This window comes from Nonomuraea sp. B19D2, from assembly GCF_040137845.1.
Taxonomy (GTDB): domain Bacteria; phylum Actinomycetota; class Actinomycetes; order Streptosporangiales; family Streptosporangiaceae; genus Nonomuraea.
In genome coordinates, this window is the sequence record NZ_JBEFAK010000001.1 from 504,322 (window position 1) to 561,091 (window position 56,770).

Here is a 56,770-nt window from a genome sequence, read left to right on the forward strand (position 1 = left end):
CAATGGCGCCAGAATTGTGGATCAAGCCAACGAGGCGAGTACTGCGAAGGAAGCCTGATCATGGGTCCGTATGACTTTGGCACAACCTTGTATACCACGGGAATTGCCCAGACCTGGGCTGCGGCGGGCGTCGCGCCCGGGTGGTGGGGGAGGTCGTTCACGGCTCTCGCCGCGCTGATGGGTGTGCCGTTCTCGAGTCCGAGCGACATCCACAACACTGGACAGGTTCATGTTCAGCTGGGAGAAGATGCCAAGAAGGCCGCAACTCAGGCTCGTGTCATCCCCAAAGAGGTCGACAAAGGCGACTGGCAGGAGATGGGAAGGCCCGAGGCAGACAAGGCGACCGGGGGCTTCGCCGACGAACTTGCGAAGGCCGGTATATTGCAGGAAGGGGTGGGCAATTCCCTGCAAAAGCTTGCCCAGCTCTTTTTCATGGCCGCTATTCTTGTTGCCGTGCTTGGTCCGGTGCTTCTCGGTCTCGCGTTCATTTTGCGCTGGAGGGCCATCGTCCAGGCGGCTGCCATGGCGAATCCCTTGGCAGCAGGCGTTGCAGGCCCCCTTGCCGCGGCGCAGACCGCCGTGGCCGACGGGGCGCTCAAAACAGCGCGCAATCTGCTGGCCGCCGTCATCAAGAAAAATGGGAAGGCCATTGCCTTTGTGGCCATGCTGCTGGTGACCCTTGGCCCGATGCTGGATCAGTGGTCCGGGTTCGGCGGGCCGTTCGGTGATGGACTGAAGGACGCGGGAACACCGGATACCAAACAAGAGACGCCCGAGTTCAAGCAGATCGTGCTGCCTGGCCTGGAGAAGGTCGACGATGGGACGCAGGGCTTCGGGCAGGACTCGGGGACCCAGAAGAGCCCTGGAGATTCGCCGAGCTCGGGAGCGGGAAACAGCAGTTCCGAGGAAGCGTAGAGTTCGGGTGTTACGGCGCGTTCGGAAACCGCGCAGGCTTGACATGCTGCACTTGCCCACCACAGTCACAATGCCAGAGGCGGCCATTGGCCGCCTCTGGCATTGTGACGCGTTGAATCTTTCGGTTCAGAGGTCGAGGCGGCGGCGGATCCTGTCGAGCTCGCCCATCACGTCGTCGAAGGTGCGGTTGTAGGCCGCCTCGGCGCTCTTGATCTGCTGCATGGCGGCGTCAGGATCGTTGATGAGCTTCATCGGGTTGTCCTCCTCGCCGAACACCTCTGCCATGGCCTCGTTGGCCTGGCGCTGCAGGTCCTCGGCCGCGTCGGCGACGACCTGCTTGATGATGTCCGACAACTCGCCCGAGCTGAGCCGCATCGCCTTGGGGTGGATGGTGAGTTCGCGGATGCCCTCGCTGGCATAGTCGACCTTGACGAACTCCCTCTCGTCGGCCGCCGTGCCGACCATGTCCGCCATGACCTTCTGGAGCTCTTCCATCTTGGCGAACTGCTGGTCGGCGCCTGCGAGGAGTTTCTCGATGTCGATGTTGGCGAAGTCACCGAACTCCGAGGTCACAGTAGCGCTCCTGTTCGTGAGGATAGGGGCCGCCAGCCGTACGGTCGTGGGGACTTCTGTGACAATCTAGTGCTTCTGCGTCACTTGCGCCAATCTGCCCCCACTGAGCAAGAGAATCGGCGCTGACTCTTCGCGAGCCTCGCGTAGCTCTCGCCGAGCGCCTCCATGAAGTCGTTCTGGATGCCTTCGAGGCGGCCGACGATTTCGGCGGGATCTGCGGAGCACTGACTCCGAGCAACTCGGCCGGCTTCCGCTGGAGGTCGTTCAACCCAAGGCCGTGACCCTGTCGGGCACATCCAGCGCCTGCTGTGGCGGTCCGCTTCGGCATGGGCACGGTCTCGGTGCACCACAGCACCTCTGCGCACCAACGAGCACGCCGACGCACGGTCGCGACGCGAGCCTTCGAGGCTAGTCGTCTGACTGGGCCCGCCGGCGGATGGCTTCCAGGTTGGCCAGGCGCTCGTGCATGTCCCGCGAGAAGGAGTCCTGGAAGTCCTGGAACTGGTTCTGGATCTCCTCCATGGAAATCCCCATCGACAGGGATTGAGGGATGAGGGCCGTGGCCTTGCGCTGCTGGTCGTCCTGGGCGGCGCGCACGGCCTCCACGATCTCCTCGGTCAGCTCGTCGAGCTCCATGCGGGAAGCCCGCACGCCGAGCTTCAGGTCGTCGAGCCGCCCGTTGGCGTCCACCCGAGCTTTGACCGTGCCCCTGCGGCTCTCTCCCTCACCTGTGATCGCGCCGAGCTCGTCGATCGCATCCGTCAGCTTCCGGATCGAGCGCTCTGCCTCCAACATGACGCGGTCGAGATCGTCGGGGCCGAAGTCCTTGAAGTCCATTGCAGCACGCCACCGCTCGCGGGTTAATGAACGGGGTGCGAGGGATGACCAGAAACTGAAGTGATCATGAAGTACGCACTGTTCCGGCTCGGCTGGGTCCAAACTCTGTGAGAATCCAACTCTGTGGCGACCTATCGTGAAATCCATGTCGTATCACAGTGCATAGCGAACACCCGTGACCTGGTTGAAAGGGAGCTGAAGAATGAACTGGTCCGGCGCATTCTGAACATGGTCCCTGACACCAACATCGGCGGGCGCGGCTTCGGCAAGATAGGTAACAAGATCTGTGCCGACGATTACCATCGCGTGCAGAGTGAGGCCTCTGGGCACCTGGGCCAGGCGATGGATGCATTGGACGGCTGGATCCAGGGCCTGACCTACTGCCAGCGCAACTGGGTAGCCGCTGAGGACGCCAACATGGTCCGCTATCGCGGATGAGCGACCGGTATCTGCGGGCAGTCAACTACAAACCGCTGCCCTCCCCGGGGGCGACGCCGATCAACTTCGGCGGCGGCACCGGGCACATGGGCGCAGTCCCCATGGGAAGTCACGGCCCCAAGGTGATGGGTCTACTGCGCAACCTGGGCAGGCTCTCCCTGTGGCTGGTCGCGCTCAGTCTGATCGCGGATGTCACGGGCGCAGACGAAGGGGAGATAGCGCGGGCCGGCGTCATGTGGACCAGCATGGGTCAAAGGCTTGACGACGGTGCGAAGTTTCACTTGGGTAACCTCCGCACTGTCAGCGAGGACTGGAAGGCGGCGGACAAACGTGAGTGCCTGCGCGTAGCGGGGATCTTCAGCCAGGAGACCGCCGTGCTACGCGGAGACCTGGTGAACTTGGGCAACGTGCTCGACGAGATCGCCGCCGCGTTTCGCGCCTACTGGGTAACTCAATGGACTGCGGCCGTGGCAACGCTCGCGAGCTTCCTCCGGATCGCCGCCTTGAAACTGCTCCCGGCGCCGCAAGTATCAATCGCGGCCATGCTCTTGGAGCGAACTTTGGGCCTCGCTGCGACCAGTGCCTCTGTCGCTCTTGCCGGGTCGCTGATCTATCTACTCGCCACAGGCCGCGACGTCATGGCAGCCCTCCTCAAGAAGGCCCTTCAGTTCGGCTACATCTTTCCGACTGGAGACGCGGAGATCGACTTCTCCCAGGCGACCCTGGATGTCAAGCACTTCCCGACCTTCAAGGAACCGCCCGCGCCGGGAAAGCTGCCCGCTGGTTCGGAGGGTTTCGACTTCGTTGCGCCGGATGTGCAAACGACGACGCTATAGGGACATCCGGGATAAGGAGCTCGCGGGCGACGTAGCGTTCGAGGCATCGGATGATCTCTTTCTTGGAAGGCGCGGGTGCGGGGGTCCCAGCGCAGGCGGCACAACACCACCCGGTAGAGGGCGGCGTTGGCCTGTCGTCTTGACCGGGGGCACGTCCAGTGAGTGCACATAAGCGCCTTCCAGTCAGGGCCGACAGATCCCGTTCAGGACCCAAGGTCAGTCAGTCGTTGGGCCGAACCCTGACGGGAGGCGCTGATCTACATCATCACTGTCAGTCGTGCTGACCTGAAGAGGACACCTGGTGTCATTTGGCCCAGTCCAGGGTGAGCAGGCTGTCCTGCTCAAAGCCTGGTCAGCCGGCCAGGCCGCGTACCCAGGTGTAGACATCCAGCATGCCAAGGGCCAGAGGGAACAGCGCAATCGTGATCAGGGTTTCGAAGATGTCGCCCGCCCGGCCCCAGAACGGGGAGAACTTGGCGTCGGGGGCGCGTAGCGCCAGGCCAATCGAGATCGCGGCGACCCACAGCAGCGCGATCTTGACGCTGACAGTGGCGACCGGACCCTGGCCGAGAGCCAGGGAGACCGCGAACGCCGCGACACCGCCGAGCCCCGCGATGATCAGCCAGAGCCGCTGAGCAACCCCTCGGAAGACCCTGGCCCGCAAGATCAGGGCGATGGAGAGCGTGACCGACATCGCTGCCGCCATCCAAGTGCCCGCAGAGATCAGGTACGCCTGGCAGACGAGCCCCATCAGGGCGAGACCGGCGACCATGCCGGAGGCATAGTCCAGCGCGTGCTTGGTGCGGTCCTTGACGGCATCCCCGTCGACGCCGATGTTGTCGTTGCGCAGTTCCTCTGCGGTGGTCGGCATAGTGGGCATGGGGAGGCGGCCGAGCCGGAACGCCAGCGTGGGCACCAGCGGGCTGAGAGCGAGCATGAGAGAGGTCGTCATCGCCACCACGCCGGCGGGCGGCAGGGGGAAGAACATCATGACCGCGGCCGACGCCGCACCGCCGACCGAGGCGATAGCCGTACCGAGGAAACCCGGGACGCCGTCTGCGATGGCCACCCCACCGATGGTGGCCACCAGCGTGGTGACTGCGAAGGCGGCGAGCAGGTGGGGCGCACCTAGGTCGAGAAGGCCGACGGGACCGGCCGGCGTCAGCAGCCCGGCGATGAAGCCGTACGGGAGCGCGGCGTATCCGATCAGCGCACCGGCCCGCGCGTCGCCCGCCGCGCGGGACAAGATTGCGCCGCCGCCCACCAGCAGGAGCGCGAACACCCCGGCGACCACTGCGTAGATTGTCCACGGTGGGTCGGCGAGCACCAGCGCGAGCGCCCCCACCACGAGCAGCGCGGCAGCAGCGCCGAGGCCCATCATCCGGGTGTGCTTGGGCTTCCAGGTGCCGTCGTTCTCCTCGACCCCGAGCGCGATGACATCGGCGACGTCGTCGTAGGTCGCGGGGGGCATCGCGAACTGGCGAGGGCGCAGATAAAGGATCTCGCCGTCCAGCACGCCGAGCGCGCCGAGACTCTCGCCTATGTCGAGCGGCGGCTGGCCGAGCCGCTGCAGTATCCAGCCGGGTGCCGAGGCGTGGTCGCCGGCCTCTTCACCGACGGCACGTAGGACGCCGGGCAGGACATGGGGGAGCGGCACGTCCGCTGGCAGGGCGAGGTCGACGCGCTTGCGTGGTGCCACGATCGTGACCCGGCACAGTGGCGGCAGCGCCTGGCCACCGTGCGGCGAAGCTTGCGCGACTGGCCCCGGTTGCGGCCCACCCCAAGCCGGGGGCGGGGTTCGCTGCCCTGGAGCGAGTGACGTCACAGTCGCCCTCCCTGGTGGTTCGTGTCAGGGTTAACCGTATCGCTGGTGAGCTGCCACCGCCGATGTGGACAAGACCCCTTCTAGTATGGGCCTATCAAGTATCAATGGGGTCAATGTGCGCTATGAGGCTGGAGGGCACAATACGTGAGCATCGTCGTCGTACGGCGCCCAGAACGACGGCCTCCGCCGAAGCCGCCACGCGGAGAGATCTTGCTGGAGTCGCCGCCCGAGATCCCCGAGGTCCAGCCGCAGGGTGCGATGCAGGCGCTCATGTGGCTGCCCATGGTGGCCGGTGGTGCCGCGATGGCGCTCATGTTCACCTCGTACGGCAACACCAACCCGCTGATGTACGTGTCGAGCGGGTTGTTCGCGGTCTCCATGCTCGGCATGTCGATCGGCCAGTTCGGCCGCCAGGGGAGCGAGCGCAAGTTCCAGCTGAATGGTGCCAGACGCGACTACTTCCGCTACCTCGCCCAGGTTCGTAAGCGCGTCCGTCGTGCGGCCAGACAGCAGCGCGAGGCGCTCGAGTGGGGCGGGCCGTCACCGGACACGCTGTGGTGGATCGCCATGGGACCGCGGCTTTGGGAACGCAGATCAAGGGACGACGACTTCGCCACCGTACGGCTCGGCACCGGCGTGCAGAAGCTGGCGGTGCAGCTCATTCCTCCGGACTCCAAACCCGTCGAGGAGCTCGACGCGCTCTCGGCGGGCGCGTTGCGGCGGTTCATCCGCGCCCACGCCACGGTCTCCGAGCTGCCCGTCTCCGTCGCGCTCGGCTCCTTTGCGCGCATCCGCCTGCGCGGCGACGCCGTGGCCATGCGTGAGCTGGTTCGCGCGATGGTCGCGCAGATCGCGGTGTTCCACTCACCGGACGACATGCGGATCATGGTTTGTGCGAGCAAGGAGTGGATGCCGCACTGGGAGTGGCTCAAGTGGCTTCCGCACGCGTTCCATCCAGAGGAAACCGACGCGGCCGGCCCGGTCAGGCTGATGGCTGAGAACCTCGCCGAGCTTGACCGGCTGGTGGGTGGTGAGCTGAAGGAACGGGCCAGGTTCAAACCGGGCGCGGCCGCCGACGCGTTGCCGTACCACCTGCTGATCGTCGACGGTGGTCACGTGTCCATCGACTCCCAGCTCGGCACCGACGCCATCCAGGGTGTCACAGTGATCGACCTGTCCGACTCCAGCGGGCCGGTGGAGGAACGCGCGACACTCAGGCTCGACATTCAGCCTGACGCCTTCTACATGATCAAACTGGATCACGCCCAGAAGGAGTCGGTGACCAGGCTCGGCGCGCCGGACAAGCTGGACTTCGCTCGGGCTGAGGGGCTGGCCAGGCAGCTCGCCCCGCTGCGTGCGTCGGCCGCGACCGGCGGCGACGTGCAGGACGCGCTGTCGATAAACACCACGCTGACCGAGCTGCTCGGCGTTGGAAACCCGAACAGGTTGGTTCCGGCCGTAACGTGGAAGCCGCGTGCCGGACGCAACCGCTTGCGCGTGCCGATCGGACTGGGCAGCGACGGTCGGATGGTCGAACTGGACATCAAGGAGTCCGCGCAGGGCGGTATGGGACCGCACGGTCTCGTCATCGGTGCTACCGGCTCAGGAAAGTCCGAGCTGCTGCGCACGCTGGTACTCGGCCTTGCGATCACCCACTCGTCGGAGATCCTGAACTTCGTCCTGGTCGACTTCAAAGGTGGTGCGACCTTCCTCGGCCTGGAGGGTCTCTCGCACGTCTCCGCGGTCATCACGAACCTGGAGGACGAGCTGCCGCTGGTTGACCGTATGCACGACGCGCTGCACGGCGAGATGGTCAGGCGGCAGGAACTGCTGCGCGCAGCGGGCAACTACGCCTCGTTGCGCGACTACGAGAAGGCCCGCGAGCAGGGTGCCGACCTGAAACCGATGCCCACGCTCTTCGTGGTGCTTGACGAGTTCAGCGAGTTGCTCACCGCCAAGCCCGAGTTCATCGAGTTGTTCGTCATGATCGGCCGACTTGGCCGTTCGCTGGGCGTGCACCTGTTGCTCGCCTCTCAGCGGCTGGAGGAGGGCAGGCTGCGCGGCCTGGACACCCACTTGTCCTACCGCATCGGCCTGCGTACGTTCTCCGCGATGGAGAGCCGGGTCGTGCTCGGCGTGGCCGACGCTTACGAGCTGCCGTCGGCGCCGGGCAACGGGTACCTCAAGTTCGACACCACCGGTATGACCCGGTTCAAGGCCGCCTACGTCTCCGGTGCCTACCAGGCAGACCCGCAGCACGTAATGTCCGACGATGACGATCGGCCGGTTCGCCAGGTGGTGGAGTACGGCCCAGCCTTCGCTCCGGTCCCTGTGATCGAGGAGCCGAAGAAGGAAATCGCTGCGGGGGATGCGCCCAACTCCGAGAACAGCACGCAGAAGAGCCTGCTCGACATCGTGGTCGGCCGGCTGCAAGGTCATGGACCGCCTGCGCACCCGATCTGGCTGCCGCCGCTCGACGATCCGCCCACACTCAACCAGCTCCTGCCACAGCTGTCCGTCACGTCGGGCTTCGGCCTGACCACCACGGGCTGGGCCGGGCGTGGCCGACTGCACGCCCTGATCGGCATCATTGACCGCCCCTTCGAACAACGACGCGACCCATATTGGCTGGACCTGTCCGGCGCCGCGGGACACGTCGGTCTGGCTGGTGGCACCCAGAGTGGTAAGAGCACGGTCCTTCGTACGCTGATCAGCAGCATGGCGCTCACGCACACCCCGCGAGAGGTGCAGTTCTACTGCCTCGACTTCGGTGGAGGCGCGCTCGCTGCGCTGGAAGGGTTGCCCCACGTCGGCAGCGTCGCCAGCCGCCTGAACGGCGAACGGGTGCGCAGGACTGTCGCCGAGGTCAGCACGCTGATGACCCAGCGCGAGCGCATGTTCGCGGAGCAGGGCATCGACGGCATCGGCACCTACCGCAGAATGATGGCCGCCGGCGAGATCACTGGTGACGGCTTCGGTGACGTGTTCCTCGTGGTGGATGGCTGGCTGACCCTGCGCCAGGATTACGAGGCGCTGGAGCCGGTGATCACCGATCTGGCCGCGCGTGGCCTCGGTTACGGCATCCATGTCGTGGGGGCGAGCAACAAGTGGTCGGAGTTCAGGCCGGCTATCCGCGACCTCTTCGGCACCAGGGTCGAGCTCAAGCTCGGCGACGCCTACGAGTCCGAGGTCAACAGGAAGAAGTCGCTCGCCGTGCCAGAAGGGGTACCCGGGCGTGGCCTGACCAAGGACGGGTTCCACTTCCTGTCCGCGCTGCCGAGGATCGACGGGATCTCTGAGACCGACGACCTGGCCGCAGGCATCCGCGCGATGGTGGGCGCAGTCAAGGACGCCTGGCAGCATGCTCCGGCGCCACGGGTACGGCTGCTGCCTGCGGTGCTGCCCGCGGCGGAACTGCCTGGGCCGGAGCGTACCGGCAAACTCGTGCCCATCGGCATCGACGAGGCCACCCTTTCGCCCATGTTGCTCGATTTCGAGGCCGACCCGCACTTCTTCGTGGCGGGTGACACGGAAAGCGGCAAGTCGAACCTGCTGCGGCTCATCGCGGAAGGCATCGTGGCGCGCAACACGCCCCGCGAGGCGATGATGATCGTGATCGACTACCGCCGGTCGCTTCTGGACTCGGCGGTCACCGAACACCGGATCGGGTATGCGGCCTCGGCGGCGGCGGCCACCGAGCTCATCAACGACGCGCGCAGCGCGTTGCTCAAGCGCCTGCCGCCCGCCGACGTGACGCCCGACCAGCTCCGTGAGCGGAGCTGGTGGAAGGGCTCCGACCTGTACATCGTCGTGGACGACTACGATCTGGTGGCCACATCGAGCAACCCGCTGACGGGCCTGGTCGAACTGTTGCCCCAGGCCCGCGACATTGGCCTGCACCTGATCCTCGCCCGCCAGATGGGCGGCATCGGCCGTGCGATGTTCGATCAGGCGATCACCAGGCTGAAGGACATGGCCAGCCCGGCGCTGCTCATGTCGGGTAACAAGGACGAGGGCTATGTCTTCGGCAACGTGCGTCCCCAGCCCCTGCCGCAGGGGCGAGGCATCTTCGTCGACCGCAGGTCCGGCCAGCGCCTGATGCAGTCGGCATACCTGGGTGATCAGGGCGGCCAGGGTACCGGCGGATAGGCTGCCGGCCATGTCTGACCACGCCGCCGCTCCACCCTTGCCCTACGGAGCGAGCGGGTCGGCCGTGCTGGACTCGGTGCTCTGGCCCGGCGCTGTCGCTGTTGCCCGAAAGCAGTAGCATCGGTCCCCTCCGATGATGTTGGGGGAAAGATGGTCGGGCGGGTGCTGCTGGCGGGCGTGGTGGCGCTGTTCGCGGTGCCGCTGGTCCCGGCCACGGCGCTGGCGGAACCGGTGAAGTGCAACCCGGAGCGCGGGGTCTACACGGTCAGCGAGCCGTGGGCACAGCTCAGACTCGACTACAAGAGCGTGTGGCCGATCACCCGGGGCGAGCGTGTGACGGTCGCCGTGATCGACAGCGGCATCGACCCGACGCATCCGCAGCTCAGGCCGTATCGCTTCTACGACAAGACCAATACGGGTACGCGCGACTGCGTGGGGCACGGCACCGCGGTGGCTGGAATCATCGCGGCACGGCCTGACGCGCGAGTGCCCTTCGCCGGGGTGGCACCCGGGGTGCGGCTCGTGGTGTTCAAGCAGACGAACGAGCCGACCGGTGACCCCAATGTCTTGGCCGAATGCATCGTCCAGGCCGCCGACCTGGGCGTTGACGTGATCAACATCTCCATGCAGACGGGCAACCACCCTTACCTGAAGAACGCGATCGACTACGCGCTCGCCAAGGACGTGGTCGTCGTGGCCGCCGCCGGCAACATCGATCCCAGCAAAGAGCGCAACGCCCAGCCGATCTACCCGGGGTCGTACCCGGGAGTCCTCGCCGTGGGCGCCGCAGGCCCGGACGGCAAGCGCGCCGACACCTCCAACAACGCCACCCCCGTCGGCGTGCTGGCGCCCGGCACCGACATCACCAGCACCTGGACAGGCAAGGCGTACGTCAACGGCCAGCAAGGTACGAGCTTCGCCGCGCCGTACGTCGCCGGTGTGGCCGCGCTGATCCGCGCCCGCTATCCCAAGCTGTCGCAGGAGCAGGTGCGGTGGCGAATCGAGACCACGGCGGACGGGCGGTCCGGCAAGGGCACCGGGGCGGGAATGGTCAATCCCAAGCTCGCGGTGAATGCGATCCTGCCTGCGGAGAACGCGCCCGTGGTCGCCCAGCCCGAGCTGCCGCTGGACGCCAATGCGATCAGCAGGGTGCCGCAACCCGACAAGAAGGCGATCTCGGTTTCCTCTGCGGTCGCCGTGGCCGCTCTCGCCGGTGCCGGACTTGTCGCGGTCGGCGGGGTGGTCATGCCGCTCGGTCGTAAACGTGGCTGGAGGGCAGGCCGGAATTCCTGAGGCTGATGTGAAAGTTATGGTTGAATACGACTGTTGCCTGACTTGTGGTAGCTAGTAGAGCCCTGCCCCGGAAGGAAGACCATGGGGGAGACGGCCCCCTTGCGGCCTGACGACCCGAAGAGGGTTGGAGAATTTGAGATTGCGGGGTTGGTCGGCGAAGGCTTACGCGGCCCTGTCTATCTAGGCAAGCGTGGCGATGAACGAGTCGTCATCAAGCTGCTCCCCGCCGTCCAGCAGAAGAACGACGCCGTGCTCGACCGGCTCACCGCCGGCGAACGCGTGGCGAGTTCATACGCCGCTCGCACCATCGGCGCCGGCTGGCTCGACAAGCGTCCCTACCTTGTGCGCGAGTATGTGGAAGGGCCAACCCTCCACGAAGTCGTCGAAGCGGACGGCCCGCTCACCGGTGACGCCATTGAACGGGTCGCGGTCGGTACGCTCACGGCCCTGACGGTCGTACGGCTCGCTGGGATCGTGCACCGCGCCATCACCCCGCACAACATCGTTCTCAAGCCCGATGGTCCGCGCCTTCTAGACCTAGGCGTGGGCGAACCTATCGAGCGCACCCCTTACCAGGCCCCAGAGCTGATCCGCGGCGAACCGTCAGGTCCGTCGACCGACATCTTCTCCTGGGCGGCCGCTATGGTCTTCGCGGCCACGGGCAAAGCTCCGTTCGCCGACGGCGACGCCGTCCTGACAGAAAAGCCCGACCTCGGCGACATCCGCCAGCCGCTCCGCCGCGTGGTGGTGTCCTGCCTGGCCAAGGACGTCACAAAGCGCCCCACGGCGCACAGCGCGATGCTCATGCTCCTCGGCGACAAGTCCGCTGACACTCTGGTCGCCAGCGCCCCCGCCGTCTCGACTCCGGGTGCGGCGGGTTTAGCGGCGGCTACGGGTGTCACTGGCGGCGCTGGATCAGTGGCCCCCGGCATGGCGGCCGGTCCCGGTGTCCCCGGTGGTCTGGGCGTTCAGGGCTTCCCCGGGGAGCCGGTGCTTTCCGGACCGCCCGTGCCTCCGGGCGGAATGGCGGGGCCGGGGTTGGCACCCCCGGCGGGGCCGATGTCAGGTGGACCTGCCGGGGGGCCGGTCTACGGCGGACCTTTCGGCGCGCCCGGTGGTCCGGGTACGCCCGGTGGTCCGGGTACGCCCGGTGGTCCGGGCACGCCCGGCGGCCCGGGTGCCCACGGTGTGCCCGCCGGCCAGGTGGGGTCGTGGAGTGGCCCGGCGCTCGAAGGCGTGACGATGCCGTTGCCGTTGCCCACGGAGGCAGGCGAACCGCCACAGACAGCGCAGATGTGGCAGGCACCCGCGCTGCCGGACCAGCCGGCCGGCCAGGAAGCTCTGGGTGCACAGCCATCGCACGGCGGTGGCGGCGCGCCACCAGGAACCACGCTGCTCCAGTCGAAGGGGAGTTCGCAGCCGCGCAAGAACTTCCCCGTGCTTCTGGTGGCCGCGGTAGGTGCGATAGTGCTTTGCGCGGCCGGGCTCTGGGGCGCGGGAGCGTACGTCAACAGCCAGGGTTTCCAAGCGGCGGCGGCAGCGGACGAGTTGGGCAAGAAAGGCGCCGCGGACGCCCCCTCGTCGGCCCCGGCGGTCGGCCAGCCGGTACCCGTACCGTCGCCCACCGGGGACGTGCCCTCCCAGCGTCAGCCCGAGCCGCAGGTGACCGCGCCATGGGCGACCACGGCCGCGCCCGATGACTCGCCGCTCCCAATGAACCTGCCCAACGAGTGGCAGACGATGGTGCCGACGAATCCCGCATTGACCGGGCGTCCCACGCCGCCTCCAGTCCAGACTCCGCCGGTCCAGAGCCCGCCGGTCCAGAGTCCGCCGGTGGTGACGACGCGGCCAACGCAGCCGCCGTCCACCGAGCCCTCACCCGTCCCGCAGCCGACCAGGACGGTCACTGTGACGTCGAGCCCGTCGCGTACGGAGGAACAGCCCACGCCCACGCAGACGCAGGACCAGCGGGACGAGCAGCCGAGTGCGGAGCCGAGTCCGAGACCGACGACGCCCAAGCCCACTCCGACCCAGGAGCAGAAGAACCCTTACTCGCCGACCCAGGTCTGCGGCGCGGGATTCTCCGTACAGCGGTCGAGCGCGTTCGCCGGTGGTGTCACCTACCAACTCTGGAGCAACACCACGCAGCAGAACTGCGTGGTGACCATGAAGACGAAGGACGTGGGCACGAGTACGCCGGTCAGCGCAACGCTCTACGTCCAGGGCGGTAGCCCGGACGGCACGAGCGACAGTGGTAACTACGAGTACTATGCGGGTCCGGTCAAGCTGAAGGCGGCGGGCAAGTGCGTGAAGTACTCGGGTTCCACCTCGCACGGCAGCACCAGTGTGAGCTGGGCGAACTGCGGGTGACGAGCCCATAGCCGCATCTGGTCCGGGTGGTTAACCACGTGGTCCATCAGGGCCAATGGCCACCAGAGCAGGATCATCCGCATCCAGTGCCGCGTGCAGCTCCTGCCGCCGCCGGTCGGGGTCGACTTCGTAGCCGTGCTTGTGCCAGCCGGCTGCGGCGACGAAGAGCCGGTGCAGGGTCTCACGTGCCGAACGTGGCGGCCCATACGCAGCGCGCGGGTCATGATCCTCAAGCCCTCCGGCGTGCCGAAGAAATCGACGCCGGCCACCAGCCGGGCGAGACCCTTCAGCGGTCCTGGAAGATCGGCCTCCGACAGGCCCATGGGTTCGTCGAAGCGGCCGAGGGCTCGATGGCCGGGGCAGAAGTGCAGGGTCGGTGGCGTGGATGACCGCCATTATAGATACGCGCAGCTGGGCGTTTCGTTCACGTTTGTGTTGATAGAGCTGTACGGCGTGGCTTGTGAGCCCGTACAGTGGGATGTGATGTGATTTCTGGGGCCAGTGGGGTCGCGACAGGGGAGGTTGCCGTGGCGAACTCTGGCGGCGGCGCGTCAGACCAGGCCAACGCCAACGGCGCGAACATGGCAAGTTCGAACACCAGTATGAACGGGGCTTACCTGCCCGGTGTCGAGAACGCCTACGCGGCCAACCAAGCCGGACTGGCCAACATCCCAGGAATGACTCCGTTCGGGCCCGGCGAGGGCTACAAGCACGACGAGTCGTACTTCAGCGAGCTGATGGGCCTGTTCAATGCCCCAATGGACCTCGCCACGGATGTCGAGAAGACGACCAGGGGCATCAACATCGGGTATCCGGGGTTCGGCCCGGCCTTCCATCTGGAGCTGGGGTCGATCTCCGATCATGTGCTCGCCCAGGCGGCCGATGCGTGGAAGGCCCTCAGCGGCACGATCGACTCGATGAAGAAGGCGCTGAAGGACGGCGACACGTACTACACGACTGCCGAGCAGGCCAACGGCGACAATGGGGGCAACAAGGACGGCAACGGGGGCGGCAACGGGGACGGTAAAGGGATCAACTTCGATGGCGGAGGCGTCCCGGACTTCGGTTCCGGCGTGAACAGCGCGAACTTCGACCCGTCGAAGTACGGTGCCAACGGCATGAACGGCCTGGGCAACACGGGCATCAACCCTGGCAACGGGGTCGGGGATATCGGCAACGGCATCAACCCGAACAGCAATCTCGACGGGCTCACCCCGAACACCTCGGATATGCCGACGCCGGGCGTGAACACGCCGGATATGCCGACGCCGGGCATGAACACGCCAGATATACCGACGCCGGACGTGAACACGCCGGGCATGAACACGCCAGATATACCGACGCCGGACGTGAACACGCCGGGCATCAACACGCCGGGCATGAACACCGACATGCCGAAGGTCGATCCGAACGTGGCCCGCCTGGCGAACGCCAACCCCGCGGACTTCTCGACGCCGAACATCAGCCCCACCGGCCCAGCTCGGTCGACCCTGATCCCGACCGGGATCGAACCCTCCGTCGGGACGGGTACTGGGGTGAACGGGGGGCCGGCCGGCAACGCGGCCTCGGCCCTGCGCGGTCCGAATGGCATGTCGGGGATGGGGATGGGCGGCATGCCGATGGGGATGATGCCGCCGATCGGCGGCCAGCAAGGACAGGATCGCAACAAACAGGGTGGCCCGCAGCTGGTCGGCGAGGAGAGCGACTACGGACTTGATGATGTTCCGTCCCTCGATGGGGGAACAGTCACGCATGAAACTTAGTGTAAGGATTTGGTGCGGCTGTGTATGAATCTGGAGCGCGAATCAGTCATGGCACGGTGTTGTCCTCTACTGCTGCCGTGGCGATGATGGAGCCAATCCAGAAAAACATGGCTCGCTATATTCCGTTGATACTGCTCACCTTTATGGCGCAAACCGGTGACATCCACAAGGTGAAGTCCCAGTTGCAGAGCGCCGCCACCGGCGGGGAGAACTATAATCTCGACAACCTGACCCGATCTCTCGACGACATTCTGCGGAAGATTGAGGATGGGACTTGGGGTGGCAAGGCCGCCGATTACTTCAAGGAGGAGTACGCCAAGATCCGTGAGGGGATCGACAAGCTGCAGGTCAGCAGCACGGAGGCGGGAAACCTGTACGGCTCCACGGCAACGCTCTTTCTCTCGGCTATTCTCCTTGGCGTGGGTGCGCCGGCGATTCTGTGGGGGCTCTCGGCTGCCGGCAGGATGGCCCTCACGCCCCCCACCAAGGCTGCCGTCAGCGCAGCGGCGACCGCCATTCTGACTCGGCTGCAAAACGTGCTGAAGGGCGTCACGAGGAGGAAGCTCTTTTTTGTCGCCGGCGCGCTGCTGGTTATGTTCATGATTCATAAGTCGTTCCATTCGCTCGCCAAGAACTTCGCCGACAAGCAATACGCCCAAGCGGCGGACGAGTTCCCGAAGATCGCGTTCAATAACGATGCGGGCGGCTTCGGTGAGGACCAGGAAGCGCAGACCAATAAGGCCATGCAGGATATGCAGGACGTGCAGAAGCCGGGCCTCGGTAGCATCTTGGGCCTGGCCTGACTGGCAGAGTTCCGGATATGGGGACGCACATGAGTTCAGATTCGAGGATTTGGACAACGCTGCGTACGCCGTCGAGCGGGCGGCACGGCGGGTGCAGGACGCCAGGGCGGAGCTGGACGTGATCGTCGGCGAAGGGGAAAGCGCCGAAGGGAACGTGCGAATCACCACCGACGCGTCCGGACGCGTGCTGAGCATCCATCCGGCGGATCGAAGAGGATTTCGAACAGGCCGCTGATCAGGTGTCGAGCTTGGGAATCCTCAACTGCTGCCCGGAGACGAGCGCGTTGGGATCGTCGCCGATGATGTCGAGGTCGGCGTTGTAGGTAACCCGCCACTTGTTGCCATCGCCGTACACCCGTCTGGCGATGTCCCGACAGGGTCGCGGAATGCCGGACTGCGATCTGCTCGGGAACCGATGGCGGTGGCGGGAGAGTCGGCGCGCCGGGCGGACGCCACAGAGCCGAACGACCCGAGGGCCGGCGTGAGCCTGGGACTGCTGCTGCCGGGGAGAACCCTGCGCAATGCCGCTCCCGCCACGGTGTTGTAGACGCCGCCGACCGAGAGGAAGATCGCGCCTTCTGCTGTCGGTTAACTGACTGATCACTGTTGGGGACTGGGTGACGTGAGTGGTCCCGGCGCGGTGACCTGCACGGGGTTTCTTGCCGCTGCCGGATCCAGGTCGGGCCCCGGCGGCACCAGATGGATGAGGTGGCTGGGCAGCGGGGAGGCATCCTGTGCGGCGTAGCCCAGCTTGCCCAGCACGTCGGCGGTCGGTAGGCCGAATCTGATCCCCTGGTCGGTGATCAGGTAATAGTTCGTGATCGAGCCGAGCTGTCCCTCGCCAGGAAGCAAGCCGACCAGCGCGGCGCCACCCGGCGGCAGCAGCACCTGGCTGACGTTCTCCTGGGTGTTGCCGGAGGTCCTGGGCGCGGGCAGGGGCAGACTGTTGCCCACGGTGATCGTGGCTCGCGTCGAGCCCTTGTCGGCGTTGGCGTAGACCGCGCACAGCGGCGCCGAGGCGGCAGGCGAGATCATTCGTGGCATCGTCGTGGGCAGGCCGCCCACGCGCAGCTCGGTCTTGGACACGGGCGTGGCGTTGGCGGTGGCCGCGTCGATCTGGAACGGTGTCACCGGAGCCCTGCCATACGCCGTCTTGCTGGCCGGGTCCTGGCGTAGCATCTCGGCCTGGGTGTGCAGGATCGGGGCGAGGCCATCGGCGAGCAGGACGTACCAGCGCGCCTCCGCGCCCGCTACGGCCGGCACAGTGTAGATCCATCCGATCCGGCCCCTGCGGCCGCCCGGCGCGGTCGTCACCTTGCCGCGGTCCGGGATCGAAGGCGTGGTGAACGGCGGACCGGTGGGGATGGCGTTCAGCCAGGACGCGGGCATCTGGCGCGGCCGGCCGCCATTGCTCACCACTCTGACCAGCGGCTGCGGAACCTCGAACTTCTGGTTGTTCCACACCACATAGGTCTGCTGCCCGGTGCCGACCACCATCGCCGTGCTCCCCGAGAGCGGTGTGCCGCCGACGTTCTGCCCGCCCACAAGGGAGACGTACGGCCTACCGCTGCCGTCGGCCGCCACACATACCGACCAGGGGCCGCGGATCAGCCGCTTTTTGTCGGGCAGCGAAGAGGGGGCGCCGGGGATGCCGACCATCCTGCCCCTGCTGAACTTCGCCAACGACGCTGCGGTGACGTTACGGGATTTGACTTCGGCCGAGCCGTCGAGCAGCAGTCTCCCCGAGACGTAGTTGGCCACCGGGAGCAGCTTGCCCTCCTGCTCGCTGTACACATAGGCGGCGCCGGTCTCCTCCTCTACCAGCAGTTGGCCGGGCTCGGTGAGCTTGGTCGCGTTTCCCGGCTTGATCAGCCCCCAGATCCCGAATCCGGCGGCCACGACGACGGCCAGCACGAGCCCGATCAGCATGGCGGTGTTGAGCCGCCGCATGGGTGACTCGGGCACGTCCGGCTCGGCCTGCAGCAGCGCCATTCCCATGCGCTGCTGCATAAGCTTGTGGGCCTGGTAGAGGTCCTTCCCGGTCTGCATCTCACCTCTCCCGTATCGTCAGGATCAGCATAGAGCGCATGCCTCTATGGCATCAGCAGTCCCCAGTACAGCGCCCACGGCAGGAACACCGCGGCGCCCGCGAGGAGAACCCCGAGCCGTGCCCTCTCGCCGCCCTCGGTCACCCGCCGCAGTCCTGCCGCCGTCATGCCCGCGGCCACGAGCGTCACGACCGAGATCACCTGCAACGCCACCCAGACCAGCGGCCTGCCCGCCACCAGAGGGCCCGGCGCGGCCAGCTTGCCCCCGGTCATGATCACGTAGAACAGGTAGCAGAACCCGCCGGCCACCGCCACGAGACCGCCCGCGCTGACCAGCCGTGCCACCTTCAGCGGCGGCGCGCCGCGGCGCCGCCGCACCCGGCGCGCCAGGGCCACCACGGGATACCCGCCGAACGCGACGAGGACCAACACCAGCGCCCCGAGCTGCACGACCGCCGACTCCCACCACGCGGTGGGCGGCACCGGCACGGAGTCGTGCGCCTGAACCGGCGCCGGACCCGACACCCGCGCCACGGGTGCCCGACCCGAGGTCGCCTCTCCCACCCAGCCGCCGACGAGCTCCGCGTAGCCGGGGGCGAGCTCGGGCAACCGCGTGACCCCGCCGTCGGGCGTCCGGTGCGCGGCGTGGTCGGCGTCGGCGAAGAACCGGAACGTGTACCGCCGGTTCCCGCCTTCTTCGAGAGCCTTCGCGAAGATGGGCGGCGTCTCCCGGGGAGGCGTCAGCAGATCGTGCACGCCCCAGATCCCCAGCACAGGCTGTCGTACGCTCGCGATGACCGGCTCCGGATCGTAGTGGGGCTCGGGAAACATCCCCCCATCCGCGATCACCCGGTACAGCCTGGGCTCGGCCTGGTCGACGAGCGCCCCTTCCACTCCCGCCTTCCGCAGCCCGGCCGCCACCGCCCAGGCCTGCTGCCGCAGCGGATGCAGCGCGTTGGCGCCCACGAGGATCACGAAGGAGATGTCCGCGGACCGCGACGCCGCGATCGGCGCCACCCACCCGCCCTCGCTGAGCCCCCAGATGCCGACCTTCGCCGGATCGACCCCGGGCTGCTTCCGCAGCGTCCCCACGGCTCCCAGCGCGTCGTCGGCCAGCTGCGAGTAGGACCTCTTGAACAGGGAGTACCCCTCGGAGCGCTTGTCGTAGACCAGCACCGACATCCCTTGCCGGGCGAACGCCACGGCTTCGACCAGTAGCTTCTCCCGCTTCGTCCCAGTTCCTGCCCCGTGCACCAGCACGACCCCGGCCCGCCCGCTCCGGGCCCCTGCCGGACTGATCACACTTCCGTGCAGCACCAGCCCGCCGCTTCCCCGGAAACTCACCTCGCTCGCCACCAGATCGTCGGGCACGTCAAGCGACGTCTGCGCACCGGGGCCGGCGACGGCCTGGGCGGCGGCGGGAGCGAGCGCTAAGAGGAGGGCGGCGAGGACCGCAACAATCATTCGCATATCGCCGAACATACTCTGCAGAGAGTTCTCGGCAAAGGAAAGTCTGCAGATATCGTTCTGGAGTACTACCCTCCTCCTCATGAAGGACGAGGACCCGACGCCGGACGCTGACGAGCCGTTCATCCTCAATGACCCGGGCAGGCTGAAGGCCCTGGCCCATCCCATGCGCCGCCGCATGCTGACCCACCTGAACATCCACGGCCCCGCCACCTCGACCACCCTCGGCGAGCTGCTCGGCGCCAAGACCGGCACGACCAGCTACCACCTCCGGCAACTGGAGAAGTACGGCTTCATCGAGGAGATCCCCGAGCGCTCGTCAGGCCGCGAACGCTGGTGGCGCCGCGCCAAGTTCCCCAGGGACCTGCGCGCCCCGACCCCCGACCAGGTGGCCCCGGAGGACCGCGCGGTCCTGGCCGAGTTCCACCGGATCGGCTTCGAGGAGGACCGCGCCCTCATGGAACGCTTCCCCGCCGCCTACCGCGCCGACCCGGACTGGGCCAAGGGCTCCAGAGGGCTGGCCCGCGTGACGAAGGAGGAGCTGAGCCGGTTCCACGACGAGTACGTCGCCCTGCTGCTCAAGTACAGCCGCACAGCGGAAGAGGCCCCGCCGGACGCCCGCCCCGTGTACGTGCGCTTCTTCACCCTCCCCGCCGACGAGCCCTGAGGAGTGGCCGCACGTCAGCCGTCGCCGGGAAGAGCCGCCTGGATGGGAGTGATGTTGCCCGTCCTCACCAGGAAGCCGCGCCCAGGCGGACCTCCCACTGTCCCGCGCGGGAGGCGGATCGAGAAGATGTCGCCGTCGGCCTGACTCTGGACCGCCAGCAGCACCCCGGTACGGGACTTACGCGTCTCGGCCACGAACCCGCGATACGCGACGGCCAGATCCCCAGTCGCCCCGGCGATCAGCAGCCCGTGATCGCCGTCCCTGCCCGACCGGAGCACCTCCTCCAACGCCATCCCCAGCGGGGCGTCCGCATTGACCAGCTCGGCATCGTCCACCAGCACGACGTAGTGCCGCAGGTCCGCGACCAGCTCGGCCAGGTTCGTGGCGTTGCCGTCCAGCACGGCCAGCGCCCCGTCCAGCTCCCGCAACGGGCTACGCCGGGGCGTGACGGCGATGACGGGCGTGCCCTGGGCGATCAGCGAGTGAGCGGCCGTCAGCAGGACCGAGGAGCGGCCGGAGCGGGACGGACCGGCGATCACCGCCCCGGGCCCGTGGGCCAGCAGATCGAGCCCGAGCGGCGCGAGAGCGTCGCCTCCGGCACCGACCAGCGCCCACAAGGGGGACGGGGGCGTGAACGTCGTGTCCAGGGCGATCGCCTGGGATGCCGTGATCCGCAGCGGAAGCGCGTCCACCCGCAACGGCGGCTCCCCTTCCCAATGCCATTCACCGCTGGCGGCGGTGCGGGACAGGGACTGGAGGGCCGCCACCTGTGCCGGGCCTGAAGGATCGGGGGAGAGCAGGGCGATGTGGTGCTCGACGATGCCGTGCTCGCCCATCGACAGGGCCCGGCCGGGCGGCATCGACGAGGGCAGACCCTTCAGGGGAAAGCCCGCCAAGCCGAAGTCGGCGGGGTCCGAGAGGCGGAGCAGCAGGCGGTCGTCGAAGACCGTCGACACCTGGCCGAGCAGGCCGGAACGGTCGCTGGTGACCACGGCCCTCAGCCCCACCGCCGGGCCTTCGCGCAGGAGCTGGAGCAGCGCCTCGATCAGCCGGCCGTAGTCGTAGCCCTCGAAGGCGGCGACGAAGCCCTCCCAGCGGTCCAGCATGAACACCAGCCAGGGCAGGCGGTGTCCGGCTTGGCGGTATTCGGCCAGGGACGCGTGCCCGGCCTCGGCCAGGAGTTGCTGGCGGCGGCCCACCTCGGCACGGAGGCGGGCGAGCAGGCGCTCCACCCGGTCGAGCTGGTCACGGGTCACGACGGCGCCGCAGTGCGGCATCGCCATCAGGGGCAGGAGCGCGCCCGAGCCGCAGTCGACCGCATGGACGTGTACGTCCCCCGGCGACGCGTGGGCCGCGATGGAGCCCGCGATCGTACGCAGCGCCGTCGATCTGCCGGAGCGGGCGGCGCCCGCGATGAGCAGGTGGCCGCCGTGGGCGAGGTCGAGCGCCAGAGGGTGCCGGTCCTGCGCCCACGGACGGTCTGTCAGGCCGAACGGCAACGGCGCCACCTCGACGAACTCCCCCGAATGTGGAGAGTGTTCCGGGAGGTCCAGGACGAACTGGGTGGGGAGGGGGTCCAGCCAGGGGCTGGGTTGTACGGGGACGGCGGCCAGGCGGGTGGCTTCGATGAGGGCGTCGGCGACCAGGGTGAGGTCTGTCGCCGTCGAGTCCTCTTCCGGCTCGGGGGGCCGGGGCAGGGGCTTGCCCAGGGAGCGCCAGGTCACCTCGAGCACCCGGACATCGGCACTCGGCGCCGCGAACGGGCCGCTCGAATGGGCCGGTGACGCGGGGCTGCGGCCGCCGACCCGGGCCGTCTGCACGGCGGTGGCCGCCCCCACTCCGGAACGCACGTAGCAGCGGCCGGGTGTCGACTTGGCGATGTGGGCGGCGTCGGGCAGGTCGATGACGTCGGCCGACTCGGCGGGTTCGGTCACGCGCAGCGCGATGCGCAACGACGTGTTGGCCTGGATGTCGGCCGTGACCACGCCGGCGGGCCGCTGGGTGGCGAGGATGAGGTGGATGCCCAGCGAGCGGCCCCGGCGGGCGATGTCGACGAGGCCCGTGACGAAGTCGGGCAGCTCGGCCACGAGTGCGGCGAACTCGTCGATGATCAACACCAGGCGCGGCATCGCCGGACCCGTGTAGTCGTCGATGTCCTTGGCCCCGGCCGCCAGCAGCAGGCGCTCTCTCCGGCGGATCTCGGCGGCCAGCGAGTCGAGGGCACGCTGTGTCAGATGGCTGTCGAGGTCGCTGACCATGCCGACCGTGTGCGGCAGGCGTACACATTCCTTGAAGGCGGCGCCGCCCTTGTAGTCGATCAGCACGAACGTGAGCTGGTCCGGCCGGTTGGCCACCGCCAGCGCGCAGATCAGCGTCTGCAGCAGCTCCGACTTGCCCGCGCCCGTGGTGCCCGCGATCAGTCCGTGGGGGCCGTCGAGCTTGAGGTCCACCGAGAACGGGCCGTCCGGGCCGACCCCGATCAGCGCCTGCGTGCAGCCGTGGTCGCGCCACTGGGCGGCCAGCTCCCGGCCGGTCGGGTTGGACAGGCCCATCAGGTCGAGCAGGCGGACGGCGTCCGGGAGGTTGCCCGACGCGTCGTCCCTGCTCACGTCGTGGATCGGGGACAGGGCCCGGGCGAGGCGGTCGCACCAGGTGGGTGAGACGAGGTCGCCCAGGATGGGGCCGATGACGTCGAGGCCGCCGCCGCGCAGGCGGACGAGACCGTCGCTGCCGCACGCGGCCACGGTCTGGCACTCCTCGGGCAGCAGGCGCTGGTCGTCGTCGATGGCGAGCGTGAACACCCCGGAACGCGGCCCCTGGCGCAGCACCTGGGGCATGTTCGGCAGGCCGCGCAGGACCTGGGCGCCGTCGAGGATCACCAGGACGTCGTACGGGCGCACGTCGTAGGAGGAGAACGTGGGCTTCTCCGGGCCGCCCAGGTCGTCCCAGCCGGTGGGGATCTTGCCCAGCTCGGGGATCGAGGTGTTCTGGCGTTCGTCGATGAGGGCGGCGAGCTCGGAGACGCGGCGGGCGGCCGACTCGGGATCGGTGCCGGCCAGCACCACGCACTCTTCGCCGGCGCGCGGCGTACAGTGCGGCAGCCAGCGCATCCAGCCCCAGCGGCGCTCGCCGTCGGCGTGCGCGGACACGACCACGATGGCCAGGTCGCGCGGGCTGTGCAGGGTCGCCGCCTGGGCGATCAGCCAGCTCGCGAGGCTGGTCGCCGCCGTACGCGGGCCCGTGACGCCCGCCACGCCCAGCCGGCGCATCGGCAGCGCCACGGGCACCGAGTGGCACATCGGCGGGTCGATGGGCCCGCCCTGCTCCTCCGACAGCTCCAGGTCGGCGGGCAGGTCGGCGAGCCCCACTCTGAGCCTGAGCGCGTCGGAGTCGTGGATCCTGCGCTCCCACAGCCGCCTGCGCGGCCCCGTGGCCGTGAGCAGAACCTGCGCGGGGTCAGGCGCGTCCGACCTGCGCGCCGCCTCGTCCGCCGCTCTCGCCTGCTCGACGGCCTCGTCGTACGCCTGGAGCTGCGCGTTGTACTCCTTGATCGCCTTCTTGTGCTGCTTCTTGCCGTGGCGGCGGTCGCTCCACCATTGGCCGATCATGATGACCGGGGTCATGAGGGCGACGAGCAGGTAGTACCACTGCTTCAGGGCGATCGCCAGCGTCAGGCCGAGCACGGCGGGCAGGAAGGCGGCGAGCAGCTGGAGGCGCAGGCCCTCGTTCCTGGACGGCTCCTTCGGCTTGACGAACTTGCGCTCCGGCTCGGGACGCCGGAGCCTGGGTGGGCGGTTGTAGGAGACGCCGCCCTCGCTCCTGGGCGCCAGGTGCGCGTCCCTGGGCTCGATCGACGTCAGCACGAACACCGACGAACCGCAAATCAGCACGGCCTGATCGGGCCATTCCGTGCGCTCGGTGAGCGGCCGGCCGTCGAGCTCGGGTACCTCGCCGTAGTCGGCGGCCAGCTCGGCCGCCTCCCGCTCCGCGACCCTGGCGGTGAGCTCGGCGACCTCCTCGGCCCATCTGCCCTTGAGCTTGAGCTTCGGCGCCTCATCCGGCAGGCGCCACGCGCGCTCGACGGTGATCGCCTCCGGCGTCACGCGTACGGTCACCGCCTCCGGGGCGAGCGCCGGGTCGGCGGTGGACATGGCGCACATCGGGTCGGAGCCGATGACGTGTACGCCCAGGCCCAGCCGGTGTACGGCCCCGGCCGCCGGACCGCCCACCACGCGCACCTCGGCCACCCCGCCCGGCTCCTCGATGACGGTGGCGCGGGCCAGCCGCGGATCGAGGGTGACCTTGTCGCCGTCGCGCAGCACGGCGACGGCGGGGGCGCGGGGGTCGAGCGGGCGGCCGTCACGCCACACCACCGGCGCCGCCCCGGGGGTGTTCGCCGGCACGCCCGCCCGGGGACCCGCCGGTACGGCCCGGTGTTTCGCCGGTACGCCGGCCCGCTCCGCCCTGCGGGGGCGCGGCACCCGGGCGCCCGGGTCACCGGCGGCCGACATCCCATAGGGTGCTCGCGCCCCGGGCAGGCGTACGACCTGCGCCAGCGGCCCGTGATCGCTGAGCGCCTCGCTCACCGCCGCCACGGTGGCGCCGTCGTCACCGTCGATCACGACGTCACGGTCCCCCTGCTCGCCGAGCACGGTGAGCATGATCCGCATGGTGTCGTCTCCTCGCTCGGACCTCGGGCGCCCAAAGTTAGCGCCAGAAACGGGATCAGGCCCGCCGGTTGACGGCAATGGCATGGCTGGGCGTCAAACGATGTGAATATTGTGACAATCGTTGTTGACGGGACGGCTAGCCGGAAATATTGCCATCCGTCAACTCGATAGAAACAACAGGCATCGATTATTTCGTGTCGGCGCCGGTCACCTGCGAAACAAGCATGGGTCCTCGCATTCCGCCCACGAGCGCACGCCCGGCCCCACATAATGGCGGGGAATTCCACGATTCAATTGGGAGCCCCTCACCCATGAGGACCAGTGAAAAGCCTGCCGTCAACGCGGCGGCGGGGTTGTCCGGCCCGGCCTCGCGCAAGCTCCCCGTGCCCCCTCGAGAACGCAAGCCGGCCCTGGCCGCCCTCGCCGTTCTCCTCATACTCGGCGGCGCGCTGGCCACGACCCTGCTCGTGCTGCGCAGCGGCGACCGGGTCTCCGCCATCCGCGTCACCCAGCAGATCGGCGCAGGCCAGAAGTTCACCGAGCAGGCGCTCGAAGAGGTCAAGATCGCGGCGGACAGCGGCGTCGACTACGTGAGCTGGTCGCAGCGCGGCCTGGTGACCAACAGCTTCGCGGCCGTCACCATCCTTCCCGGCACCCTGCTGACGAACAAGATGGGCGTCAGGGCGAGCACCGAGCTGAGCCAGGGAAAGGCGACCGTCGGATTGTCGCTCAAGCCGGGGCAAATGCCCGCGGGAGTGGAACCGGGCGACCGCGTCCAGGTGGTATTCGTGCCGAGCCGGTCAAGCCAGGGGCAAACACGCGTACTCGCGGAAAGCGCGCTCGTCTTCTCGGTCGGCGACAAGTCCAGAACGGGAAACTCCGGCCAGATCACTGTGGTGGTGGATGCGTCGGCATCGCCGGAATTGGTGGCGTTCGCCTCCAGCGGGGAGATCGCGGTCGCCGAGCTACCGGGGGCACGCTGACGTGGCGCTGATCGTACTGGCCGCCGACAAAGGCGCGCCGGGTGTGACGACTGCGGCGACGGCCCTGGCGGCGGTGTGGCCGCGCCCCGTGCTGCTGGCCGAATGCGACCCGGCGGGCGGCGATCTCGCCTACCGGCTCCCGGCCGTGGACGGCGGCGTGCTCAACCCGGCGAAGGGACTGCTCACGCTCGGCGCCACGGCGCGGCGCGGGCTCGAGCCCGCCCAGATCCACCAGCACACCCAGAAGATCGTCGGAGGGCTCGACGTGCTGATCGGGCTGACACACGGCGAGCAGGCCGCCGGGCTCACCTGGATGTGGGGGCCTCTGGGCAGGTCGCTCGCCGCCATCCCGAACGCCGACGTGATCGCCGACTGCGGCCGCCTCGGCGCGCACCCGCAGCTCGGCGACCTGATCGCCGAGGCCGAGCAGGTTGTGCTGCTCACCAGGGCCACCCTCGACCACGTCGCCCACCTGCGCGAACGCCTCCAGGTCACCAAGGCGCACGGCGTCGCCGTGATCGCCGACCCGCGTAACTACCGCGCCTCCATCGACGACGTGCGCAGGATCGTCGGCCCGGCCGTCCAGCACGTGTACGGCCTCGCGCACGACCCCAAGGGCGCCGAGCTGCTGCGCGGCCAGTGGGGCGGCCGCCTCGACCGTTCCCTGCTCATCCGTACGGCAAGAGACCTCGCGGCGAGGCTGGTGAGCCATCGATGATCGACCACTCGCTCGTCAAGCGCTTCCGCCAGGAGGTCGGCGACCGCCTGGCCCACCAGCGCAGGCTCGACCAGGCCAACGGCCTGCCCCCGATGACGGGGGAGGACGAGCGCCAGTTCGCCAGGGCGCTGATCTCCCAGGTGCTCGAGGAGCACGCCCGCAACGAGATCGGCCTCGGCCGCACGCCGCCCACGGTCGAGGAGGAAGAGGCGCTCGCCGCCGGCATCCACGCCGCGCTGTTCGGCGTGGGGAGGCTGCAGCCGCTGCTCGACGACCCCGAGGTCGAGAACATCGACATCAACGGCTGCGACAAGGTGTTCGTCAGCTACGCCGACGGCCAGGAGGTCATGCAGGACCCGGTCGCCGACTCCGACGACGAGCTGATCGAGCTCATCCAGATCCTGGCGGCGTACTCGGGCCTGTCGAGCAGGCCGTTCGACACCGCCAACCCGCAGCTCGACCTGCGCCTCCCCGACGGTTCCAGGCTGAGCGCCGTCATGGACGTCACCGTCAGGCCGGCGGTCTCGATCCGCCGCGCCCGCCTCGGCAAGGTCTTCCTGTCCGACTTGGCAGGCAACGGCACGATAAGTCGGGACATAGCGAGGTTTCTGACGGCCGCCGTCGCCGCCCGCAAGAACATCATGATCGCCGGATCCACCAACGCCGGCAAGACCACCCTGCTCAGAGCCCTGGCCAACGAGATCCCGCCCAGCGAGCGCCTCATCACCGTCGAACGCGCCCTGGAGCTGGGCCTCGACCAGTTCCCCGAGCTCCACCCCAACGTGGTCGCCTTCGAGCAGCGCCTGCCCAACTCCGAGGGCCAGGGCGAGATCTCCATGGCCGAGCTGGTCAGACGCTCCCTCCGCATGAATCCCAGCCGCGTCATCGTCGGCGAGGTCCTCGGCGACGAGATCGTCACCATGCTCAACGCGATGACCCAGGGCAACGACGGCTCCCTGTCGACCATCCACGCCAACTCCAGCATGGAGGTCTTCAACCGCATCTCCACCTACGCCCTGCAGGCCAGCGAGCGCCTGCCCATCGACGCCACCCACATGCTCATCGCGGGCGCCATCGACTTCGTCGTCTTCATCGAGAAGCGCAACGGCTACAACGTCGGCGGCACCCTGCGCCGCTACGTCTCCAGCATCCGCGAGGTCAACGGCGTCGACGGCCGCGTCCTGTCGAGCGAGGTGTTCGTGCCGGGCCCCGACGGCACCGCCGTCCCGCACGCCCCGGTCTCCTGCCTGGAAGAGCTCGCCGCCCACGGCTACCTGCCAGGGGGGTGGTGAGCCATGGTGCTCGACCCGTTGGCGATGCTGGCCGGAGCGCTCGGCGGCGGCGGCCTGTTCCTGTTCTTCATGTCCCTGTACGGCATGCGCCCCCGCCCGTCCCAGCCCAAGCGCCACCTGATCAAGATGCTGACCACGCGCACCGCGGTGGCGGCCGTGGCCGCGGGACTGGTCCTGATCATCACCGGCTGGCCGGTCATGGCGGCGGGCACGGTGCTGCTCGTGTTCGCCTGGCGCGGCCTGTCGGGCGGGGCCGCCGAGGAACGCGCCGCCATGCGCCGGCTCGAAGGGCTGGCCGCCTGGACCGAGTCCCTGCGTGACACGATCGCCGGCGCGGCCGGGCTCGAACAGGCCATCCCGTCGTCCATCAGGGCCGCCGCCCCCATGCTCAGGCCCCACCTGCGGGCCATGATCGACCGGCTGCACACCAGGATGGCGCTGCCCGAGGCCCTGGCGTTGTTCGCGGACGAGCTCGACGACCCCTCGGCCGACCTCGTGGTGGCCGCGCTCATACTCAACTCCCGGCTGCGCGGCCCCGGCCTGCGCGACGTGCTGGGCGCGCTGGCCGTCTCGGCCCGCGAGGAGCTCGACATGCGTCGCCGCGTCGAAGCCGAGCGCCGCGCGACCAGGCGCAGCGTCCAGATCGTGGTGATCACCGCGCTGGTCTTCGCCGGGCTCCTCATCCTGTTCAACCCCTCGTACGTGGCCGAGTACGAGGGCGTGCTCGGCCAGGCCGTCCTGGTGGTCGTCGCCGGGCTGTTCGGGGCCGGGTTCGCCTGGATGAGGCGGCTGGCCAGGTTCGACAAGCCGACGCGGCTGCTCATGGGAGGAGGCGGCGGCAATGGTTGAGGGCGCGCTGGGCGGAGCCGTACTCGGGCTCGGCCTGTTCGTACTGCTGAGGGCGCTCTTCCCGGCCCGTCCCGGGCTGGTGGCGCGGCTGCTGGCGCTCGACGCCGTGCGCGAGGACGCGGGCGGCCCCCGCATCCAGCTCGTGCTGCCCGACGAGGAGGTCAGCGCGTTTCGCCGCGGTCTGGGGGAGCGGCTGGCCCAGCTGTACGGGGCCCGCGGCTGGGAGGTCAAGTCGACCAAGGCGGACCTGGCGCTGCTCGGCCGCTCGTTCGAGGCGTTCCTGGCGAGCAAGGTGCTGCTGGCGGCCAGTGGCCTGCTGGCCTTCCCGCTGCTGCTCGGCTGGCTGGTGCTCATGGAGTGGGGCACCTCGCTCGCCATCCCGTTCTGGGCCGCCGTGCTCGTCGCGATCCTGTTCTTCTTCCTGCCCGACCTTCAGGTACGCAAGGACGCGGCGGCCAGGCGGCGGGACTTCCGCCACGTGGTCGGGGCGTTCCTCGACCTCGTCTCCATGAACCTGGCCGGCGGCCGCGGCGTCCCCGAGGCCCTCATGATGGCCGTCTCGGTCAGCGGCGAGCAGCCCAACTGGGCGATGGGCCGCATCCGCGACGCGCTGAGCGGCGCCAGGATCGTCGGCATCACCCCATGGCAGGCGCTCGGCCAGCTCGGCGAGGAGATCAACGTCGACGAGCTGCGCGACCTGTCCGCCGCGCTGGGCCTGGTGGCCGATGACGGCGCCAAAGTACGCGCGTCGCTGACGGCCAGGGCGGCCACGCTGCGCCGCCGCGAGCTGGCGGAGATCGAGGGCAAGGCCGGCGAGCGGTCACAGTCGATGCTCGTCGCTCAGCTCCTGCTCTGCGCCGGTTTCGTGATTTTCCTCAGTTTTCCCGCCGCTATGAAGATGTTGGGGTCCTGATGAACCATCCCTGGATCGTGTATCTCACCGCGTACCTGAGCGTGCGCATCCACCGTGCCCGCACTGCCCCCACCCGCGGCGCCTCCGCCGTCGAGTGGGTGATCATCACCGCCATCATCGCCGGTGTCGCGCTTGGCCTGGCCACGTTGATCAAGACGCTGGTGGAGCAGAAGCAGAGCGAGATCCAAGGCAGTTTCGGCGGTGGCGGTGACACCGGTGGCACCCCGTAAGAAAGGTGAGCGGGGTGCGACGGTGATCGAGCTGGCCTTCCTCATGCCGGTCGTGCTGGCGGTCGCGCTGCTCATCGTGCAGGTCGCGCTCTGGTTCCACGCCCGCCAGGTCGCGGAGGCGGCCGCCCAGGAGGGCGCGCGCGTGGCCAGGGCGGCGCCGTTCGACTCCGGTGACTGGCCGGGCCAGGCCACCGCGAAGGCCACCGACATCATCCGCGCCGTCGGCCCGAAGCTGCTCCAGGGCGCCACGGCCACGACGTCCGAGAAGGAGCCCGACGAGCGCTTCGTCACCGTGACCGGCAGCGCCGTACAGGTCATCCCGCTCCTGCCCGAGCTGACGTTCACGATCACCGCCACCGCGGGCGGGCCCGTCGAGTGCTTCCGCCCCGACAACGGCGGCGAGGACTGCTCATGAGCGGCGGAGAGCGCGGCTCCATGGCCGTGGAGACCGTGATGCTGGCCCCGGTCTTCCTGCTGTTCCTCATGTTCCTGGCCGGAGCCGGGGTGCTGGTGGAGACGCAGGGCCGGGTCAACGGGGCGGCCAGGGACGCGGCCCGCGCCGCGTCGGTGCAGCGCTCGTTCGACGACGCCGAGGCCGCCGCCGAGGCCATCGCCGGCAGTACGCTGACCGGCCCCTGCGGGTCCCCGTCCGTCTCGCTGGACGGCTCCACATGGGAGCAGGGCGGCCAGGTCCAGGCCGAGCTGAGCTGCGAGCTGGACCTCGGCTTCCTGGGGTTCGGCGCCAAGCGGATGACCGGCACGGCGGTGGTGCCGATCGAGCAGTTCAGGAGGGTCGATGAGTGAGCGGGGGTCGATGTCGGTCTTCACCGTGCTCTTCTCCGTCGCCGTGTTCCTGCTGGCCGGGCTGCTCGTGGACGGCGGCTCGGCGATCAACGCCCGGTTGCGCGCCGCCGACGTGGCCGAGCAGGCCGCGCGGGCCGGCGCCGATCAGCTCGACGTCGACCACCTCCGGAGCACCGGGCAGACCCGGCTGCTCGGGGAGGACCAAGTGTGCGCCAGGGCCGACGAGATCGTCACGGCGCAGGGCGGCGACGACGTGTCCCGCGGCCAGTGCACCGTCGGCCAGGCGCAGGTGACGGTCACCGTGTCGGTGCGGGGGGAGGCGTTCTTCCTGAGCGCGATCGGGTTCCCGGACTTCGAGATGACCGGCCGGGCGGTCGCCGCGCCTGAAGCGAGATAGACCGAATCGCACCACTCGATGGATCGGCGAACGTACGAGGCACGACGCTGGACGGCGGAAGGGAGAGACGATGGCGACGCGAGAGCCCGCGCGTCCACACGGACGTCACACGCCCGTGCGCGTCAAGGCCAGGCGCAGCGCAGGTGACGTGCTCGCCGGGATCGCGTCGCTGATCGTGCTGGTCGCGCTCGTGGGCGGCGTGCCGTACGCGCTGCTCACGTTCGTGGGCCCGCCGATCGCGCCCGAGCTGCTCGACCTCGACCTGCTCACCAGCCGGGTCGGCCCGAGCACGATCGTGGCAGTGCTGATCCTGCTGGTGTGGCTGGCCTGGTTCCAGCTGTTCGTGTGCGTGCTGGTCGAGGTTTACGCCGGGGTCCGCAGGGTCGGCATGCCCGCCCGCGTGCCGCTCTCGGGCGGGACGCAGGCGCTGGCCAACAAGCTCGTCGGCGCCGTGCTGCTGCTGTTCACGGCGGGGGCGATGGTCGCGCCGCTGGTCAAGCTGGCGCCGACCCCGGCCGCCCCGCCCGTGACGGCGGTCGCGTACTCGGCGCCGATCGTCGAGAAGACGCTCGAGACGCACAAGACCAAGAAGGTGTACGTGGTGCAGCCCCCGCACGGCCGGCACCACGAGAGCCTGTGGGAGATCGCCGAGAAGTGCCTGGGAGACGGCCGCCGGTATCCCGAGATCTACCGGCTCAATCAGGCGAAGGAGCAGCCGGACGGCAGCCGCCTGCGCATGGCCGACCTGATCAGGCCCGGCTGGGTGCTCGACATGCCGGACGACGCGAGGAACGTCCACATCGTCCCCGCCGGTCAGCCCCGCGAGGAGACACTGCGCGAGCATCCCGGCAGAGCACAGGTGGACCGGCACGTCGAGCGCGGCGCGCGGTCCGACCACGTCGAGAAGGAGGCCGAGAAGAAGGCCGAGGCCAAGCACCGCCAGCCGGAGCAGCGGGCCGAACAGCAGCAGCGGGCCGAACAGCAGCAGCCGACCGTCATCCAGGAGAGCCAGGCCGACCTCACCGACTATCTCGCCTCGGCCTCGCTGGCCGCCGCCGGCCTGCTGCTGGTGCTGGCCAGGCGGCGGCGCGAGCAGCTGTGGCGCAGGGTGTTCGGCCGCAGGATCGTACGCCCGCGCGACGACGCCGCCCAGGCCGAGGTCGCGCTCAGGCTGGGCGGCGACGCGCCGGGCGCCCGCATACTCGACATCGGCCTGCGGCTGCTCGGCGCCGAGCTGGCCGCGCAGAACCGCACCCCGCCCACCGTGTACGGGGCGCACCTGTCGGCACGCACGCTCGACCTGTGGATCCATCCCCCGGACGAGAACGCCCCCGCGCCGTGGACGGCCCAGGACGGCGGCCAGGTCTGGCGGCTGCCCGCCCACGAAGGCCGTCTCTTGGAGGACCAGCCAGGAGGGGCGCCGTACCCGGGGCTGGTCTCCATCGGCACGGACGCCAGCGGGCGCGTGCTGATTGACCTGGAGGCCGCGCAGGGCCTGATCAACGTGCGCGGCCCGCAGACCACGGCCGCGCTGGCCGCGCTCGCCGTCGAGCTGGCCACGAACCGCTGGTCCGACCGCATGCGCATCACTCTCGTCGGCTTCGGCGAGGAGCTGACCGCCATCGCGCCCGACCGGATCAGGGCCGTCGGCAGCCTGGCGGAGGTGCTGCCCGAGCTGGAGGCGAGCGCGGCACCGCGCAGGGAGGTGCTGACCGGGCGCATCACCGGCAGCCCGCGCGACGCCCACTACCTGCTCTCCGCGGTGGCGCCCTCGCACGAGGAGGCCAGGCGCCTCGCGCTGCTGGCCCGCAGGGACACCGCCGGGTACGTCCTGGCGGGCGACGTGCCGCACGCCACCTGGACGCTGGAGATCGGCGACGACGGCCGGGCCAGGATCGCCGAGCTCGGCTTCGACGTGCAGGCCCAGCTCCTGCCGCGCCGCCACTACCAGGCCCTGGTCGACCTCTTCCGCACGGCCGACCGGCTCGACGGCGAGCCCGTCCCCGAGGCCGAGCCGCTGGAAGGGCTGCACCCGCCCGTCGTCGAGATCAGGATCCTCGGCCCCATCGAGGTCACCGGCCTGCGGCCGCTGGAGGAAGGCCGGCTGGCGCTGGCCACCGAGCTGCTGGTCTATCTGGCCACCCACCCCGGCGGCGTGCATCCCTCGGTGCTCGGCGGTGTGCTGTGGCCGCGCGGCGTGCAGGCCATGGTCAGGGACGCCACGATCGCCAGGGTCGCCGAATGGCTGGGGCCCGAGCACCTGCTCGCCGACGAGGCCGGCCGGCTCAGGCTGGGGCCCGAGGTGCGTACGGACTGGGTGCTGTTCCGCGAGCTCGTACGCCGCTCGCACGGCGACCCGACGGCCAGGGCCGTCCTGCTGGAGAAGGCACTCGGCCTGGTCAGGGGCCCGCTGCTGACCGGCCGCCAGCCGGGGAGGTACGCCTGGCTGGCGGCCGAGGACCTGGAGTACGACGTGGCCGCCGAGGTGGCCGACGCGGCACACCAGCTCTGCGAGCTCAGGCTCGCACACGGCCAGCCGGACGCCGCGGTGGCGGCCGTACGCGCGGCGCTGCTGCTGGCGGCCGACGACGAGGGCCTCTGGCGCGACCTGCTGCGAGCCACGCACGCGACCGAGGACACCGTGCGGCTGCGGGCCGTCGTCGAGGGGCTGACCCGCAGGGCCGCCTCCCACCCGTACGGCGGCGGGATGGCCCCGGAGACCGAGGCCTTGATCGAGGAACTGCTGCCCACGTGGCGCATCCATGTGGTGAGGGAGTCATCGGCATGAGACGAGTCCTGGTGCTCTTGGTGATCGTCCTGGCGGGCTGCGGGCAGGCCGAACGCCCGTACGCGCCCCAGGGGTCTGCTTCCAGCGCACCCCCGAAGAGCGAGACCAGGCCCGAACCCACCGCGTCCGGGCCGGAAACGGTCACGATCGGCGGCAGGCTCCGGGTGGACATCGACTGGCCCGCCGACCGTGACCCCCTCCTCAAGGTCATCACCGATTACTACCTGGCCTCCAGGAAGGCACTCGTCTCCGGAAGCGATCGATACCTACAGGATGTGGATTTCGAACTCACGGCGGCCCGCGACACGTACGACTGGGTGCACAGATACACCGAACAGGAGAAGACGATGAAAGGCGCTGCCCGGCTCTACAACCTGCGCGTCGCCGCGGTCGTCGGCGGCAAAGGCGCGCAGATCAACGCCTGTGTTGACGAGTCGAAGGCGCGCCTGGTCTCCACACGCACCGGCAAGGCGGTCGTGCCCCAGCCCGACTGGGTGCGCACGCCGTACCTCCAGGCTGCGCTCGCCCACCGCGGCGACGATGGCGTGTGGCGGATCAGGGGACTCCGCTACGACATGAAGGGATGCACCGGATGAACCGCCTCGTCCCGCTGGCCGTCGCGGCCCTGACGATGCTGGCAGGCTCCTTGGATGATCAGCCGAATGGCAGGGCCTTCAAGGACGGCACCACGGTCGGCGTCGACCTGTTCAACTCCAAGATCGTCATCTCGGGTGACGGCGCCAGAGGCGGCAAGGGCGACGGCTACGTGCTCAAACGCCCATGCTGGTACGAGCCGGGCCAGAACGCGAGCGAGATGCTCAAGACGCAGCAGGGGCTGCGGGACTACTTTTTCAAGTTCACCAAGAATCCCACCGAGGAGAAGTTCAAGCAGTTCCTCAAGCAGTTCGAGGACCAGGTCGGCAAGGAAGGGCGCTGGTGGGGGCCGGCGTACAACGCCTCCGACCCGAAGGGCCAGGCCTGCTTCTCCAGTCTCGATCCGTTCGTCTTCGTGCCGCCAGGCACCACGCCGCCGGCCGGCATCACCATCCAGGAGCTGGCCGAGATCGCCAGGGCCGCGCTGACCGTGCCCGAGCCGACGGTCAAGCTGAGTCCCGACGCCAAGAGCTACGTCAACCTCCCCACCTGGGTGTGGCTGGAGGGCATCGGGGAGCCGCGCCGGTCGGTGACTGCGACGATCCCCGGCGTCATGAGCGCGACGGTGGTGGCCACTCTCCAGGACATCAAGATCGACCCGGGCACGACCAAGGACCGGGCCGAGGTGCGTGAGGACGGTTGCGGGACGTCCGGGAAGCAGTACACCAAGGGCGGCACGTTCTCGTGCGGCGTGCGTTACCTGCGTTCGTCGATCGACCAGCCGCGCGAGAAGTACACGCTCACCGTCACCACCGTCTGGCCGGTCCAGGTCACCGACAACGTGGTGCCGTTCCAGTTCGCCCCTGTGGAGGTCGGCGCCACCCGGGACGTGCCGGTCGGCGAGATCCAGAGCAACGTCAAGCCCTGATCACCGCGACCAGCGGGGCCAGCTCGGGCAGCTCGGCCGCCTCGTCCAGCACTTCCTTCAGCACGGCGTCATGTGTGGGACGTGCCCGGCCGAGCAGCTCGAACCCGGCCTGCGTGACCTCCGAGTAGATCCCGCGCCTGTCGTCCTCGCACAGATAGCGCCTGAGCAGGCCGCGGTTCTCCAGCCTGGTGACCAGCCGCGTCGTGGCGCTCTGGCTGAGGACGACGGCTCTGGAGAGCTGCTGCATGCGCATGTGCCAGCCGTCCTGCCTGGCCAGCGCGTCCAGCACGGTGTATTCGCTCACACTGAGCTCGTGCTCCTTCTGGAGTGATTTCTCCAGCTTGTCGTCGATTTTCGCGTGCAGCGCCGCGAGGGTGCGCCAGCCCTGGGCGCGCGCCTCGACGGCGTCATCGGCTAGGGGCATGTGACAGCCTCCTCGACATCCTTGTATGGTCAGTTAGTCGGCGCGTGCAAATAATGTCCACGCTTACTAACGTCGTCTGAGGAGTAGTCTATGCCTCTCGCCCTGTTCGCCCTCGCGATCAGCGCCTTCGGCATCGGGACCACGGAGTTCATCATCAACGGGCTGCTGCCCGAGGTCGCGGCCGACTTCGGCGTGACGATCCCGGCCGCCGGGCTGCTCGTGTCCGGGTACGCCCTGGGCGTGGCGGTCGGTGGGCCGCCGCTGACCATGCTCGGCGGGCGATTGTCGCGCAAGACCATGCTGCTGTCGCTGATGGTGCTGTTCATCGTGGGGAACCTGCTGTCGGCTCTGGCGCCCTCGTACGCGGTGCTGATGGCCGGGCGCTTCCTGTCGGCCTTCGCGCACGGCGCGTACTTCGGGGTCGGCTCGGTGGTGGCCGCCGACCTGGTGGCGCCGCAGAAGCGGGCCAGCGCCATCGCCTTGATGTTCACCGGCCTCACGCTCGCGAACGTCCTGGGTGTGCCCCTGGGGACCTGGATCGGTCAGGCGTTCGGCTGGCGGGCCACGTTCTGGGTCGTGGTGGTCATCGGCGTGGCCGGGCTGGCCGGCGTCCTGGCGCTCGTCCCTCGCCAGCCGCGCCCGTCCGGCGGCGTCCTGCGCGAGCTGTCGACGTTCCGCAAGCCCGGCGTCTGGCTGGCCCTGGCGATGACCGTCTTCGGCTTCGCCCCGGTCTTCGCCGTCATCACGTTCATCGCGCCCATCATGACCGGCGTGGGCGGTTTCTCACCCGGAGCCGTGCCCGTGGTCATGGCCCTGTTCGGGGTCGGCCTGGTGGTGGGCAACCTGATCGGCGGCAAGCTGGCCGACCGCGCGGTCATGCCCAGCATCTACGGCTCGGTCGCCCTGCTCACCCTCCTGGCCGTGGCGGTCGCCCTGGTGTCGGGCAGCCAGGTGGCGTTCGTCATCACCATCACGCTGTTCGGCGTGGCCGCCTTCGCCACGGTCCCGCCCCTGCAGACCCGCGTCCTGGACACCGCCGCCGGCGCGCCCACGCTTGCTTCGGCGGCCAACATCGGCGCCTTCAACCTGGGCAACGCCATCGGCTCCTTCGCGGCGGGCCTCACCATCGACGCCGGCCTCGGCTACACGGCCCCCGCCTGGTCGGCCGCCCTGCTGGGCCTGGTAGGGCTGGCGGTGGCGGGAGCGGCGGGCATCCAGGCCCGCCGCCTGGTTCCCGCCACCTAGAGTGCGCCCGATTCGTGGGCGATCAGCCACTCCTTGACCGGTACGCCGTAGTAGTACCCGCCATATCCCCCACCGCTGGGCAAGACCCGATGGCACGGCACAAAGGGCGCGATCAGGTTCTGCGCGCAGGCCGAGCCGGCGGCCCGAGCCGCAGTCCGGGGAAGACCGGCCCGTTCTGCCAGTTCCGCGTAGGAGACGGTGGTTCCGGCCTTGACCTCGCGCAGTGTCTGGTGGAGGCGCTTGCGGGTGGGCGTGCCGGGCTGGGAGACTGGGATGGCGTCCAGGGCGTCCAGGTCACCGGCCAGGTAGGCCCGGAGCGCCGAGGCCGCGGCCCCGAGGTCGTCGACGACCTCCAGGCCCTCCGCCTGCAGGGCGGGCGTGAGGCGTGCGAACATCTCCGTGGGGTCGGCGGTGAAGCCGGCCGCCACCAGCACCCCCTCGCGGGACAGCAGGGACAGCGGCCCCACGGGGGTCGGGACGAGCTGGGCAGCGATCATGATGCGCTCCAAAGGTGCAGGGCGGCGTAGGCCCGCCAGGGCCGCCACCGCTCGATGTGGTCGTCGGGAATGCCCAAGCAGGCCATGCGCTTCTTGAGCACGAGGTCGCCTGTGGGCCACGCGTCGGGGTCGCGGAGTGCCCGCAGGGCGATATAGCTGGCCGTCCACGGGCCGATGCCGGGGACTTCGAGCAGGGCCGCCACCGCCTCGGCGGGGTCCTGGCCGCCGTCCAGGTCGATGTGGCCGTCCGCCAGGTGGGCGGCCAGGTGCTTGAGGGTGGCGATCCTGCGGTTCGTCAGGCCCAGGCCCGTGAGGTCGGTGTCCAGCAGCTCGGCGGGGGTGGGGAAGAGCGGCCCGGGGGCGCGGGCGACGATGCGGCCGAGGAGGGTACGGGCGCCGGCCACCGAGATCTGCTGGCCCACGACCGCGCGTACGGCCAGCTCGAAGCCGTCGAACGCCCCCGGCACCCGCAATCCGGGACGGGCCGCGACCAGGGGCCCGATCGAGGTCTCGCCGAGGATCTCCGCGATGGCGCCGGGGTCGGCGTCGAGGTCGAGGAGGCGGCGGCAGCGGGCCACGATGCGGGCGAGCTGCCGCGTGTCGTCCACCGCCACGTCCAGGGCTATGTGGTCGCGCCGGGGTGTGAGCGTGATCGTCCCTCCCGGCACCGCTCGCGCATACGACGTACGCGTCGCCTCCTCCAGCCCGGGAATGGCGCGAGCGGCGAGAAACGCGAAGACCCCGTCCATGTCGTACGGCTCCCGCCGGTGCAGCCGGAGCCGGAGCGTCGCGTCGGACACCCGGGGCCCCGCCGTGGCCCGCAGCTCGCTGGGCGTGAAGCCGTACGTCTCCCGCATCGTCGCGTTGAACTGCCGCACGCTCCCGAACCCTGACGCGAACGCCACCTCCGTGACCGGCAGCCCCGTCTCCGTCAGCAGCTGCTTGGCCAGCAGCAGCCGCTTGGTCCGCGCGACCGCCAGCGGTCCGACGCCCAGCTCGGCCACGAACAGCCGGTGCAGGTGCCGCTCCGTGATGTGCAGCCGCTTGGCCAGCCCCGCGACGCCGTCGTCGTCGGCCGCGCCGTCGTCGATCAGTCGCAGCGCCCGGCCGACGAGGTCGCCGCGCACATCCCAGCCGGGATCACCGGGCGAGAGCTCGGGACGGCAGCGCTTGCACGGCCGGAACCCGGCTGCCTCGGCCGACGCCGCGTGCCGGTAGAAGCGCACGTTGCGGGACGATGGCGTACGGGCCGGGCAAATCGGACGGCAGTAGATGCGCGTGGTCGTCACCGCCGTGTAGAAGCGCCCGTCGAACCGGGCATCCCTGGCCGAGACGGCCCGGTAGCAGGAGTCGAAGTCGAGCTCTAGTGGTGACATGCCTCCGACAGTATTCGCTCCCCGCGCGCCCTGACTGGCGGAAATCGGACGTCAACATCAAATGGCAGGTCAGCAGGTCGGACACCGTGACTGGCGGGAATCGGACGTCACTGCTCAGGGGTGGCGGCGGAGCGGGGAGAACAGGAACGGGATCCAGCTCAAGGCCATGATCAGTGCGCCGAGCCACAGTGCGGAGCGTATGCCCCAGACCTCGCCGAGCGCCGCCGCGAGCAGCCCGCCCAGGCCGAGCGCGCCCATCAGGAGCAGCCGCATCGTGGCCGTCATCCGGCCCAGCAGGTCGTCGGGCGTGACACGCTGCCGCAGGCTGACGAGCAGCACGTTGTTGACGCCGGTACGGAAGGCCAGCACGAACCACGCCGCGGCCGCGGCCCACAACCACGGCCCCCGGTCCAGGAACGGGATGACGAGCGAGGCGGGCGCGGTGGCGAGGCTGACGAGCCAGGCGGCCCTGCCGCTGCCGAAGCGCCGGCCGATCAGGTGGGCGGCCGACGATCCCGCCAGCGCGCCGAGCCCGCCGACCGCGAGATAGGCGCCGAGCACCCACTCCGGGTAGCCGAGCCGCTCGACGATGAGGACAGGGAGGAGCACGGAGCAGAGCGGGAACGCCAGGTTGGCCATCGTCCCCTGAACGAGGGCGGAGACGAGGATCTGGTTCCCGAAGAGGAATCGCACCCCCGCACCGATCTGCCGCCCCAGCGGCTCCCGCTCTCGGAACGGCAGCTGGTCCGTGGCCGGTCGCTCGTTCACCGTTCGCAGCCAGGCGGCCGACCACAGGTAGCTCAGCGCGTCCGCCAGGACCGCCACCGGCGCCCCCGCCACCTGCACCAGCACCCCGGCCCCGCTGCGCCCCGCGATGTCCATCGCCGCCCCCGTCCCCACGAGCAGCGAGTTCGCCGACGTCAACCGCTCGCGCCCCACCAGCCCGGGAACCAGGCTCAGCGACGCCACGTCGAACAGCAGCGACCCGGCCCCGACCAGCACCGCCACCGCGTACAGCTGGCCCATGGACAGCCACCCGCCCCACCATGCCACCGGCACCGACAGCAGCGCCCCTGCCCGCAACAGGTCCGTGCCGATCATCACGGGCCGCCGCCTGACCCGGTCCACCCACGCCCCGGCAGGCAGTCCCAGCAGCAGCACCGTGAGCGTGCCGAGGGCCGACAGCAGTCCCACCTCGCCGGGCCCCGCGCCCAGTGCGGTGACGGCGAGCAGGGGCAGCGCGACGTAGCTGATCTGGCTCCCGAGTTGGCTGACCGCCGCAGCGACGAAGAGGTTACGGAAGCCGCGAAGTTGTAGGAGCGGCTCTTCCACCAAGGTTGCTGACATAGCCGCCACGATGCTGAAATGTCGGCTGAGAGCGCCAGAGATTAAGTGAGAAGCGAATCCAATGACCCTGGATCTGACGTTCACGGCCCGTGACCTGGCCAACATCCGCTTTGCGATCTCCCCGCTCGGCGAGGTCGTGGCCAGCGTGCGCGTGGTGAAGGACCCGCCCGCGCACCCGCTGTTGCGCCCTTGGGCGGACCGGGTACGCCGCCGCCTCCAGGACGTCGACTGGCGCCTCCTGTCCGACCTGGTCCCGGTCCCCACGATCTCGATTGCCGGCTTCACCTGCACCCCGCCGTCGACATCCATGCCGGACCTCGCGCTCGAACTCGCCACGATGCGGGGCGCGGCCGCTCGGGTCCGCGCAGACCTGGACGTGATCCCCGGACCACGCACGAAACGCGTCCAAGAGCTCTATGACGACCCGGAGAAGGGGCTGGAACGCCTGGCGGCGGAGGTCGAGAACTACTGGCTGGCCGCGATGTCGCCGTACTGGCCGAAGATCAGGTCCCTGCTGGAGGGGGAGATCCTCCACCGCGCCAGGCTGCTCGCCGAGGGCGGCGCCCAGCGGATGCTGGCGGACCTCGATGACGCCGTCGCCTGGCAGGAGGGGACGCTGCGCCTTCGGCATCGATACGCGTCGGGCGCCCGTTCGCTCCGCGGGCTCGGCCTGCTGCTGGTGCCGTGCGTGTTCGCCTCGCCCAGGGTCTTTTCGGTGACGGCGCCTCCGTACCAGCCCACGGTCCGCTACCCGCCGCGCGGCATCGCCACCCTCTGGGAGCGCCGCGACCTGGACCCGCCCGAGGACCTGGCCGCCGTGCTCGGCAGGACGCGTGCCCGCCTGCTGGCCGAGCTCGATCAGCCCGCCTCCACGCGCGACCTGGCCAGGCGCACCGGCCTGTCCGAGCCGGGCGTGAACCAGCACCTGACGGCGCTACGCAGGGCCGGACTGTGCTCGGCCCACCGTACGGGGCGATACGTCTTGTATGCCCGTACGGCGACAGCCGAGGCGCTCCTCGAGAGCCCCTACTTGGACGAGACGCCCACCCCCAGGTCGAACTCCCGGTAGACCCTCGCCCAGAAGCCGTCACGCAGCCACACCCGAGCCTCCGGGTACGGTCGCAGCGAGTGGCCGAGCTCCTTCTCCGCCTCGATCAGCAGCTCGGTGTCGATCACGGTCGGCAGGATCGGCCCGGGCAGCAGGTCGCGGATGTTGTCGCGGCCACGCGTGAGAATCCACTTCTGTGCCACGTGCTCGCCCACGTCCTCCACGCGCGGGCGGCTCGGCCCGAGCTTGGCCACCTGGCCGGGCTTGGCGACGTGCGGCTTGACGGGCGCGCGCCCGGCGAAGACCTGCGCGGGCGAGGGAGCGGCGGCGGGTGGGGTGACCGGGACGGGCTGGGGAGCACGGCTGAAAAAGGGCCTCAGGAAATCAGCGGAGATCACTTCTACGGTGTCGGACTCCCACACCAGGCGCTCTGCCTGGTTGGTGCCGTAAGGCGGCTCGACGCCCCACAGGTGGATGCGCACGCCGTACGCCTGCGCCGCCTCGACCGCCGGAACCATGTCCTCATCGCCCGCCAACAGGATCGTGTCGGTGACCGCATGATGTCGCGCCAGTGCCTCCAGATCGCTCCTGATCTGCGCGTCCACGCCTTTCTGCTGGCCACGGGCGTTCAGGTTGCCAAGGCGCACCTTGACCCAGGGCAGCTGGGCGATGACACGCTGGTCGACGGTGGGCACGCGGTCACGGGCTGCGTCATACCAATAGATCCGCAGAAGTTCGCCGGAAATACGTTCCTCTGCATGTTTCTGTAGACTCTGGATGAGCTCATCGGCGGCCACCCGATATTCCTTGCGCTCCTTCGCACCGAGCAGCACTTCACCAGCCGCCGCGTACAGATAACCGACATCCACCAGGACGGCGTACTTGGCTGCCACAGGATGCGGCATGAGGTCTGGGATGGCCATGTCGTCCTCCAGGCCGCGGTGTTAGTTGATCGGCCGACTATATACGCCTACTTTCTCTAGATAGTCCCAACTCCCGGGGAGCTTGACACCCGATTCCCAGGATCTATCTAGGGTAGTGCGCTCATCCGCCAAGCCGACTTCCCTGGAACGACAGGCTTACGCATCCCTCTGGCAGGGTTTCGCCATGTTTGGCGTCGCGGTTCTGGAGACTTCTCCGGTTCGGTCCGAGAGCTCTGCCGCGCCGCGAGTACGGCCACCAACGCCGCGATCTCCTCGGGCGTGGCGTCGCCCCGGACAATTCGCAGATCTGCCGTCATAGCGGGATGTTCCCATGCTTCTTCGGCGGGAGCGTCGCCCGCTTGTTCCTCAGCGCCCGCAGCGCCCTGACGACCTGGGCCCGGGTTTCGGACGGCCGTATCACCGCGTCCACGTAACCGCGCTCCGCCGCGATATAGGGGTTCGCAAGGGTGTCCTCGTACTCGGTGACGAGCCGCGCGCGCTCGGCCTCGGGGTCCTCGGAGGCGGCCAGCTCGCGCCGGTAGAGGATGTTGACCGCGCCTTGTGCTCCCATGACCGCGATCTGGGCGGTCGGCCAGGCCAGGTTGATGTCCGCGCCGAGGTGCTTGGAGCCCATGACGTCGTACGCGCCGCCGTACGCCTTGCGCGTGATCACCGTGATGAGCGGCACGGTGGCCTCGGCGTAGGCGTAGAGGAGCTTGGCGCCCCGGCGGATGATTCCGTTCCATTCTTGGTCGGTCCCGGGAAGGAATCCCGGCACATCCACAAAAGTCAGTATCGGAATATTAAAGGCATCACATGTTCGTATAAATCTCGCGGCCTTCTCGGATGCGTTGATATCCAGACATCCGGCGAAATGCATGGGCTGGTTGGCCACGACCCCGACCGGCTGGCCGTCCACGCGCCCGTACCCGACCACGATGTTCGGCGCGAACAGCGCATGGACCTCCAGGAACTCCCCGTCGTCGAGCACGTGCTCGATCACCCGGTGCATGTCGTACGGCTGGTTGGCCGAGTCGGGGATCAGCTCGTCGAGCTCGGGCTCGGGCTCCAGGTCGGCGGCGGCCTCGAAGATCGGGGCCTCGTCCAGGTTGTTGGACGGCAGGTACGACAGCAGCGCCTTCACGTACTCCAGCGCGTCGTTCTCGTCGGCGGCCTGGTAGTGGGCCACGCCCGACCTGGTGTTGTGCGTGTGCGCCCCGCCGAGCTCCTCGAACGTGACCTCCTCGCCCGTCACCGTCTTGATCACGTCGGGCCCCGTGATGAACATCTGGGACGTCTGGTCCACCATCACCACGAAGTCGGTCAGCGCGGGGGAGTAGACGTGCCCGCCGGCCGCGGCGCCCATGATGAGCGAGATCTGCGGGATCACGCCGGACGCGTGCACGTTGCGCTTGAAGATCTCCGCGTAGAGGCCGAGCGCGACCACGCCCTCCTGGATGCGCGCGCCGCCGCCCTCGTTGATGCCGATGATCGGGCACCCGGTCTTGATCGCGAGGTCGATCACCTTGACGATCTTCTCGCCGTACACCTCGCCGAGCGAGCCGCCGAACACGGTCACGTCCTGCGAGAACACGCACACCTGCCGGCCGTCGATCGTGCCGTGACCGGTGATGACGCCGTCGCCGTACGGCCGCCGCCGCTCCAGCCCGAACATCGTGGACCGGTGCCTGGCGAACTCGTCGAACTCCACGAACGAGCCCTCGTCCAGCAGCGCGAGCACCCGCTCCCTGGCGGTCATCTTGCCCTTGGCGTGCTGCTTCTCCACCGCCGCCGCGGAGCCTGCGTGAGCGGCCTCGTCGAGCCGCCGCTCCAGGTCGGCGATTTTCCCAGCAGTCGTATGAATATCCGGCTCTTCCGGTATCGATTCCGCGGCTGTGCTCATGCGCGCAAGGTTAGTCCTCCTCCTAGAGTTGGTTCCATGACGGATGCGGTTCGCACGCACGCTCTGTTCAAGCGGTACGGGCCGCAGGTCGCGGTGGCGGGCGTCGACCTCGTGGTGCCGGCAGGGAGTTTCGCCGGGCTGGTCGGACCCAACGGCGCGGGCAAGACCACCACGCTGAGCATGATCACCGGGCTGCTCCGCCCCGACGGCGGCTCGGCCGAGGTGGCCGGGTTCCACGTCTGGCGCGACCCCGTGGAGGTCAAGTCGCGCATCGGCGTGCTGCCGGAGGGGCTGCGGCTGTTCGAGCGGTTGTCGGGTCGCGAGCTGCTCCGCTACAACGGCCGGCTGCGCGGCATCCCCAAGGCCGACGTCGAGCAGCGCACGAACGACCTGCTTGCCGTGATGGACCTGGCCGGCGCCGCCGACAAGCTGGTCGTCGACTACTCCACGAGCCCAGGTCCCGCGTCGGCTGGTTCAGCGCCATCGTGGTCACCGCGGTGCTGGCGTTCTCGCTGACCAGGAGCACGGGAGGCGGGGAGTCGCTGCCGATCGTGCTCACCGCCGTCGGCGCCCTGATGATCGCGTTGCAGTCGGGCAACGCGTTCGGCATCGACGGCCGCTCGCTGTGGATGAACGCCGTGGCGTTCGGCTCCGAGCGCGGCCTGGCCACCGACCTGGCCGGGCGCCATCTGGCCGGCGCGCTGATCGCCATGCCGCTGCTCGCCGTGATAGCCGTCGCCGCCGGCCTGTTCACCGGCCATCCCGCCACGATCGTCCCCGCGGTGCTGATCGGGTGGGGCGCGCTCGGGCTGGGGCTCGGCGTCGGCTCGGTGACCAGCGTGGTGGTGCCGTACACCGTGCCCGAGCGGATGAACGCCTTCAGCGGCGCCGTGCCGGGGCAGGGCGGGCAGGCGTTCGCCTCGGCCCTTGGGGCGACGCTCGGCATCGCGCTGCTGTCGCTGCCGTTCGTGGTGCCGCTGGCGCTCGGCTGGCTCTGGGTGTGCGCGCTGGCGCCGTTCTACGGCTTGCTGGCCGAGGTGCTCGGCCGGCGGCTGGCCGCCAGGATCGGGTACGCCAGGCTGCCCGAGCTGGTCGGCGCCGTGTCAAAGGGCTCCTGAGCAGTGGTCTAGTCCAATTGGCGAGACCGGTCTACGGCTTCCCCGAACGAGTCGATACCCTTCAAAACATGATTGACCAGGGGCTCGAGCGTCGCAGCGCCGCCGTAACCGAGATGCCGGACGAGCTACGCCACGATGTGCGCCTGCTCGGCAAACTGCTCGGGCAGGTGCTCGCCGAGCAGGGGGGCGAAGACCTGCTGGCCGACGTCGAACGGTTGCGCAAGGCTGTCATCGCAGCACGCAGGGGCGAGGTCTCCGCCGATGAGATCACCGCCATGGTCGAGGGATGGGAGATCGAACGCGCGGTGGCCGTCGCCCGCGCGTTCACCTGTTACTTCCACCTGGCCAACCTGGCCGAGGAGCACTACCGCATCCGCACGTTGCGCGAGCGCGACGCCGAGGGCAGGGTCCAGCGCGAGTCGCTGGCCCAGGCCGTGCAGCAGCTGGGCCACGAGCGCGTCGCCGAGCTGCTGGAGGGCCTGGAGCTGCACCCGGTGCTCACCGCGCACCCCACCGAGGCGCGCAGGCGCGCGGTCGTCACCGCCATCCAGCGCATCAGCGGCCAGCTCACCGAGTACAACGCTCCGGGCCGCGGCGCCTCCGAGCGCGCCGAGAGCAAGCGCCGCATGCTGGAGGAGATCGACCTCCTGTGGCGTACGGCCCAGCTGCGCTCGACCAAGCTCGACCCGCTCGACGAGGTACGCACGGCCATGGCCGCCTTCGACGAGACGTTGTTCCGCATGGTGCCCCAGGTCTACCGCTCGCTCGACGCGGCGCTCGACGAGCGCACCGGCACCCGCCCGCCGCAGGCCCGGCCCTTCATCCGGTACGGCAGCTGGATCGGCGGCGACCGCGACGGCAACCCCAACGTCACGTCCAGGGTCACCCGCGAGACCATCCAGATCCAGTCCGAGCACGTGCTGACGGCCCTCGAGACCGCCTGCACGCGCATCGCCCGTACGCTGACCGCCTCCGTCCAGCTCGCCCCGCCTTCGCCCGGGCTGAAGTCGGCGCTGGCGGCGGCCGTGGACGCCTACCCCGACGTGGTCTCCGAGCTGGCCACCCGCTCGCCGCGCGAGCCGCACCGGCAGTGGCTGCTGTTCGTGGCCGCGCGCATCGCCGCCACCCGCCGCCGCGACCTCGACCTCGCCTACCGCTCGCCCGCCGAGCTGCTGGCCGACCTCCGCCTGGGGCAGGAGTCGCTGGCCGCCTCGGCGCCCCGCCAGGCGTACGGGGAGCTGCAGCACCTCATCTGGCAGGTCGAGACGTTCGGCTTCCACCTGGCCGAGCTGGAGGTGCGCCAGCACTCCCAGGTGCACGCGGCCGCCCTGGAGGAGATCAAGGCCGGCGGCGAGCTGTCGGAGCGCACCGAGGAGGTGCTGGCCACGATCCGGGTGATCGCCTGGATCCAGGAGCGGTTCGGCGTCACGGCCTGCTCCAGGTACGTGGTCTCGTTCACCCGCTCGGCCGACGACCTCGCGGCCGTCTACGAGCTGGCCAGACACGCCCTCGGCGAGCGGGCCCCCGTGCTCGACGTGGTGCCGCTGTTCGAGTCGGGCCAGGACCTCGCCAATTCGCCGCACGTGCTGACCGGCATGCTCGACATCCCCGAGGTGCGGGAGCGGCTGGCGACCACCGGCCGGCGCATGGAGATCATGCTGGGCTACTCCGACTCGGCCAAGGAGCTCGGCCCCGCCGCCGCCACGCTCCGGCTCTACGAGGCGCAGGAGGAGCTGACCGCCTGGGCGGCCAAGCACGACGTGCAGCTGCGCATGTTCCACGGCCGCGGCGGCGCGCTCGGGCGCGGCGGCGGGCCGGCCAACCGCGCGGTGCTGGCCCAGGCGCCCGGCTCGGTCGCGGGCCGGTTCAAGGTCACCGAGCAGGGCGAGGTCATCTTCGCCCGCTACGGCCACATCGCGATCGCCCGCCGCCACATGGAACAGGTGGCCAACGCCGTGCTGCTGGCCTCCTCGCCCACCGTCAGCGATCGCACGGCGGCCGCCGCCGAGCGCTTCCGCGGCCTGGCCGAGCAGGTGGCCACGGCGTCGGAGCAGGCGTACCGCGCGCTGACCGAGGCGCCGGGCTTCCCCGAGTGGTTCGGGCTGGTCAGCCCGCTGGAGGAGATCGGCACGCTGCGCCTGGGCTCGCGCCCCGCCCGCCGCGGCCTCGGCGCGCCGCGCTCGCTCGACGACCTGCGGGCGATCCCGTGGGTGTTCGCGTGGGCGCAGACGCGGGTCAACCTGCCCGGCTGGTACGGCCTCGGCACCGGCCTGGCCTCGGTCGGCTCCCTCGACGAGCTGCGGGCGGCGTACGCGGAGTGGCCGCTGTTCAACGCGATGCTCGACAACGCGGAGATGTCGCTGGCCAAGACCGACCGCTCGATCGCCAAGCGCTACCTGGCGCTGGGCGGCAGGGAGGACTTCACCCGGCAGGTGCTGGAGGAGTACGACAGGACCCGCGACCTCGTGCTGCGGGTCACGGGCCACACGCGGCTGCTGGAGAACCGCAAGGTGCTCTCGCGGGCCGTCCAGCTCCGCGACCCGTACGTGGACGCGCTGTCGCACCTGCAGCTGCGGGCCCTGCGCGCGCTGCGCACCGGCGCCCCGTCGGAGCAGGAGCGCGAGCGCCTGTCCACGCTCCTGCTGCTGTCGGTCAACGGCGTCGCGGCGGGCCTGCAGAACACCGGCTGACCCGGCCCGCCATGTCCGGCGGGCCGCAGCGCACCCTCAACCCCCGCCGGAGCGCGGTGGGGCCTAGCCGAGGCCCTCGAAGAAGGCGATGACGTCGGAAGTGAGGACCTCCGTCGCGGTGTGCGCCGTGTAGTGCCCGCGCGCCGGAGCCGGCAGCGTCTTCCAGGAGACGATGCCGGCGTGGTCGCGCTCGGCGAAGCGGCGGATGGACCTGAAGTCGCCCTCGGCCATCGCCAGCGCCGTCGGCGCGGTGGTCGGCTCCTTGGGCTGCTCCATGCGCGCGTTCTCCCAGTACTGCCGGATCGCCGACCCCGCGGTCCCGGTGAACCAGTAGATCGAGGCGTTGGTCAGCACGAAGTCGTCGTCCAGGTCCTCCTCGAAGAGCTGGGCGAGCCAGCCGAGCAGCCCGGCGGGGGAGTCGGCGATGGCATGGGCGAGGGTCTGCGGCTGCTGGGAGTGCAGCACGTTGAAGGCGCCCTTCTCCTTCCAGAACCAGTCGAGCACGGCCAGCCCCGCCTGGTCCTCCTCGCTGAGCTCGGCGAACTCGGCCGGGTCGCCGGAAGGGAAGGAGAACAGCTGGGTGACGTGCACACCCGCCACGTGGTCCGGGTCGATCCTGCCGACCTCGGGCGAGATCATCGAACCGCCGTCGTTCCCGACCGCGCCGTAGCGCTCGTAGCCCAGCCGGGACATCAGCTCGGCCCACGCCCTGGCGATGCGCTGGTTGTTCCAGCCCAGCTCGTGCGTGGGGCCGGAGAAGCCGTAGCCGGGCACCGACGGGATGACCAGGTGGAAGCGGCGTGACAGGGGCTCGATGGCGTTGAGGTATTCGGCGATGGAGCCGGGCCAGCCGTGGGTGAGGATCAGCGCCAGGGCGTCCGGGTCGTCGTTGCGCACGTGGATGAAGTGGATGTTCTGCCCGTCGATCTCCGTGGTGAACTGCGGGTACGCGTTCAGCCTGGCCTCCTGCGCCCGCCAGTCGAACCCGTCGCGCCAGTAGCCGACCAGGCGCTTCACCCGCTCGACGCTGACGCCCTGGTCGGCGCCGGCGATCTCGTCCGTGAAGCGGGTCAGGGCGAGGCGGGCCTGGAGGTCGTCGAGGTCGGCCTGCGGGATCTCGATGCGGAAGGGGCGGATGCTCACGGCGAGGCTCCTCATAGGGAGAGCGGAACGGTTTGTTCTGTTCCAAGAATATCAGAACGGAATGATTTATTCCACAGCGATTCGTTCAGAGCCCGCGTAGACGTTGCAGCGCTCGCCGCGCAGGAAGCCCACCAGCGTCATGCCGAACTCCCTGGCCAGCTCGACCGCCAGCGACGACGGCGCCGACACCGCGCACACGACCGGGATGCCCGCGGCCAGGGCCTTCTGCATGATCTCGTAGCTGGCCCGCCCGCTGACCATGAGCACGTGCTCGGCCAGCGGCAGCCGTTCGGTCAGCGCCGCCCAGCCGACCAGCTTGTCCACCGCGTTGTGCCGCCCCACGTCCTCCCGCAGCGCCACCAGCGTCCCCGTGGCCGAGAACAGCCCGGCCGCGTGCAGCCCGCCCGTCTTGCCGAACCCGCCCTGCGCCTTCCTCAGCTGGTCGGGCAGGCCGTACAGGAGCTCGGGGGTGAGCTCGAGCAGGCCCCTGGGGACCGGCTTGCAGCGGTCGTGCAGCACCTCGAGGCCGGCCGAGCCGCAGACGCCGCAGGCGCTCGACGTGAGGAAGTGGCGGTCGAGGGCGGGCAGGTCGGGGATGGGGCCGTGCAGGCGTACCGTCACCGTGTTGTAGCGGGCCTCGGGCGGGAGGTCCTCGTCGACGCAGTACGCGATGGCCGCGATCTCGCCGGGGCCGGCCAGGCCCTCGCCGTGCAGGAACCCGGCGGCCAGCTCGAAGTCGTGGCCGGGGGTGCGCATGGTGATGGCCACGGTCTTGCGTGTGCCGTCGGACGCGGTGAGGCGGATCTCCAGCGGCTCCTCCGTGGCCAGGTCGTCGCGGCGCTCCCTGGCGGCGGAGCCGGAGAGCTCCATGATCCTGATGCGGCTGGTCGGCCCCGGGCGCGTCGTCACAGCGCACTCACAGTGACGAGGGCGTTGTAGTCGGGGATGCGCGCGTCGGGCGAGCGGCGGGCCTCGTCCAGCAGGACGTTGCCCTCCGGCCAGTGGATCTGCAGGTTGCCCGGCATCACCGGGGCCCGCAGGACCTTGCCCCGGTAGGTGCGCTCGCCGGAGCGCAGCTCGACGGGGGCGCCGTCGGGCAGGCCCAGGCGGTCGGCGTCGTACTCGCTCATCAGCACGGCCTCGCGCGGTGCGCCGTTGAAGCCGTCGAGGCGCTCGTGGACCATGCTGTTGAACTGCTTGCCGCGCCGGGTGGCAACCATGAACGCGCCGTCCGGGCGCTCCAGCGCGGGCAGCTCGACGGCGGAGAACCCGGCCAGCCCGTCGGCGGTCTGGAAGCGGCCGCCCGCGAACAGGTGGCGCCCGCCGTACTGGACGTTGTCGCCGAACTTCCTCAGGTCCGCGATGCCCTGGTAGAAGGGGACCGCCTGCTCGATCTCGGCGCGGATCTGCGGCGTGCCGGTGAAACCAACTTTTGCCGAAATTTCAGGGTTTGTGCGGGCGGCCAGCTCCGTGAAGATCTTCCACTCCGGCCACGCCTCGCCGATCCGCGGCCCCTCGACCTCGGGGGAGAAGATGATCCGCCGCTCCGTGGAGGTCTCGGTCACGCCGCCGACCATCTCGTAGCGGGTCTGGGCGGGCAGCAGCAGCACGTCGCCCTCGCCCGGCACCAGCATCTGCGACGACAGCACGATGTCGATGTGCACCCGGAGCCTGAGCCGCGACAGGGCCTCGCGGCAGTACGCCGGATCGGGCAGGACCTCCAGGAAGTTGCCGCCGCTCGACACCAGCGCGTCGAGCTCCCCGCGGTGGGCGGCGTCGATCATGTCGGTCGCGGTCAGACCGGGAGCGTCCGGGACCTCGAATCCCCACATGTCCGTAAATTTCGTGGCATTTTCTGGCGTGATCGGCAGCCCGCCGGGCAGCCCGGTCGCGTACGCGCCCATCTCCGCCCCGCCCTGCACGCCGCTGTGCCCCCTGATCGGCATCAGCCCGCACTTGTCGCGCCCCACGAACCCCCTGGCCAGCGCCAGGTTCACGATCGCGCGGACGTTGTCCTCGCCGTACGCGTGCTGCGTGATGCCCATCGACCACACCAGCACCGCCGACTTCGCCTCGCCCAGCAGCCTGGCCAGGCGGTACATGTCGTCCCTGGACGCCCCGGACAGCGCCTCGAGCTCCTCCCACGACTGGCTCGCGACCGTCGCGCGGAGCTCTTCGAAGCCCGTCGTCCGCTGGTCGACGAACTCCTTGTCCACCCAGTCGTTCTCGATCAGGTGCTTGAGCACGCCGTTGAGGAAGCCGATGTCGCCGCCCACGTTCACGCCGAAGAACGCATCGGTGATCTTCGTGCCGAACACGGCGGACTCGGCGTTCGACGGCACCCAGTACTTGTCCATGCCGGGCTCGCGGTAGGCGTTGACCATCGCGATCCGCGTGCCCGCCTTCTTGGCGTGGTAGAGGTACTTCATCGCGACCGGCTGGTTGTTCGACGGGTTCGAGCCGATGAACACGATGAGGTCCGAGCCGATCCAGTCGGCGTACGAGCAGGTGGTGGCCGCGGCGCCGATGGTCTGCTTCAGAGCGACCGTCGAGGGTGAGTGGCAGATCCTGGCGGCGTTGTCGATGTTGTTGGTGCCGAGCGCGCGCAGGGCCTTCTGGGCCGCGTAGTAGTTCTCGTTCGGCATGCCGCGGCTGGTCAGGTACGCGCCGAAGCGCGCGCCGCGCAGGCCGTCGGCGGCGACGCGCAGCGCCTCGTCCCAGCTGATCCGGGTGAAGCCGGGCTCGCCCTGCTTGCGGAGCATCGGGTACGGCAACCGCCCAAGATCGCGAAGCTCGGCGCTCTTCTTGCCCGCGAGCCCCGAGACATCGCTCAAGAGGGACATGTCCAGGGCGGACATGGTGTTCAGCGGCAGCAGGCGCAGCCTGATGTTGCACAGATGGATCTCGTCCATCGTCCAGTCACGCATGCCCTGCGTGCCGAGTGCGCACCCGTCGCAGGTGCCCTGGTTGAGTATCCGCCAGGCGTAGCGCCGGTTGCCCTTGACCGACTTGAACGCCTTCCAGAGCTCCAGGTAGTTGTTCGGCTTGCGCAACCCGATGCCGAACGGCCGCCAGGACGCCCAGTTACGCGGATCCAAAGGCTTGCTCATCACTTCATTTTCCTCCCACCTGCCAAGATAGGGGGATGCCCGACTCGCGCTATTCCGACCTCGAACGGCCGCCGCTCTCCGAGACGGCGCTCAACCGCGCGCTCGTCCGCCCCGGCTCGCTGTGGACGGGCGTCACCGTCGTGGAGAGCACCGGCTCCACCAACGCCGACCTCGCCAGGGCCGCCGCCGGCGGCGGAGCCGGGGAGGGGGCGGTGCTGGTGGCGGAGGCGCAGCTCGCGGGCCGGGGCCGGCTCGGGCGCAGCTGGTCCGCGCCGCCGCGCTCGGGCCTGACGTTCTCCATCCTGCTCAGGCCGGCCCTGCCGGTCGCCGCGCAGGGCTGGTTGCCCCTCTTGTACGGCGTCGCCGCCGCCTCGGCGGTGCGCCGCCTGGCAGAGGTGGACGTGCGGCTCAAATGGCCCAACGACCTGCTGATCGGCGAGCGCAAGCTGGCCGGGATCCTGGCCGAGCGGGCCGATGACGCCGTCGTCATCGGCATGGGGATGAACGTGTCGCTCAGGCCGGAGGAGCTGCCCGTCGAGACGGCCACCTCGCTGATCATCGAGAAGGCGGCCTGCATCGACCGCGATCCGCTGCTCAGGGCCGTGCTCAGGGAGATCGAGAGCCACTACCGGGACTGGACGGCGGCGGCGGGCGACGCGGAGGCGTCGGGGCTGCGCTCGGCGTACCTGGCGGTCAGCGCCACGGTCGGGCGCAGGGTCAGGGTGGAGCTGCCGAACGAGCAGGCGCTGATCGGGCTGGCCACGGGGATCGACCGGTTCGGGCACCTGCAGGTGGAGTCGGAGGGCGAGCGCTACACGCTGAGCGCCGGAGATGTCGTACATGTACGGACAGCGGAATGAGCAGCGGAATCAGCATGGCCGCCGGGCGGCGATGATGGCACGATTTGGGCCATGACTCTTCCCGACCATCATCTGACGCAGGGTGAGCAGCGCGTCAGATCCTTCCACCCCCACTGGAAGCGGCTCATAGGCCCCTTCTTCGCGCTGATCCTCATCGTCGGGGCGGTCGGCGCGGCGCTGTTCCTCATTCCGGGCGAGTGGGAGTACGCCTTCTACGCCAGGATCGCCGCCGTCGTCATCGGCCTCATCCTGCTGACGATCTATACGCTCGTGCCGTACCTGCGCTGGGTGAACACCGGTTACGTGCTCACCACCCACCGCTTCACGATCAGTATGGGCGTGCTCAACAAGTCGACCGATGAGATCCCGATCGCCAAGGTCAACACGGTCAGCTCCGACCAGACGTTCCCCGAGCGCCTGCTCGGCTGCGGCACGCTGACCGTCGAGTCGGCGGGTGACCGGGGCGAGATCGTGCTGCGTGACATCCCGAAGATCCAGGACGTCCGCACCGACCTGTTCAGGCTCGTCGAGGACGCCTCCGACGGCGAGATCGACGGCCGCTGACGCGTGAGCAGCCCCAGCCGCGGCAGGCCGACCGCCGAGGAGATCGAGCGGATGCTCGTCGGCGCGTCGCCCCGCTTCACGAAGAAGCAGGTCACGGACGAGGCAGGCGTGCCGCAGGAGCTGGCCGAGCGCATCTGGCGCGCGCTCGGGTTCGCGCAGCGGGCCGACGACGCCGTGGCCTTCACCGACGGCGACGTCGCCGCGCTGCGCCGGGTACGCGAGATGCTCGACAGCGGCGCGCTCGACGAGCAGACCGTCATCCGCATGGCCCGCGCGCTCGGCCAGACCACGGCCAGGCTGGCGCAGTGGCAGGCCGAGATCATGATCGGTGCGATGCTGCCGCAGGAGCCCTCGGAGGAGGATCTGGCCCACGTGCTCGACGCGGCGCTGGCGCTGCGGCCCGGCTTCGAGCACGTGCTGATCCACGTCTGGCGGGCCCAGCTCGCCGCCGCGGGCACCCGCCTGCTGGCCATCGCCGACGGCAACGACGAGCTGGTGCCGACCCGGGTGACGATGGCGGTGGGGTTCGCTGATCTGGTGTCGTTCACCAGGCGGAGCCGCGAGCTCGATGAGAAGGAGCTGGCCGAGCTGGTCGAGGGGTTCGAGGCGCGGGCCTCCGACGTGGTGGCCTCCCACGGCGCCAGGCTGGTCAAGACGCTGGGTGACGAGGTGCTGTTCACCGCGCCGACCGCGGCCCAGGCGGCGGAGATCGCGCTCGACCTGGTCGAGTCGGGCGTCGAGCTGCGCGTCGGCATGGCGTACGGGCCCGTGCTGCCCACGATGGGCGACGTCTTCGGCACCACCGTCAACCTGGCCGCCAGGCTCACGGCCATCGCCAGGCCGGACACGATCCTGGTCGACTCCTCGCTGGCCGAGGGGCTCGAGGGGTTCGAGTTGCAGAAGATAAGACGCCGTCCCGCCAGGGGCCTCGGCATGGTCCAGCCCTACGTCTTGCGGAGATCATCCTCCTGACACAAGATGGCTGCCATGCCGTACGAAGTGCAGGGCGTCATCGCCCGAGCCAAGGGCCAGGAAGTCTCCCTAGAGACGGTCGTGGTGCCGGACCCCGGTCCCGGCGAGGCGGTCGTCAACGTGCAGGCCTGCGGTGTCTGCCACACCGACCTGCACTATCGCGAGGGCGGGATCAACGACGACTTCCCGTTCCTGCTCGGGCACGAGGCGGCGGGCGTCGTCGAGGCGGTCGGCCCCGGCGTCACCGAGGTTGCCCCCGGCGACTTCGTGATACTCAACTGGCGCGCGGTGTGCGGACAGTGCCGCGCGTGCCTGCGCGGCCGTCCCTGGTACTGCTTCAACACCCACAACGCCGGCCAGAAGATGACGCTCAAGGACGGCACGGAGCTGTCGCCGGCACTGGGCATCGGCGCGTTCCTGGAGAAGACGCTGGTCGCCGCCGGGCAGTGCACCAAGGTCTCCGCGGAGGCGCCCGCGGCGGTCGCGGGCCTGCTGGGCTGCGGTGTCATGGCGGGCATCGGCGCCGCGATCAACACCGGCGGGGTGACCCGCGGCGACTCCGTCGCCGTCATCGGCTGCGGTGGCGTGGGGGACGCCGCGATCCTCGGCTCCTCGCTGGCCGGCGCCTCGAAGATCATCGCGGTGGACGTGGAGGACCGCAAGCTGGACTGGGCCCGCGACTTCGGCGCCACCCACACCGTCAACTCCCGCGAGAGCGACCCGGTCGCGGCGATCCGCGACCTGACCGGGGGCTTCGGCGCCGACGTGGTCATCGAGGCTCTGGGCCGCCCGGAGACGTACCAGCAGGCCTTCTACGCCCGGGACCTGGCCGGCACGGTCGTCCTGGTCGGCGTCCCCACCCCCGAGATGAAGCTCGAGCTGCCGCTCCTCGACGTCTTCGGCCGCGGCGGCGCGCTCAAATCCTCCTGGTACGGCGACTGCCTGCCGGCACGGGACTTCCCGATGCTCATCGACCTGTTCCTGCAGAACAGGCTGCCGCTGGACAAGTTCGTCACCGAGACCATCGGGGTCGGCCAGGTCGAGGAGGCGTTCGCGAAGATGCACCGCGGCGAGGTGCTGCGCTCGGTGGTGATGTTCTGATGATCGACAGAGTCATCACCTCGGGCACGTTCTCGCTGGACGGCGGCACCTGGGACGTCGACAACAACATCTGGCTGGTCGGCGACGCCCGCGAGGTCGTCGTCATCGACGCCGCCCACGACGCCGGGCCGATCGCCGAGCGGGCGGGCGGGCGCACGGTCAAGGCCGTCGTCTGCACCCACGCGCACAACGACCACATCAACGCCGCCAAGCCGCTCGCCGACCACACCGGCGCGCCGATCCGGCTCCATCCCGCCGACCAGGTGCTGTGGGAGCAGCAGTACGGCGACACCGTGCCGTACCAGCCGCTGGCCGACGGGGACAAGATCGAGGTCGGCGGGATCGCGCTGGAGGTGCTCCACACGCCCGGCCACGCACCCGGGGCGGTGTGCCTGTACGCGCCGGACCTCGGCGCCCTGTTCAGCGGCGACACCCTCTTCAAGGGCGGGCCGGGGGCGACCGGCCGGTCGTACAGCTCGTTCGACACGATCATCGACTCGATCAGGAAGCGGCTGCTGACACTGCCTCCCGAGACCGTCGTGCACACGGGACACGGCGACTCCACCACGATCGGCGCAGAGGCCCCCCACCTGGAGGAATGGATCGCGCGAGGCAGATAGCAGAGTGTGGCCCAGCTAACGTAGGCAAGCCTTACCAAAGTGAGCTACCTTAGGTGTGCCTAACCTAAAGGCGCCCACCTTTGCTGCTTGTCGAGAGGCCTGCCACCGGATGTACGTGTGCATTTGTCGTGCTGTGACGGAGAACGAGGTGCACGACTGCATCGCTGCCGGGGCCAAGAGCGCGAAGCAGATTCGCGACACCACAGGTGCTGGTGGGGACTGTGCCCGATGTGTGCGGAAGATCTGTGCAATCCTGAAAAGGTCTGAAGAACTGACGACCGCATAGCAAGGGGCCCGTTCTATGCAGGGCGACAAGCAGATCATCGAGCTGCTCAACGAACAGCTGACCGCCGAGCTCACCGCCATCAACCAGTATTTCCTCCACGCCAAGATGCAGGAGAACTGGGGATACACGAAGCTCGCCGAGCACACCCGCGCGGAGTCGATCGACGAGATGCGCCACGCCGAGCGCCTCACCGATCGCATCCTCTTCCTCGAGGGACTGCCCAATTATCAGCGTCTGGGGACTCTCCACATCGGGCAGACCGTCGAGGAGCAGCTCAAGGCGGACCTCGAGGTGGAGCTCTCGGTCGTGCAGCGCCTGCGCCCGGCGATCGCACTCATGCGCGAGAAGGGCGACATCACCTCGGCCCGTATCTTCGAGGAGATCCTCGAGGAC

General features: G+C 69.5%; 51 protein-coding genes (2 of these 51 running past the window's edge). 35 read left to right on the forward strand and 16 right to left on the reverse strand.

Annotation, left to right across the window (positions count from 1 at the left end):
• Both ABN273_RS02515 and ABN273_RS02520 read left to right on the forward strand, forming a co-directional pair.
• Positions 1–58, forward strand: the 3' end of a protein-coding gene (locus ABN273_RS02515; protein WP_349446940.1) for a hypothetical protein. Its footprint begins 1,706 nt before the window's first position; 58 of the gene's 1,764 nt are visible here — the last part of the coding sequence; its start codon lies off the left edge, out of view; its stop codon occupies positions 56–58.
• Positions 59–60: 2 nt separating this feature from the next.
• On the forward strand, positions 61–915 hold the full coding sequence (locus ABN273_RS02520; protein ID WP_349446941.1) for a hypothetical protein: 855 nt from the start codon (positions 61–63) through the stop codon (positions 913–915).
• Between the two features lie 126 nt (positions 916–1,041).
• Here ABN273_RS02520 and ABN273_RS02525 read toward each other — a convergent pair whose 3' ends face one another.
• Together ABN273_RS02525 and ABN273_RS02530 are read right to left on the reverse strand one after the other, a co-directional pair.
• Positions 1,042–1,488, reverse strand: a complete 447-nt coding sequence (locus ABN273_RS02525; RefSeq protein WP_349446942.1) for a YbaB/EbfC family nucleoid-associated protein — start codon at positions 1,486–1,488, stop codon at positions 1,042–1,044.
• Between the two features lie 408 nt (positions 1,489–1,896).
• Positions 1,897–2,325, reverse strand: a complete 429-nt coding sequence (locus ABN273_RS02530; protein WP_349446943.1) for a YbaB/EbfC family nucleoid-associated protein — start codon at positions 2,323–2,325, stop codon at positions 1,897–1,899.
• Between the two features lie 123 nt (positions 2,326–2,448).
• Here ABN273_RS02530 and ABN273_RS02535 point away from each other — a divergent pair, with 123 nt between their 5' ends.
• Both ABN273_RS02535 and ABN273_RS02540 read left to right on the forward strand, forming a co-directional pair.
• Positions 2,449–2,763 (forward strand): hypothetical protein, encoded by a 315-nt coding sequence (locus tag ABN273_RS02535; RefSeq protein WP_349446944.1) that lies wholly within the window; start codon positions 2,449–2,451, stop codon positions 2,761–2,763.
• Complete coding sequence (locus ABN273_RS02540) at positions 2,760–3,599, forward strand: hypothetical protein (RefSeq protein ID WP_349446945.1); 840 nt, start codon at positions 2,760–2,762, stop codon at positions 3,597–3,599. Before ABN273_RS02535 ends, ABN273_RS02540 begins: the two co-directional genes overlap by 4 nt.
• A 352-nt stretch (positions 3,600–3,951) precedes the next feature.
• On the opposite strand, the gene eccD is transcribed toward ABN273_RS02540, so the two are convergent.
• On the reverse strand, positions 3,952–5,424 hold the full coding sequence (gene eccD, locus ABN273_RS02545; RefSeq protein WP_349446946.1) for a type VII secretion integral membrane protein EccD: 1,473 nt from the start codon (positions 5,422–5,424) through the stop codon (positions 3,952–3,954).
• Positions 5,425–5,634: 210 nt separating this feature from the next.
• Between eccD and eccCa the strand changes: the two genes are divergently transcribed.
• From eccCa to ABN273_RS02575, 6 genes are all read left to right on the forward strand, one after another.
• Positions 5,635–9,573, forward strand: coding sequence for a type VII secretion protein EccCa (gene eccCa / locus ABN273_RS02550; protein ID WP_349446947.1), 3,939 nt, complete (start codon positions 5,635–5,637; stop codon positions 9,571–9,573).
• A gap of 150 nt (positions 9,574–9,723) precedes the next feature.
• Complete coding sequence (locus tag ABN273_RS02555; RefSeq protein ID WP_349446948.1) at positions 9,724–10,866, forward strand: S8 family serine peptidase; 1,143 nt, start codon at positions 9,724–9,726, stop codon at positions 10,864–10,866.
• A 147-nt stretch (positions 10,867–11,013) separates the two neighbouring features.
• The gene (locus tag ABN273_RS02560) at positions 11,014–13,236 is read left to right on the forward strand and encodes a serine/threonine protein kinase (protein ID WP_349446949.1); all 2,223 of its coding nucleotides are present in this window, start codon (positions 11,014–11,016) and stop codon (positions 13,234–13,236) included.
• A 527-nt stretch (positions 13,237–13,763) separates the two neighbouring features.
• Positions 13,764–14,999 (forward strand): hypothetical protein, encoded by a 1,236-nt coding sequence (locus ABN273_RS02565; protein WP_349446950.1) that lies wholly within the window; start codon positions 13,764–13,766, stop codon positions 14,997–14,999.
• Between the two features lie 77 nt (positions 15,000–15,076).
• Positions 15,077–15,802 carry a hypothetical protein gene (locus tag ABN273_RS02570; protein ID WP_349446951.1) on the forward strand — a complete coding sequence of 242 codons (726 nt, stop codon included), beginning with the start codon at positions 15,077–15,079 and terminating at the stop codon, positions 15,800–15,802.
• Between the two features lie 49 nt (positions 15,803–15,851).
• A complete protein-coding gene (locus ABN273_RS02575; RefSeq protein ID WP_349446952.1) occupies positions 15,852–16,037 on the forward strand; it encodes a YbaB/EbfC family nucleoid-associated protein in 186 nt (61 codons plus the stop codon).
• A 365-nt stretch (positions 16,038–16,402) separates the two neighbouring features.
• Here the strand turns inward: ABN273_RS02575 and eccB are convergent, their stop codons facing one another.
• A complete protein-coding gene (gene eccB / locus ABN273_RS02580; protein WP_349446953.1) occupies positions 16,403–17,851 on the reverse strand; it encodes a type VII secretion protein EccB in 1,449 nt (482 codons plus the stop codon).
• 44 nt (positions 17,852–17,895) lie between these two features.
• Positions 17,896–19,320, reverse strand: a complete 1,425-nt coding sequence (locus ABN273_RS02585; RefSeq protein ID WP_349446954.1) for an alpha/beta hydrolase family protein — start codon at positions 19,318–19,320, stop codon at positions 17,896–17,898.
• Positions 19,321–19,399: 79 nt separating this feature from the next.
• Here ABN273_RS02585 and ABN273_RS02590 point away from each other — a divergent pair, with 79 nt between their 5' ends.
• Positions 19,400–19,984, forward strand: a complete 585-nt coding sequence (locus ABN273_RS02590) for an ArsR/SmtB family transcription factor (RefSeq protein WP_349446955.1) — start codon at positions 19,400–19,402, stop codon at positions 19,982–19,984.
• Positions 19,985–19,998: 14 nt separating this feature from the next.
• On the opposite strand, the gene ABN273_RS02595 is transcribed toward ABN273_RS02590, so the two are convergent.
• Positions 19,999–24,654, reverse strand: a complete 4,656-nt coding sequence (locus ABN273_RS02595) for an FtsK/SpoIIIE domain-containing protein (RefSeq protein ID WP_349446956.1) — start codon at positions 24,652–24,654, stop codon at positions 19,999–20,001.
• Between the two features lie 311 nt (positions 24,655–24,965).
• Here ABN273_RS02595 and ABN273_RS02600 point away from each other — a divergent pair, with 311 nt between their 5' ends.
• From ABN273_RS02600 to ABN273_RS02655, 12 genes are all read left to right on the forward strand, one after another.
• Positions 24,966–25,637 (forward strand): hypothetical protein, encoded by a 672-nt coding sequence (locus ABN273_RS02600; protein ID WP_349446957.1) that lies wholly within the window; start codon positions 24,966–24,968, stop codon positions 25,635–25,637.
• Position 25,638: 1 nt separating this feature from the next.
• Positions 25,639–26,355: a hypothetical protein gene (locus ABN273_RS02605; protein WP_349446958.1), complete on the forward strand. Its 717-nt coding sequence runs from the start codon at positions 25,639–25,641 to the stop codon at positions 26,353–26,355.
• The gene (locus ABN273_RS02610) at positions 26,352–27,647 is read left to right on the forward strand and encodes a TadA family conjugal transfer-associated ATPase (protein WP_349446959.1); all 1,296 of its coding nucleotides are present in this window, start codon (positions 26,352–26,354) and stop codon (positions 27,645–27,647) included. The genes ABN273_RS02605 and ABN273_RS02610 overlap by 4 nt, the downstream gene beginning before the upstream one ends.
• A gap of 3 nt (positions 27,648–27,650) precedes the next feature.
• Positions 27,651–28,496, forward strand: coding sequence for a type II secretion system F family protein (locus ABN273_RS02615; RefSeq protein WP_349446960.1), 846 nt, complete (start codon positions 27,651–27,653; stop codon positions 28,494–28,496).
• Complete coding sequence (locus tag ABN273_RS02620) at positions 28,489–29,409, forward strand: type II secretion system F family protein (protein ID WP_349446961.1); 921 nt, start codon at positions 28,489–28,491, stop codon at positions 29,407–29,409. The genes ABN273_RS02615 and ABN273_RS02620 overlap by 8 nt, the downstream gene beginning before the upstream one ends.
• Entirely contained in the window at positions 29,409–29,639 is a 231-nt protein-coding gene (locus tag ABN273_RS02625; RefSeq protein WP_349446962.1) for a hypothetical protein, read from the forward strand. The genes ABN273_RS02620 and ABN273_RS02625 overlap by 1 nt, the downstream gene beginning before the upstream one ends.
• Complete coding sequence (locus tag ABN273_RS02630) at positions 29,626–30,054, forward strand: TadE family protein (RefSeq protein WP_349446963.1); 429 nt, start codon at positions 29,626–29,628, stop codon at positions 30,052–30,054. Before ABN273_RS02625 ends, ABN273_RS02630 begins: the two co-directional genes overlap by 14 nt.
• Positions 30,051–30,443 (forward strand): TadE family protein, encoded by a 393-nt coding sequence (locus tag ABN273_RS02635; protein ID WP_349446964.1) that lies wholly within the window; start codon positions 30,051–30,053, stop codon positions 30,441–30,443. The genes ABN273_RS02630 and ABN273_RS02635 overlap by 4 nt, the downstream gene beginning before the upstream one ends.
• The gene (locus ABN273_RS02640) at positions 30,436–30,840 is read left to right on the forward strand and encodes an Rv3654c family TadE-like protein (RefSeq protein ID WP_349446965.1); all 405 of its coding nucleotides are present in this window, start codon (positions 30,436–30,438) and stop codon (positions 30,838–30,840) included. Before ABN273_RS02635 ends, ABN273_RS02640 begins: the two co-directional genes overlap by 8 nt.
• Positions 30,841–30,910: 70 nt before the next feature.
• Positions 30,911–33,628 (forward strand): BTAD domain-containing putative transcriptional regulator, encoded by a 2,718-nt coding sequence (locus tag ABN273_RS02645; RefSeq protein ID WP_349446966.1) that lies wholly within the window; start codon positions 30,911–30,913, stop codon positions 33,626–33,628.
• The gene (locus tag ABN273_RS02650; protein WP_349446967.1) at positions 33,625–34,224 is read left to right on the forward strand and encodes a hypothetical protein; all 600 of its coding nucleotides are present in this window, start codon (positions 33,625–33,627) and stop codon (positions 34,222–34,224) included. The genes ABN273_RS02645 and ABN273_RS02650 overlap by 4 nt, the downstream gene beginning before the upstream one ends.
• Positions 34,221–35,150, forward strand: a complete 930-nt coding sequence (locus tag ABN273_RS02655) for a hypothetical protein (RefSeq protein WP_349446968.1) — start codon at positions 34,221–34,223, stop codon at positions 35,148–35,150. The genes ABN273_RS02650 and ABN273_RS02655 overlap by 4 nt, the downstream gene beginning before the upstream one ends.
• Here the strand turns inward: ABN273_RS02655 and ABN273_RS02660 are convergent.
• Positions 35,140–35,574, reverse strand: a complete 435-nt coding sequence (locus ABN273_RS02660) for a MarR family winged helix-turn-helix transcriptional regulator (RefSeq protein ID WP_349446969.1) — start codon at positions 35,572–35,574, stop codon at positions 35,140–35,142. The two genes, ABN273_RS02655 and ABN273_RS02660, sit on opposite strands and share 11 nt — an antisense overlap.
• A gap of 90 nt (positions 35,575–35,664) precedes the next feature.
• Between ABN273_RS02660 and ABN273_RS02665 the strand changes: the two genes are divergently transcribed.
• A complete protein-coding gene (locus ABN273_RS02665) occupies positions 35,665–36,819 on the forward strand; it encodes an MFS transporter (protein ID WP_349446970.1) in 1,155 nt (384 codons plus the stop codon).
• Here ABN273_RS02665 and ABN273_RS02670 read toward each other — a convergent pair.
• The 3 genes from ABN273_RS02670 to ABN273_RS02680 all read right to left on the reverse strand — a co-directional run bounded on the left by ABN273_RS02670 (position 36,816) and on the right by ABN273_RS02680 (position 40,039).
• Complete coding sequence (locus tag ABN273_RS02670; protein WP_349446971.1) at positions 36,816–37,316, reverse strand: methylated-DNA--[protein]-cysteine S-methyltransferase; 501 nt, start codon at positions 37,314–37,316, stop codon at positions 36,816–36,818. The two genes, ABN273_RS02665 and ABN273_RS02670, sit on opposite strands and share 4 nt — an antisense overlap.
• Positions 37,313–38,692 (reverse strand): AlkA N-terminal domain-containing protein, encoded by a 1,380-nt coding sequence (locus ABN273_RS02675; protein ID WP_349446972.1) that lies wholly within the window; start codon positions 38,690–38,692, stop codon positions 37,313–37,315. The genes ABN273_RS02670 and ABN273_RS02675 overlap by 4 nt, the downstream gene beginning before the upstream one ends.
• A gap of 114 nt (positions 38,693–38,806) precedes the next feature.
• The gene (locus ABN273_RS02680) at positions 38,807–40,039 is read right to left on the reverse strand and encodes an MFS transporter (protein ID WP_349446973.1); all 1,233 of its coding nucleotides are present in this window, start codon (positions 40,037–40,039) and stop codon (positions 38,807–38,809) included.
• Positions 40,040–40,100: 61 nt separating this feature from the next.
• Between ABN273_RS02680 and ABN273_RS02685 the strand changes: the two genes are divergently transcribed.
• Entirely contained in the window at positions 40,101–41,108 is a 1,008-nt protein-coding gene (locus tag ABN273_RS02685) for an ArsR/SmtB family transcription factor (protein WP_349446974.1), read from the forward strand.
• Here ABN273_RS02685 and ABN273_RS02690 read toward each other — a convergent pair.
• The 3 genes from ABN273_RS02690 to ABN273_RS02700 all read right to left on the reverse strand — a co-directional run bounded on the left by ABN273_RS02690 (position 41,066) and on the right by ABN273_RS02700 (position 43,913).
• Positions 41,066–42,010, reverse strand: coding sequence for an NYN domain-containing protein (locus tag ABN273_RS02690; RefSeq protein ID WP_349446975.1), 945 nt, complete (start codon positions 42,008–42,010; stop codon positions 41,066–41,068). The genes ABN273_RS02685 and ABN273_RS02690 overlap by 43 nt on opposite strands.
• 107 nt (positions 42,011–42,117) lie before the next feature.
• Complete coding sequence (locus tag ABN273_RS02695) at positions 42,118–42,327, reverse strand: acyl-CoA carboxylase subunit epsilon (protein WP_349446976.1); 210 nt, start codon at positions 42,325–42,327, stop codon at positions 42,118–42,120.
• Entirely contained in the window at positions 42,324–43,913 is a 1,590-nt protein-coding gene (locus ABN273_RS02700; protein WP_349446977.1) for an acyl-CoA carboxylase subunit beta, read from the reverse strand. Before ABN273_RS02700 ends, ABN273_RS02695 begins: the two co-directional genes overlap by 4 nt.
• 36 nt (positions 43,914–43,949) lie before the next feature.
• Here ABN273_RS02700 and ABN273_RS02705 point away from each other — a divergent pair, with 36 nt between their 5' ends.
• The 3 genes from ABN273_RS02705 (at position 43,950) to ABN273_RS02715 (ending at position 47,721) form a co-directional block, all read left to right on the forward strand.
• The gene (locus ABN273_RS02705) at positions 43,950–44,429 is read left to right on the forward strand and encodes an ATP-binding cassette domain-containing protein (protein ID WP_349446978.1); all 480 of its coding nucleotides are present in this window, start codon (positions 43,950–43,952) and stop codon (positions 44,427–44,429) included.
• Positions 44,399–45,031, forward strand: coding sequence for a hypothetical protein (locus tag ABN273_RS02710; RefSeq protein WP_349446979.1), 633 nt, complete (start codon positions 44,399–44,401; stop codon positions 45,029–45,031). Before ABN273_RS02705 ends, ABN273_RS02710 begins: the two co-directional genes overlap by 31 nt.
• Before the next feature lie 68 nt (positions 45,032–45,099).
• Positions 45,100–47,721, forward strand: coding sequence for a phosphoenolpyruvate carboxylase (locus ABN273_RS02715; RefSeq protein ID WP_349446980.1), 2,622 nt, complete (start codon positions 45,100–45,102; stop codon positions 47,719–47,721).
• A gap of 63 nt (positions 47,722–47,784) precedes the next feature.
• Here ABN273_RS02715 and ABN273_RS02720 read toward each other — a convergent pair whose 3' ends face one another.
• From ABN273_RS02720 to ABN273_RS02730, 3 genes are all read right to left on the reverse strand, one after another.
• The gene (locus ABN273_RS02720; RefSeq protein ID WP_349446981.1) at positions 47,785–48,864 is read right to left on the reverse strand and encodes an epoxide hydrolase family protein; all 1,080 of its coding nucleotides are present in this window, start codon (positions 48,862–48,864) and stop codon (positions 47,785–47,787) included.
• A gap of 66 nt (positions 48,865–48,930) precedes the next feature.
• On the reverse strand, positions 48,931–49,773 hold the full coding sequence (gene fdhD, locus ABN273_RS02725; protein WP_349446982.1) for a formate dehydrogenase accessory sulfurtransferase FdhD: 843 nt from the start codon (positions 49,771–49,773) through the stop codon (positions 48,931–48,933).
• Positions 49,770–51,974: an FdhF/YdeP family oxidoreductase gene (locus tag ABN273_RS02730; RefSeq protein WP_349446983.1), complete on the reverse strand. Its 2,205-nt coding sequence runs from the start codon at positions 51,972–51,974 to the stop codon at positions 49,770–49,772. The genes fdhD and ABN273_RS02730 overlap by 4 nt, the downstream gene beginning before the upstream one ends.
• Positions 51,975–52,009: 35 nt before the next feature.
• Between ABN273_RS02730 and ABN273_RS02735 the strand changes: the two genes are divergently transcribed.
• From ABN273_RS02735 to bfr, 7 genes are all read left to right on the forward strand, one after another.
• Positions 52,010–52,834, forward strand: coding sequence for a biotin--[acetyl-CoA-carboxylase] ligase (locus ABN273_RS02735; RefSeq protein ID WP_349446984.1), 825 nt, complete (start codon positions 52,010–52,012; stop codon positions 52,832–52,834).
• A gap of 51 nt (positions 52,835–52,885) precedes the next feature.
• On the forward strand, positions 52,886–53,398 hold the full coding sequence (locus tag ABN273_RS02740) for a PH domain-containing protein (RefSeq protein WP_349446985.1): 513 nt from the start codon (positions 52,886–52,888) through the stop codon (positions 53,396–53,398).
• A gap of 51 nt (positions 53,399–53,449) precedes the next feature.
• Positions 53,450–54,370 carry an adenylate/guanylate cyclase domain-containing protein gene (locus ABN273_RS02745; RefSeq protein ID WP_349447178.1) on the forward strand — a complete coding sequence of 307 codons (921 nt, stop codon included), beginning with the start codon at positions 53,450–53,452 and terminating at the stop codon, positions 54,368–54,370.
• A 15-nt stretch (positions 54,371–54,385) separates the two neighbouring features.
• Positions 54,386–55,471 carry an S-(hydroxymethyl)mycothiol dehydrogenase gene (locus tag ABN273_RS02750; RefSeq protein ID WP_349446986.1) on the forward strand — a complete coding sequence of 362 codons (1,086 nt, stop codon included), beginning with the start codon at positions 54,386–54,388 and terminating at the stop codon, positions 55,469–55,471.
• A complete protein-coding gene (locus ABN273_RS02755; RefSeq protein ID WP_349446987.1) occupies positions 55,471–56,091 on the forward strand; it encodes an MBL fold metallo-hydrolase in 621 nt (206 codons plus the stop codon). The genes ABN273_RS02750 and ABN273_RS02755 overlap by 1 nt, the downstream gene beginning before the upstream one ends.
• Positions 56,092–56,200: 109 nt before the next feature.
• Positions 56,201–56,377: a (2Fe-2S)-binding protein gene (locus ABN273_RS02760; RefSeq protein ID WP_080042937.1), complete on the forward strand. Its 177-nt coding sequence runs from the start codon at positions 56,201–56,203 to the stop codon at positions 56,375–56,377.
• A 15-nt stretch (positions 56,378–56,392) separates the two neighbouring features.
• Positions 56,393–56,770, forward strand: partial view of a bacterioferritin gene (gene bfr / locus ABN273_RS02765; RefSeq protein WP_349446988.1) — the 5' portion only. It continues 108 nt past the right edge of the window; the window shows 378 of its 486 coding nt (coding positions 1–378); it begins with the start codon at positions 56,393–56,395; the stop codon falls past the right edge of the window.

What these genes read in the sequence shown, in the direction of transcription:
- ABN273_RS02715 (WP_349446980.1), top strand. Translation starts at nt 45,100, where the DNA reads ATGATTGACCAGGGGCTCGAGCGTCGCAGCGCCGCCGTAACCGAGATG.
- ABN273_RS02735 (WP_349446984.1), top strand. Translation starts at nt 52,010, where the DNA reads ATGCCCGACTCGCGCTATTCCGACCTCGAACGGCCGCCGCTCTCCGAG.
- ABN273_RS02695 (WP_349446976.1), bottom strand. Translation starts at nt 42,327, where the DNA reads ATGACGGCAGATCTGCGAATTGTCCGGGGCGACGCCACGCCCGAGGAG.
- ABN273_RS02520 (WP_349446941.1), top strand. Translation starts at nt 61, where the DNA reads ATGGGTCCGTATGACTTTGGCACAACCTTGTATACCACGGGAATTGCC.
- ABN273_RS02690 (WP_349446975.1), bottom strand. Translation starts at nt 42,010, where the DNA reads ATGGCCATCCCAGACCTCATGCCGCATCCTGTGGCAGCCAAGTACGCC.
- ABN273_RS02755 (WP_349446987.1), top strand. Translation starts at nt 55,471, where the DNA reads ATGATCGACAGAGTCATCACCTCGGGCACGTTCTCGCTGGACGGCGGC.
- ABN273_RS02590 (WP_349446955.1), top strand. Translation starts at nt 19,400, where the DNA reads ATGAAGGACGAGGACCCGACGCCGGACGCTGACGAGCCGTTCATCCTC.
- ABN273_RS02585 (WP_349446954.1), bottom strand. Translation starts at nt 19,320, where the DNA reads ATGCGAATGATTGTTGCGGTCCTCGCCGCCCTCCTCTTAGCGCTCGCT.
- ABN273_RS02730 (WP_349446983.1), bottom strand. Translation starts at nt 51,974, where the DNA reads ATGAGCAAGCCTTTGGATCCGCGTAACTGGGCGTCCTGGCGGCCGTTC.
- ABN273_RS02660 (WP_349446969.1), bottom strand. Translation starts at nt 35,574, where the DNA reads ATGCCCCTAGCCGATGACGCCGTCGAGGCGCGCGCCCAGGGCTGGCGC.
- ABN273_RS02750 (WP_349446986.1), top strand. Translation starts at nt 54,386, where the DNA reads ATGCCGTACGAAGTGCAGGGCGTCATCGCCCGAGCCAAGGGCCAGGAA.
- ABN273_RS02600 (WP_349446957.1), top strand. Translation starts at nt 24,966, where the DNA reads ATGAGGACCAGTGAAAAGCCTGCCGTCAACGCGGCGGCGGGGTTGTCC.
- ABN273_RS02640 (WP_349446965.1), top strand. Translation starts at nt 30,436, where the DNA reads ATGAGTGAGCGGGGGTCGATGTCGGTCTTCACCGTGCTCTTCTCCGTC.
- ABN273_RS02670 (WP_349446971.1), bottom strand. Translation starts at nt 37,316, where the DNA reads ATGATCGCTGCCCAGCTCGTCCCGACCCCCGTGGGGCCGCTGTCCCTG.
- ABN273_RS02615 (WP_349446960.1), top strand. Translation starts at nt 27,651, where the DNA reads ATGGTGCTCGACCCGTTGGCGATGCTGGCCGGAGCGCTCGGCGGCGGC.
- ABN273_RS02595 (WP_349446956.1), bottom strand. Translation starts at nt 24,654, where the DNA reads ATGCGGATCATGCTCACCGTGCTCGGCGAGCAGGGGGACCGTGACGTC.
- ABN273_RS02740 (WP_349446985.1), top strand. Translation starts at nt 52,886, where the DNA reads ATGACTCTTCCCGACCATCATCTGACGCAGGGTGAGCAGCGCGTCAGA.
- ABN273_RS02675 (WP_349446972.1), bottom strand. Translation starts at nt 38,692, where the DNA reads ATGTCACCACTAGAGCTCGACTTCGACTCCTGCTACCGGGCCGTCTCG.
- ABN273_RS02530 (WP_349446943.1), bottom strand. Translation starts at nt 2,325, where the DNA reads ATGGACTTCAAGGACTTCGGCCCCGACGATCTCGACCGCGTCATGTTG.
- ABN273_RS02650 (WP_349446967.1), top strand. Translation starts at nt 33,625, where the DNA reads ATGAGACGAGTCCTGGTGCTCTTGGTGATCGTCCTGGCGGGCTGCGGG.
- ABN273_RS02645 (WP_349446966.1), top strand. Translation starts at nt 30,911, where the DNA reads ATGGCGACGCGAGAGCCCGCGCGTCCACACGGACGTCACACGCCCGTG.
- ABN273_RS02610 (WP_349446959.1), top strand. Translation starts at nt 26,352, where the DNA reads ATGATCGACCACTCGCTCGTCAAGCGCTTCCGCCAGGAGGTCGGCGAC.
- ABN273_RS02540 (WP_349446945.1), top strand. Translation starts at nt 2,760, where the DNA reads ATGAGCGACCGGTATCTGCGGGCAGTCAACTACAAACCGCTGCCCTCC.
- ABN273_RS02620 (WP_349446961.1), top strand. Translation starts at nt 28,489, where the DNA reads ATGGTTGAGGGCGCGCTGGGCGGAGCCGTACTCGGGCTCGGCCTGTTC.
- ABN273_RS02680 (WP_349446973.1), bottom strand. Translation starts at nt 40,039, where the DNA reads ATGTCAGCAACCTTGGTGGAAGAGCCGCTCCTACAACTTCGCGGCTTC.
- ABN273_RS02700 (WP_349446977.1), bottom strand. Translation starts at nt 43,913, where the DNA reads ATGAGCACAGCCGCGGAATCGATACCGGAAGAGCCGGATATTCATACG.
- eccB (WP_349446953.1), bottom strand. Translation starts at nt 17,851, where the DNA reads ATGCAGACCGGGAAGGACCTCTACCAGGCCCACAAGCTTATGCAGCAG.
- ABN273_RS02685 (WP_349446974.1), top strand. Translation starts at nt 40,101, where the DNA reads ATGACCCTGGATCTGACGTTCACGGCCCGTGACCTGGCCAACATCCGC.
- ABN273_RS02760 (WP_080042937.1), top strand. Translation starts at nt 56,201, where the DNA reads ATGTACGTGTGCATTTGTCGTGCTGTGACGGAGAACGAGGTGCACGAC.
- ABN273_RS02625 (WP_349446962.1), top strand. Translation starts at nt 29,409, where the DNA reads ATGAACCATCCCTGGATCGTGTATCTCACCGCGTACCTGAGCGTGCGC.
- ABN273_RS02635 (WP_349446964.1), top strand. Translation starts at nt 30,051, where the DNA reads ATGAGCGGCGGAGAGCGCGGCTCCATGGCCGTGGAGACCGTGATGCTG.
- ABN273_RS02655 (WP_349446968.1), top strand. Translation starts at nt 34,221, where the DNA reads ATGAACCGCCTCGTCCCGCTGGCCGTCGCGGCCCTGACGATGCTGGCA.
- ABN273_RS02555 (WP_349446948.1), top strand. Translation starts at nt 9,724, where the DNA reads ATGGTCGGGCGGGTGCTGCTGGCGGGCGTGGTGGCGCTGTTCGCGGTG.
- ABN273_RS02665 (WP_349446970.1), top strand. Translation starts at nt 35,665, where the DNA reads ATGCCTCTCGCCCTGTTCGCCCTCGCGATCAGCGCCTTCGGCATCGGG.
- ABN273_RS02705 (WP_349446978.1), top strand. Translation starts at nt 43,950, where the DNA reads ATGACGGATGCGGTTCGCACGCACGCTCTGTTCAAGCGGTACGGGCCG.
- ABN273_RS02745 (WP_349447178.1), top strand. Translation starts at nt 53,450, where the DNA reads ATGCTCGTCGGCGCGTCGCCCCGCTTCACGAAGAAGCAGGTCACGGAC.